The following is a 57,671-nucleotide window of genomic DNA, read 5'->3' as shown; positions in this document are numbered from 1 at the left end:
GAATGAAAATCCCCAATCGCAGATTTTTTTAATAATTCAGGTGGAAGTACAGATTGGTGGGTTCCGGGTGTCATAGCCGAACCTTTGCCCCTATTTAAGTTTTCCATCAAACTGCTACGTAATTCACGATAGGGAAACAAAAACGATTCTTTGTTTCTGGCCCTTGTAATGATGACTTCTAACTTAGGACGGTATTGATAGGCACGAAACATCCGTTTTGCGATCAGTGTTGAGATATCATCCGTTGAAAACAGCGAAAAATGTTTTAATACAAAAGATACATTGAGTCCGTTTGTCAAAGTTTCATCTACTTTTAAAGTAGCTGTCGAATTGTACATTTCCACTGAGTGATCAAACAAAAAGAAATCAGGTTTTACATTGTCTTTATGGAATTGTTCCATCCATTGTAATACATAATCCGGTTTTCCTCCCGGTACGGAGAAATTAAACATAACCCAACCAGGATATTTTTTATGAATGTATTCATTGTCGAACAAAAGAGCACGAGAGTTGCCAAAGTAAACCAATACTTTGTCTCGGTCTTTGTTTGATAGGTAAACCTTCAAATCTTCATATAACTGTTGTTTTTGGATGTAGTTAATGTCAGAAAGAGACTTTGAAAAATAAGTATGAACATTTTCGAGAAGTAATAGTTTGTCTAAACAAAACGTAAGGAAGACAACCAAGAACGGGACTAATAAAAATCGATTACGAATTAAATCCACAATATCTCCTAAAACTTATAGTAAATAAATTCTCCGCCATCTTGGGAAAGAGTAGCGAGAAGAAATACAGTGATAATTCCAAGCACAGGAACCAACCACAAATCATGTTTTCGAATTCGATCCCAAAACTCAGGAACATACTGGATGTGATGGAAAAATAGTAAGGCAATAGACGTATAAAAAATTCGTTCTAAGTTTTCAATGTGTTGGAATCGAAAAGAAGACCCGGTTCCAAATAATGATGTGGCAGAAAGTAACCACTCGTTCGAATCGCCGACAAACATGGCTTCCAAACTTTGTGAAAAGTGAGTAAAGATACCATGGAAATGGTCCACCATATTTGATGCATTGTTCGAACGAAACATTAAACCGGAAATAGAAAACAAAACAAAAACAATGAGGGCTTTTACAACAATTAAGAATTTGTTTTTTTGTGGTGTTAACTTCCAACCAAGATTGTCTTCAAAATATCTTTCACCCGCCAAAATCACTCCCCAATAAAATCCCCAACAGATAAAAGTATAATCAGCTCCGTGCCAAAATCCCCCGAGTGTCATAATGACAATTAGATTTAAGTAGGTACGAAGTTCCCCTTTACGCGAACCACCGAGTGGAAAATAAATATAATCTCTAAGCCAAAAAGAAAGTGTGATATGCCAACGTTTCCAAAGCTCTCGTCCAGATGTTGAGAAAAAGGGAGCTTTGAAGTTTTCAGGTGTTTCAAATCCTAAATACAAAGCAATGGACCTTGCCATGTCAGTGAGTCCAGAAAAGTCACTGTAAACTTGGATCGAATAACAAACTCCTGCGATGAATAACGAAAAAGAATCATATTCGGCAGGAGAACCAAACACAGGTGAGATGGTAAGAGACATGGGATCTGCAACGAGTACTTTTTTCACAAGCCCAGACATAAGTAAATACGATGCTCGATACATCTTTTCTTTGTTTGGAGTGAGTTTGTCTAAGTTCGGAAAAAAATCAGACATCCTCATGATGGGTCCGGCAATCAAAACAGGGAAAAAAGCCACAAACAAAAAGTAATCTTCTACTTTAACAATAGGTTTTGTTGAATCACGATAAGTATCAACAGCTGCGGCAATCACTTGGAAGGTATAAAAACTAATCGCAAGTGGTAAGGCAATGTGAATGAGATCAGGAACTTGTTTAAAGAACGGATAGTTTGTTAGATCAGCAAGAACCTTACTGAAAAAATAAATATATTTAAAAAATCCTAAATTGATTAGGTTGAGTGCAACTGTAAATCCAACCCAAAACTTTGTAGGACTGAATTTGATTTTGCGATACAAAAGGTAATTGATACTGATAACTACAAAAAAGTGGAAAGTCAGTGCCAAAGAAAAGTAGGCATAAAAACCAATCCCCGAAAGGAGCAGGAAATATTTTCGGATCTCTTTGGGGATGGCCCAATAGAGCAAATAAACAATGGAAAAGAAGATTAAAAATGGGATTGAGTTGAACAACATATCAAGGAAGGAATTGTCTCTCCCAGTAATCGGTTTCTGAACTTGGTGTCAATCCTTCTTTCAGGTGATTAAATTCCGTTTCGTCCTCTTCGGTCTCCCTTTTGACCCATTCTGCGTAAAATTCTTCTGAGGTCATTCGTTTGGCCCGAAGCCTACGAGCAAAACTAACTATCTCTTTATCGGAGGTAATCACCAAACACTGTGAAGGTACTGGATATAAATTGAGGTATCCAATGATGAGTTCATCGGCTTTTTTCTCATGGCTGTAATGGATAGAGAATTCACCCCAATCTTCTGAATAACAATCAGAGGTAAGATCCTTTTTTCCGTCGAAAAATACTAAAATTTTAGAATGTTTCTTCTTAGCATAAAATCGTTTGAGGTGGAGAAGTAACCCATCCCTGGCATCTTGTAATCGGTATTCCCCCAAACAAAAAGCCAAATCGGGATATTTATACATCAGATTCATCCCGTCGATCAGGATTCTCTCAATTACGGGCACAACTCTATTGAAACCACTTGCCAGATTCGATTAAACCAAAAAAACGTAAACATGGGGAAAAAAATAATCATCGTCGGTGCCTCGAGTGGGATCGGAAAAGCCATAGCAGAAGCTGAATTGAACGCGGGGAATTCCGTGGTTCTTTTGGCCAGAAGGGAAAAGTCCCTAGAATCCATTGCCAAAAAAGCCAACCAAGGAAAAGAGAAAAGAGCCTTCCCTTTGGTCTTTGACGTGACAAAGTTTTCCACAGCTGAAAAAACCTTCGGGAAAGCAGTCAGTTTACTCGGCAATGTGGACGAAGTGTATTTTGCATCAGGTGTGATGCCTGAAATCTCTCCTAACGAATACAATACGACCAAAGACTTAGAAATGTTAAATGTTAACCTTTTAGGTGCCGTTGCTTTCCTAAATCCCGTGGCTACTTATTTTACAAAACAAAAATCTGGTAAAATTATAGGAATCTCTTCGATTGCGGGAGAACGAGGCCGCAAAGGAAATCCAGTTTACAATACTTCCAAAGCTGCACTCAACACATACCTTGAAGCACTTCGCAACCGATTGTCAGAATCCAATGTCCAAGTAACAACCATTAAACCTGGATTTGTGATTACGGAAATGACTAAGGGTTTGAAACTTCCGGAAAAAGGATTACTGAAAGCAATCACAGCCGAAGAAGCTGCCGAAAAAATTCGTACGATTGTAGCGAATGGAAAAGACGAAGCGTTTGTTCCTGGGATTTGGGCTTTGGTTGGTCTTATCATCCGTAACATTCCCAATTTCATTTTTAAAAAACTGAGTATATAACATGGTCGCAAAAAAAACAAAATCCATTCCTGACGTGAAAGTTCCCAAAAAGGAAAAAGTCGAAGCATGGGGGATGAGTTCCTTTTCTCTTTCCTCTGTATTTCATCCAGAAACAGAAGAAGAAATCAAAGAACTTTTTGTATGGGCAAACCAAACTGGCACCAAAATTGCGTTACGTGGTGGTGGTTGTAGTTACGGAGATGCTTCCACCAATACAGATGGAATTGTTTTGGATCTAACTCGCTTCAATAAAGTTTTAGATTTTAACTTAAAAACCGGTGTGATGACAGTCCAGTCTGGAGCCCGAATCAAAGACCTTTGGGAAACAGGAATTGAAAATGGATATTGGCCTCCAGTAGTCTCTGGAACCATGATGCCTACCCTTGGTGGCGCCCTTTCTATGAACATTCATGGAAAAAACAACTTCAAGGTTGGAACCATCGGTGAACATATCAAAGAATTTACTTTCCTTACTGCCAAAGGGGATATCTTAGTTTGTTCTCCTAAAAAAAATACTGACCTCTTTTATTCTGCCATTTCCGGTTTTGGTATGTTAGGTTGTTTTTTAACAGTACAAATAAAAATGAAACCGATTTACGCAGGTAAGATGAAAATTGATCCGGTGTATGTTAGAAACTTTGATGAACTGTTTACTTATTTTGAAGAACATTATAAATCTTCCGATTATTTAGTAGGTTGGATTGATGCCTTTGCTTCGGGCAAAGCCATGGGAAGAGGCCAAATCCACAAGGCCACCAACTTAAAAGAAGGAGAAGATCCTGATTTTCCTGGGAACTGTTTATTAGAAAGACAACACCTTCCTTCTCGCCTATTTTATGTGATTCCTAAAAAATGGATGTGGATTCTTATGCGTCCCTTTAGTTTTAATTTGGGAATGCGCCTTATCAATTTGGCGAAGTGCATTGCGAGTATTCTTGTAAATCATAAGGCTTATTACCAAGGTCATGCGGAGTATGCTTTTCTTTTGGACTATGTTCCCAATTGGAAGTTTGTTTACAAACCTGGCGGAATGATCCAATACCAAGTTTTTATCCCCAAAGAGAACGCCAAACAAGCATTCCGTGAGATCTTCACCATTTGCCAAGAACGAGGAATCGTAAACTATCTATCTGTTTTCAAAAAACACAAACCAGATCCTTTTCTATTAACACATGCAGTGGATGGATTTTCTATGGCAATGGACTTTCCTGTTACTAAAGGAAACAGAGAAAAACTTTGGTCTTTATGCCATGAAATGGATGAAATTGTTTTGAAATACAAAGGTAGATTTTACTTTGCGAAGGACTCAACACTACGCAAACGTGTGATGGAATCTTACTTTCCAAAAGAAAATCTCAAAAGATTTTATTCTTTGAAGAAAAAGTATGATCCAAAAGGGATTTTACAAACTGATCTTTACAAACGAGTGTTTTTAACTTAACCGCTAGAATTCTCGCGTAGCCTTAGAGGCACGCGGGAAACACTTTCCAAAATTTTAATAGTTTCAAATGAAAAATGAAATACAAACGAAAGGATTTAAATATTCATTCGTCTGTACAAATAGTACGCCGCTGAGGTAAAGATGACTGGTGTCATCCACATACCGATCCAAATCGGTAAAGCCCCATTTTCAGCCAACGTTTTAGCAGTCGAATTCAAAATATAATACAATAATACAACAGCAATAGTAAGACCTAGGCTTGCTACACCTGCAGAACGTTTGGTGATGGCACCAGCAAGGGCTCCGAGTGCCACAACAACAAAAGACATGAGTGGCATAGCAAATGCCATATGTTGTTGGATGATTACGTTACGAAAGGGAATTCCTTTGGTGATCCTGGACTCGATTTCATCTGCTAATTCAAAAAAATTCATTTCCTCTGGATTGCGAATGGGTTTGGAAAAATAAGCTAAGTCTTCTGGGAAGTCATAGGTTTTTTCGGGATACTTGATCCGAGACACAAGCTCTAGATTCTCATTGAACCTGACTTCTTCGGCATCATACAAAACCCAACTGTGTGGTGAGGGAATGAATTTTGCTTTTTGTGAAGATACAGTGTAGGTTGGATGACCATCGGGAGTGATTTCAATATAATTGAATCCACCTTTTACAGTTTTTTCTTTTTCATCGATCCAATAAACGTAATAGAATCCTTTTTTTCCTTTGATATGCAATTGGTATACAAAATCGATCAGACGGTTGGAACCCTTAGCCATAATACTATATTCAATCTGTGCTTGTTTGTTGGCCGGAATCACAACCGTTTGGCCAAAGAGAGTCATAATCAGCCACATGGAGATTCCAAAAAATAAAATTGGAGTAATAATTCGAATAAAGGAAACTCCTGCAACCATCATCGCCACAAGTTCTTTGTTTACACTGAATTGACCGATGACAAAACAAACGGAAAACATAAGAGCCGGCGCCACCACCTGATCCACCATAGATGGTAACGAATACAAAACATGCAAATAAACATGTGCTTGGTTTACTTTCGAAGAAACTAAATACTTCATTACATCTGTGAATTTATAAATCACAATCATGGAAGTAAGCATGATGAGAGTTCCGATAAAGGTTTTAAAAAAATCTAAAAATAAATAACGATCTAAAGTGCGAAAAGGAATGAACTCTTTTTTGAACCAAAGAAAGGGTGTTAACAACAAATTCATAAAAATTCCAATAATAACATACTCATATCGTCGGAAATTCGTTTTGCCGAAAATGACATTGAGTCCTCATATAGAGCATTCAAAAATTCTTCACCTTTTTTGTCAGAATGATTTTTTACCGAAGAAAGTAAATGTTCGTCTCCATAAATCTCACCGGCGTCATCAAAAACTTCCAAAATTCCATCGGAATAGAGCAAAATACGATCCCCTGGGTTGGGTGTGAGAGAAAAATCTTTTAGATTGGGTTTTAAAAAAGATACAATAAGAGTCCCGATCCCTTCCATAAACTTCGGATCCAAGTCTTTTTCCATTCGAATGAGAGGTGGGTGACCCGCTATGGAATACTGGATTTCTCTTGTGATTGTATCTACAAACAATACACAAGCACTGATGTGATTATTTGGAACTAACGATTGCAAGTCGGAATGAATGGATTTTAGACAAGCAGAGGGTTCTGTTTGGTTTCCATGAATTTTAAAAGCAAGGACTGCCATAGCAGAAACCATAGCGGAGGCAATTCCGTGACCAGAAACATCGGCAAAAAAAAGTGCTAACTTTCCATCTTCTCGTTCCAGAAAACTTATGGCGTCTCCGCCCACTTGATCAAAGGATCGAAAAAAGGAATGAAGTCTCACACCTTTTGTTTTAGGCCACTGGGTAGTTACCAAATTGGATTGGGTTTCATTTGCCAAATCCAATTCGTTTAACATACGATCTTGAAATCCTTTGAGTTGGGATTCTGAAATTCGAAGTTTTTCAACAGAACTTAGTCGAATGTTGAGTGTTAAATAGGAAACAAGGGCTGGTGTGCTGATGGCCGAAAGATACAACGGCAAATCCACTTGCGGTTCTTTTGTATAAAGGCCAATGATAATTCCAGCAGAAGATACAGTTCCCAAATAAGAAACAAGAGACCTTCTATCCACAAAACTAACACCGATACAAGAGAGCACTAAAATCATTCCTACCAGATAACCAATGTACAGTGAGTTCCAATACAAAAGGATGAGAGAATGGGCACTCATGGTATAAAAGAAAAACAACATAATGGATTGGATTTGTTTACGAACCCAGTCAGATACATAAGTGGCAAAGAAAAAACATAAGGTTACAGTGGCATGTAAGATACGAATCCACTTGGGATCATACAATCCCAACTCATCTGTAGGTGCAAAAACTCCAAAACCGATAAAACTAAAAAATACAACAAGGCAGATTCTTGAAATCTTCATTACCTCATCATCAAGTTTAAATCGTTCTTGGATGGATTGTTTTATCATACCAAATGATTAGATCCAAATTTTGTTTTAAAATGGTTAGGAAGAGCCGATGGTTTTTGTAATTCAAAATCAAACCAAACGAAAGCAGCATTCCCGGTCAGAACACATTCCTCGTTTTCATTCCACATAGAACAAATCACAGTAAAGGCCCTAGAGGAAATAGAATCCACTTCTAAAGTAATTTCTAAAGTGGCAGGAAACACAACTTGTTTGCGATAATCCATATCCAAATGAGTGAGGACCGGCCCTGCTTTAACAGGCTTTAGTGGGGAATCCCATAAACTTTCCTTTGTAAAATAATCGGCCCTGGCAGATTCAAAATATCTGACGTAAGTAACATTGTTTACATGCCCGAAGGCATCCATCTCACCCCAAACAACTTGTTGGGTAAATTTATGTTTGTACTTGATTGGTTTTGACATTTTATGTTACCGAACTTCAAATAAAGAAAGAGACAAAACATTGCCATCTTTATCTTTTACTTGCAAACGATATTCTCCCTTCTTTGGTTCCCAGAGGTAGGGCCCTCCTGCGGAACCAATCTTTTCATCGTTTAAATAATAAGAATACGAAACCTCGTAGGAACTGAAAGTAAAGAGGATTTTTTGATGGCCCAAAGGAATATCTGGATCCAATGCAAAAATACTTCCGTTCACGGGAGTAAGGATTTTTGTCGACTTTGTCTTTTCTATCGTTCCGTCCTTAGACAGACTAAAATCTTTCTCTGTTGGATTTTCAAACGCAGGTGGATTTAATTTTGAATCTAGAGTCTCGTGTAGAATGTCCATTGTCTCTCGCCAAACAGGAGCAGCACCTGTAATTCCTGAAACATCCAACATCGGAGCACCTGTAGGATTTCCGACCCAAACACCTACTGTATAAAATTCCGAATAACCAATACACCAATTATCTCTCATATCTTGGCTTGTGCCTGTTTTGACTGATGTATAATAAGATGTTGATAAATAATTATCCCATCCAAACCCAAGAGACCGAGCCTCGCGGTCAGAAAGGATTTCTGAGACCATGTAACTTACTGTAGGCGAAAAGACTCTTCGAGAAGAAGGACTTTTTTTGGTAGGTTGGAAAGTAAATTCAGAATAAACTCCCGCATTGGCGAGAGTGCGATAGGCATTTGTGAGTTCGAGTAGAGTCATATCTGCCGTTCCCAGTGCCAAAGAAGGTCCATAAAACTCTGGATACCGAAGGCCCGTGATCCCTAACCTCTCTAACACAGAAACAAATTCATTGATGTCTAAAAAAGACAAAGCCCGGATAGCGGGAATGTTGAGTGAAGAAGCTAAACTTTGCCTTACCGTTACATTTCCCTTATAAGATTTATCATAGTTTAACGGCCGATAGATTCCTTGGTAAACAGGAATTCCCACAGGGGAGTCGGACAGAATCGAATCGGAGTTTAGTTTATTTTCTTGGAAGTTCTGTGCATAGACAAATGGTTTTAGAGTAGAACCCACTTGTCTTTTGCTTCGAATGAGGTCTAGTTTTGCAACAGAACTTTCTTCTCCGATATTGGGAACATAAACAAGAATCTGCCCTGTTCGATTATCGATTACGATGACGGCCCCATCCTTAACATTTTTATCGGCAAGGGTCTTTACATTTCGTTTCAAGATCTCTTCTACTTTTCTTTGGAAGTTTAAAGATAAGGAAGATGATACTTGCGAATTCAAATATCCACCTGCTTTGGAAAAATCTAATAAAGCTTTTGTGAATAAAGGAACAAAGGAAGGATACTGGGGATAGTCCAAATTACGAAATAAGGATTCTCTCACTAAATGAGAAATAGCGACACAATCATCTACCCCATCTCTTTCCATTTTTAGTAAACAAACCCGTTTCACAACTTTTTCAATGGGACTTTGGGGAGAACGAATGAGGGCAGACAACACATAAGTTTCGTTAGGTGTCAGTGCGTTTGGAGATTTTCGAAATAGTCCCTTACTTGCAGAAGTGATTCCTTTCAATTCACCTCGAAAGTAAATCAAATTGATATAGGCAGTAAAAATTTCTTCCTTAGTCCAAGTTTCTTCCAATTCTACTGCCCGTTGGATTTGTTTTAGTTTTTGAAAGATTGACCTACGTTTGAATTCCTTAGGTTGTAATTCCGGATCCAAGAGAGAAACGAGTTGCATGGTAATTGTAGATCCACCACGAAGCGAGGATCCGGTGAAATTTCCAAATAAGGAGGAAACCAAAGCATTCGAATCCACTCCCCCATGGACAAAGAATCGTTTGTCTTCTGCATAAACAACTGACTCAACTAAAAACTTAGGGAGTTTAGAATAATCTGTCCATTCTTCGGATCGGTATACATTTTGGATTCGATACCTTTGGACAAGTTCACCACTGCGATCAAACACCTGTATGTCAGAAGGTTTATAGTTAGATTTTACTTCTTCATACGTGGGTAAAGACCAAAGAGGTGACCCGATGAATAGGAATGCAAATCCAACAATAGAAATTAAACTTCGAATGGATCCAAAATCGAAGCGATTTATTTTACCGAGAGGTGATCTCGGCATTTTCATAACCTGTTTCGATGATCGAGTGGCTTCCATACTCCCTCACCTTATGAGGAACCGAAGCCCAAATTTTATCAATGGCTTGCCGTTCCGGAATTTGGCATAAAATCAAAAAAGGTTTTTTTGTAGATATACAAAAGTTATATAATTGTTCCAACATCTCTTTCATGCGGACGGGGGTTTCCGACCAATATGTGTATGGTGGATCTAAATAAAAAATATATACCTCTTCCTCACCCAATTCCCACTTTAACGTATGTTTGGTTGCATCTTTTCGAAACAACTGAACGTTCGTGAGACCACGAAAAAGGGAATGGAGTTGTCTAAACCTAGTTTGGTCTAACTCATAAGTCAAAAGTCGTTTGACAGATAGACTATAAGCTTCGGCAGAAATTTGTCCACTTCCAGAAAAGTAATCACAAAACAAAACTGATTCAAAACTAAGACCCCAAGAAAGGAGACGAGAGTCCATAAGAGAGAAGATGGCTTTTTTCATAAGACTATTGGTAAAATTTAAATGTCCCGATACATCTGGTGGGGATGGAATTTCTTTCCCTTTCCACTTACCTTGTGATACACGTAGTCCTTTCATTTATTTACCTGAAGACTTAATTTCTTCTAATTGAGATAACACCTGTTTGGAGGGAGCGTTGGATTCAATTTCTAAAAAGACCTTCCTTGCCTCTGACTCGTTTTTTAAATCCATCAGTCCAAGGCCATACAAGAGTAATGCATCGTTGTATTTTGGACTCTGTTTTCCAGACTTTTGAAATTCTTTACCCCATTCAATAAGTAAATCCGATTCGCCAAACACTAAAGCTCGTTCCATAAATAGGTAAATGGCATTCCAATAGTGGACCGATGACCTAAAGTTAGGTGGTATTTCACGGACCACCTTAGTTTTCAGTTGGGACCAATTTTCCTCAGTCGAAACATAGAGAAAAAAAATACGGGGATCTTTCTCTCCATCGGGTGCGTTCAAATATTGGAGGGACCCTTTGGAAACAGTTGCATAATTTCCTTTTTTGAATTCTGTATAGAGGGTCGAAAAACCGGAGGCCTCGCCCCAAAGGAGCGAAGGTAGAATCAAAAAACCAAAAATATACTGAAAATAAGTCAAATTACAGTTCGGTGATATTCGCAGATCCGCACATAGGGCAGATCAGTTCCCAAGAATCGAGGTATTCGTCCTCTCCTTCGGCTTCCCAACGGTGGTCACAATCCTCGCAAGCATACGTTACGACGTCTTCGTTAAGGCTATCAGCTTCGAATTCGTCATCTTCTAAAATGTCATCTTCCATACCCTTCTCACTAAATCACAAAGAAAAAGCCGTGTCAAGTGGGGAGGGCAAAAAAAAATGGGAACCAACGATGGCGATTTACTCCCGGTACGAACCGCACAGAAAGAAGAAATCAAAGACACCGCTATTTCTATTGGTTTTAGCGCTTGGTCTGTCCGTGTTAGGGTTTACCTATAGAAAAGAAATTTATTTTCTTTTTGCAAAAGACCAAAGTGTCAGGGCAGAAAAAACCAAAGAAAAAACAATTGAACTCTGGAAATCAGGAAATCTGAAAGAAAAAGATATAGAAGACTTCCAATCGATAACCACCACCTATTCCGAAAAAGATCCAACAGATCCTGTTGCCTTTCATTTGATTGCGCGCAGTTTATTTTGGAATTTATATAGAATTGGAATTTATTTTGACCATGACAGTTTGATTTTGCATTTAGGATCCGAATTCCAAGATTTTATTGGATCCTCCGTCCTTGCAGATTCTACTTTGGACTCCGTATTTTGGAATGCAAGGACTGCCGAATCTTTTTCCTCTTCTCCCTTTTCTGATTGGGAAAACAATAAAGTTTTGTTGTTCCTTGGGGAAACACATCGCCATGTCAAAAGACCCCAAACACTCATCACCGAATATGGAAATTTGGATCGTTCTAAACTTTCGCCTGAGTTCCAAACAGTTTATATTTGGTTACTTACCTTCAACACAATGTTAGCTGGGGATGCAACTGGGCTCGACAAACTGATCACAATCACAAAAGATCCAAGTTATAAAGCAGGAATTCAATTCACACCAAGAGAAGAGAATTTTTTACGCGGTCTTGGAAAGTATTATAAAAAAGATTATGTAGGGGCTTTGTCACTACTGAGGCAAACTAAGTCAAACAATCCCGATCGGATTACAGAGACTTCTATCATAACAGAAGCCACAATCTTTCACTTACAAAATCTTTCCCAAAAAGGAATTGATCTATTGGAGGACTTTTACCTTTCTTCTGGTAAAAAGAATGCGGAGATCCCCCTCCTCATAACCAAGATGATTGCGGAAAAACCAGGAGCCAAAACCAAACTAGATCTAACACCGGAAAAAAAAGAATGATTGGTTTGGTATCAGCACTAGTTCGTTTCGTTCCCCAACATTTGAGGATAAGTTTTACTACTATGAAAAAGTTTATCCTTTGTTTTATATTTATATCCGTTTCTTTTTCCCGCTGTGGTTTGTTTTATAAGGGGGTTCCGAAGGCCGGTGAGTTTTGTTATGTTCTCACCAAACCTCCTGAATGTTTGTACGTAGATTTTGAATCCAAAAAATTGATTTGGAATGATGTAGAATACATTCTAGAAGAAAAACTTCGGATGGATTATTTTTTTAAATCTAACGATGAGTTGTATGAGCTCACTGTTTCCACAGTGAATCGTGTGGAGCTAAAAAATCTTACTACGGCTAACTTTAACAAGTTTTATATGAGAAAAAAAGATAAGTTTGCCCAGATTCCAACTCCGGATGCCAAACATGAATAAGTCCATTGAGGAAATCCAAAAAGAAATCATAGCGGAATTCTCAGATCTTACCGATTGGGAAGAGAAGTTTCAATATTTAATTGAGTTAGGTGAAGAACTCCCCCCCTATCCAGATGAAAAACGAACGGAAGAATATATTGTCCCTGGTTGCCAATCACGAGTTTGGGTCGCACCAAAACTAGAAGCGGGAAGATTAGAGTTTGATGCGGATAGTGACACGGCTCTTACAAAAGGACTAATCGCCATTCTTATACGGGTATTTTCAGGACAATCTCCGAAAGATATAGCGGATGCCTCACTAGGTTTCATAGAAGAAGTTGGCCTTGCAAAATTTCTTTCGATCTCAAGAAGAAACGGACTTTTCTCCATGGTACAAAAACTAAAAGGTTACGCAGAAAAAGCGTAATCCTTTTCTTTTTTCCTTTGCAAACGATTAAGACTCGCATAGAATTCTGAAACGAATCTGAATCAGGAATTCTATGAAACAAAGTTTTATCTGTATCCTTCTTTTACTCGCTTTTGTCCATTGTGGCAAAGACCTTTCTCCCTTCGGTGGTGAACCAGAAGTTATCACACTGAAAACTCGCTTAAAACCAGAATGGCCAAGTCCCAATTGGAAAGTAGTATCTCCTGAATCTGTTGGTGTATCTTCTAGCAAACTTAAGTTAGTAGAGGAATATGCCTTCACGCGAACGGGAGATGAAACAGATAGAAAAGGGAGAAGGACCGATGCGCTTGTCATCTTAAGGAATGGAAAACTCATTTATGAAAAGTATGCGAGAAACTTTTCGGAAGACAAAGTCCATTTAACCTGGTCGGTATCCAAAAGTATTTTGCAAACCATGTATGGAATCGCAGTCAAACAAGGGTTAGTTAAATTGGACGATCCTGGTTATTATCATTATGAACCATTAAGCCATGATGAAGCCCACAAAAAAATTACGATTAGACACCTTCTCAATATGTCCTCAGGACTTGCGGGAGAAGAAGGATATGAAAGTGGTCCACTCAAATCATCGGTCATTGCCATGTTGTATACAAGAGGTCGTAAAGATATGGGGGCCTTTTGTGCAGACCTTCCCCTTCGTGCAGAACCAGGAACACAGGTGTATTATTCTAGTTGTGATACCAATATTCTTTCTGCCATTTTGAAAAAAGTATATGGTGCAGAAGAATATGACAAACTCCCCTTCGAAAAGATATTCAAACCTCTAGGAATCACCAATGTTACTTTTGAAAGAGATGGTTCTGGCACTTATGTGGGATCTTCTTATTTGTATATGACTGCCAAAGATTTGGCGAAAATTGGTTATCTGTATTTAAATGATGGAGTTTGGAACGGAGAACGTCTGTTACCCGAAGGTTGGGTGCAGTTCACAAGAACACCTGCCCCCGGATACAAATCCACACCTTACTCCGAAGATTTATCACAAGACAATTATACCGCCCACTGGTATGCCAACACAGGAGTTCCCGAAAGAGGAATCCACGAACCATGGCCCGATGCACCAAAGGATACTTTTGCTGGTCTTGGGCACTGGGGACAAATGTTGTATGTGATTCCAAGCCTTGATTTAATCATTGTTCGGTTTGGAGATGATCGCGAAAAGGCATTCATCAAAAATGATTTTTTAAAATTAGTGAAAGAGTCTGTAATTCGGTAACCTTATGAAAAGAAAAATATCTGTGATCCTTTCTTTGTTGTTTTTATTTATTTTGTTTTGGGCACAATGGAACTGGAAACATCTCTCCAGTTTTCCTTCCATTATCTCTAGTTTTTATTCCAAAGAGTATTGTAGTTGTTACTTTGTGATGGAACTTTCAGAAGACCAGTGCCATGACTTTGCTCGCCAATGGGTTCCTATTAGTGAATTCAAACTCGACAAAGAAAATAGATCGGTAACGGTAAAAGGACTCGGGCGGTCCAATACGGCAAAGTATCTTTCTAAAGAGTATGGCTGTAGTTTAGTTACCGATTAACAACTAACGGTAATAACGGATACCGGGAAAGATGAAGTTGATCCCAAAGATAAGACCTTTGGATTTCACTTCTTCTGGTACCGGGCCAAAGTTTTGTCCCCGAATGGAATCCATACAAGCTTGGTCCACTACCACCTGGCCTTGCGAAGTCACAAGTCGTACGTCCAAAACTTGTCCTTGTTCACTTAACATAAATAAAACTTTAGTTTCACCTTCTTTAATTCCTTCTCTTGCCACAACACCTGCCATATCACGATAAGCATAGTTTCCACCACCAGGGGGAGCAAAAGATTCCTCAATTCGTTTTAACATATTTTTAAAATAGTAATAACCTGCGAGTTGTTTGGTGGGAATGGTGAGCGCCTTAGCTCCGTCCCATCGAAACAAAAAATCCTGTTGGAATCTATAGTTAAAAGGAATTTTTGTCATATGCCCAGAACTTGCAGATTGGTTTGGGCTTTCTTCTGAATTAGAATTACTTTTAGGATCTGCTTTAAAAATTCCTACTTCAAAGATTTCTTCTTCTTTGGATTGTTCCGATTTGGGTTGGGCTTTACTCGGAGTGGAGGCAGAACTTCCCATGATAAATTCACGGAACTGGGTGAGAGTATGAAACCCTTGTTTTTCTGTAAGCCCACCGCCACCCGACGAATCCTTGTTAGAGAGTGCTTTGTATTCGTCTTTTTTGTCTGGATTGATGAACTGTTGTTCTACGAGAACTTCGTAAATTTTTTCTTGTTCTTTTGGTCCTAACATTTCGGAAGCTTGTTCATCAGCCAACATCTTCCAAAGCATATTTCTAGTGATGAGATGAGCGAGAACAAATGAGGCTATGAGGATGACAAAGGTGAAGGCGAAGAAAAGTCTACGTTCCCCTTCTTCCTTTTCAGGCAATCGGAAATCAAAAGAGAGTTGGGCCATTTTCGCGATTTTCCCCGGTATTTCCAGTATACACAAGTCCCAAATGTTCGTAAGCCTTTTTCGTTGCCACCCTGCCTTGCGGTGTGCGGTCGATAAGGCCCACTCGGACAAGAAAGGGCTCATACGTGTCCTCAATGGTGCGTTCCTCTTCCCCTAGGACGACAGCAATGGGTTTGATTCCCACAGGCCCGCCGCCATAACGATGGATGAGAATGTCCAAAATTTGACGATCCACAGCATCGAGGCCCAGATGGTCCACACCCATTCGGTCAAAGGCAAACCGACAAGTATCTAAACTAACAGAGGTTTCATTTTTAACTTCGGCAAAGTCACGAACCCGTTTTAAAAGATGGTTGGCAATCCTTGGAGTTTTGCGACTCCGTTTTCCAATCTCAAAAGCAACACCATCACCAAGACTTACTCCCAGAAGTTTAGCCGAACGATCCACGATGATTTGCATTTCCCCATCCGTATAAAAATCAAGTTTCAGATGGATTCCAAATCGTGACTTTAAGGGATCACTGACAAGTCCCGAGCGTGTGGTCGCACCCACAAGAGTAAAGGGCTGGAGTTGGATCTGGAGGGCGTTGGCCGTGACTCCTTCGCCAACCACAAGGTCCACAAAGAAGTTCTCCATTGCGGGATACAAGAGTTCTTCCTGTTTTTTGATAAAGCCGTGGATCTCATCAATAAAAAGGACTTCATTGGTTTTGAGCAGGGTAAGGAATCGAACTAAATCTGCACCTTTGGAGATGGCAGGGGCGGAAGTGGGAGTGAAGGCCACCGCCAATTCGTTGGCGATGATATTGGCGAGTGTGGTTTTTCCAAGGCCCGGTGGACCTGAAATTAAAACATGGTCGAGGGGGCTCTTACGTTTGCGAGCCGCCTCCACGTATACCGAGAGATTGGCCAAAACCTCTTTTTGCCCGATAAATTCGGATAATTTTGTAGGCCGAAGGTTTGGTTCATCTTCGGCCGGTTGGATCCAATCTTCTCTTAAACTCACCTCAATTGGGTTTCTGCTCTGGAGTGATGGAAGTCAAGATTTCATTTTTATTTCGAATGATTTTTATCTCGATTCGTTTTCCAATTTTTGCAGACCGAACAAAACCAATGAGTTCTTCCGGTGTTTGGATTTCTTTTCCACCCATCTCCACAATCACATCAAAGAGTTTTAAACCAGCTTTATCAGCAGGAGACCCTTTCATGATTTGGCGGACAATGGCACCTTTGTTGTCTTTCAGTTTGAGTTGTTCGATGTCTTCTTCATTGATCGCATCAAGACCTACACCAATCCAAGGTCGAGTTACCTTCCCATTTGTTTTGATCTCTTCTGCAACCCGACGAGCTTCGTTAATCGGAATGGTAAATCCAATCCCCACAGAACCACCAGACTGAGAGGCAATCATACGGTTGATCCCAATCACCTCTCCGCGAATATTGAGAAGTGGGCCTCCACTATTTCCTTGGTTGATGGCAGCGTCAGTTTGGATGTAAGAAAGTCCTGAAGAATCAATCCCACCACGCTGAACGGCAGAAACAACACCCACTGTAAATGAGTGTTCAAATCCAAGAGGAGCACCTATGGCAATGGCCCAGTTCCCCACTTTCACTTTATTGGAATCGGCAAGAACAATCGGACGAAGTGTTCCCTTGGGGGCATCTATCTTAAGTAAGGCGATGTCCATGGTTTCATCCGAACCAATCACTTTGGCTTCAAAGGTTTTTTGGTTTTTAAACTTCACTGTGAGTTTGTCCATGTCTTTGATCACATGGTGGTTTGTCATAATATAACCATCATCATTCAAAACAATTCCAGAACCAAGTCCTGTTTGTTTTTGTTTCATCACTCGACCCGATCCACCACCGGGGCGTCCAAAAAAATGATCAAAATAGGGATCTCCAGAAAATGGATGTTGTTGGACGTTTACCGTCCGTTCCGTGGCAATCGAAACCACACTTGGGGACACTTTATCAAATACTTCTTGGAAGGCATCTTCCAGTGCCACAGCTTGTGTTTGTGCTGGGGACAATTTATCACTTCCATCTGCTTTCAGTTGCAGAGGATTTTCGGAAGAATTTCCACAAGTAAGAATGGGTGACAAAAATGTTCCCAAAAGTAAAAAACTAAAAGCAATCGCTAAGTAACGTAAAGGATTCGTTTTTTTATCAATCATAGACAATTAACTATCTCTCCTACTATATGAGACCCCAGAAGTTCCAGGAAAGTTCTCATTTCTTGGAATCGTTTTTTTACAAAAAAACTTGAACATTTTGTACAAAGTTAAACTAGTCTTTCTATGGCAAAACGAGTTTTTATCCCACTTTGCACCGGCTTTGAAGAAATGGAAGCCATCATTTTAATCGATGTTTTGAGAAGAGGAAATGTTGAAGTGGTATCCGGTGGAAAAACAAAAGATCCCATCCTTGCCTCGCGGAAAACTCTGCACTTAGCTGACAAAGTTTTTTCGGAAATCGAACCAGACCAGTTTGATGCCATCCTACTTCCTGGTGGCCTGGAAGGGACCAAACAACTGATGGCCGATCTGGAAATTAGTAAAATTCTAAAATCTTTTCATTCAGAGGAAAAACTCATCGGTGCCATTTGTGCGGCTCCAAGCGCCTTACGTAATTTAGACATCATTTCAGGGGATGATCCTTATACCGCTTTTCCTTCTTCCGAAGATTTGGCAAAAGGAAAGGGAGGAAAGTATACTGGCCAAAGAATAGAATCACATAACCATGTCCATACGAGCGTGGGCCCAGGTTCTGCTTTTGAATTTGCTTTGTATATCTTAGAAATATTGGAAGGAAAGGATGTGATGGAAAAAGTAAAGGTCGGTTTACAACTGCCTTAATCGTAAGCGTTTGTTACTCGATTGATTCTCTTTCCTTTACCAAAGAAAGGACGGCATTTTCTTCTGAATCAAAAACTTCCAGGTGACTTTCCATTCCTGTAAGTTTGAACACCTTGGCAACAGATCCATGAACACTACATATCTTTAGATTACCGTGATATTTTTTGAGTTTGTACATGGCTGTCACCAAAGTCCCAATTCCAGAACTATCCATAAAGGGAACTTTTTCGAGATTCACAACAATCTCATATATGTGTTTGCGCATTTTGTCATCCAGAATGTCTTTCAATTCTTTTGCATTGTACAAATCAACCTCGCCTTCTATTGCGATGATGGCAACTTGATTGGATGACTTCTCGTGAATGATCATTTGTAGTTAGTTTGCATCCTAAAAGGAAATGAAAAGACAAAAATTACATTCGAAAGACACCAAATGGTTTTCTTTCTTCTTTCCTTCTGCTAAGGATAGACAAAGCTCTTCCTAAAACTTTCCTTGTATCGGCAGGGTCAATGATCCCGTCATCCCAAAGCCGAGCCGAACTATACACGGCTGAAGATTTTTTTTCATAATCTTCTAAAATTGGTTTTTTAAAAATGGCTTCTTCCTCTGGTGAAACTGCTTCTCCCGCTGCTTCCTTTTGGTCTTTTTTGACTGTCCAAAGAACATTGGCTGCTTGTTCTCCGCCCATCACAGAGATCCGAGCATTGGGCCACATCCATAAAAATTCTGGACCAAAGGCACGACCACACATCCCATAATTTCCCGCACCATAAGAACCACCAGTAACAATTGTTAGTTTTGGAACGGTGGTTGTGGAAACTGCGTTTACCATTTTTGCCCCATCACGAGCAATCCCATTGTTTTCATATTTTTTCCCCACCATAAACCCTGTGATGTTTTGGAGAAATAAAAGTGGAATTCTTCTTTGATCACAAAGTTCGATAAAATGGGAAACTTTGAGCGCAGACTCGGAAAACAAAACTCCATGGTTGGCAATGATTCCTACCGGATACCCGTACACTTCAGCAAATCCAGTCACAATGGTTGTGGCATATAACCTTTTAAATTCATGAAATTTTGAACCATCCACAATCCGTGCAATGATCTCTCTGGGATCATAAGATTTTTTGGAATCCCTTTCAATGATTCCATAAATTTCTTCAGCGGGATACAAAGGTTCTTCTGTTTCTTTGGGGATAGATTCGTTTTTGGAATTTATGTTTTTAATGATAGAACGAGTGATAGCAAGAGCATGAAAATCATCTTCTGCAAAGTGGTCAGTCACCCCAGAAACACGACAGTGGACATCGGCACCACCTAACTCTTCGCCAGTGACAATTTCCCCCGTTGCCGCTTTTACAAGTGGTGGCCCACCAAGAAAGATAGTTCCATTTCCTTTGACAATCACAGATTCATCAGACATAGCAGGAATATAAGCACCACCCGCAGTGCATGACCCCATAACGACCGCTATTTGAGAAATTCCTTTAGCACTCATTCTTGCTTGGTTGAAAAAAATCCGACCGAAGTGATCTTTGTCAGGAAACACTTCATCTTGCATGGGTAAAAAAGCCCCGCCGGAATCCACCAAATAGATACAAGGAAGGGAGTTGTTTTCTGCAATTTCCTGGGCACGGACATGTTTTTTAACCGTGAGTGGATAGTAGGTTCCGCCTTTGACTGTAGCGTCATTGGCAACAATCATACAATCCACACCTTCTACCTTTCCAATTCCTGTGATGATCCCAGCAGAGGGAACCGGATCAGGATAAACTCCCTCTCCCGCAAGACCACAAATCTCCATAAATTCGGTTCCAACATCGATGAGTTCGGCGATACGTTCTCTTGCCGTAAGTTTTCCTCGAGATTTATGTTTTTCGAGAGCTTTTTTGCCACCACCTAACTTCACTTGATCGATGGTTTTACGAATGGGAACTATGGTTTCTAAATATGACGTACGATTGGCAACAAATTCGGATGCCTGTGGGTTTATCTTCGAGATGATTCGTTCCATATCATTCCTTATTTTGTTTATTAAAGTGAAAGGTTTTTGTTTTTTTATGTGAGAAAGAATCTACAAAGTAGTGGAGTTTTTCATAAACAACTTCTGGACATTCTTCCATCGGAAGGTGTTTGGAAGGAAGGATCACAAGACTACTGGTTCTAAGTGTTTCCTTCATGTATTCGGTTTGGTTTGGCGAAATACGAAAGTCTTCGTCACCTAGATAAATTTGACGAAGGCCTACAAAGTTTTTTGCTCCTTCTTCGATTTCACGTAAGGCATGTGTGGACCTGTCCACATTGCGAACAAACTCCAATGTATTTTTACGAGCCTTCCCTCCGAATAACAAATAATACATGGTCTTTTCCCATTCATAAGTTAAGTGATGCGTTTTTTTGACTAAAAACAATTTATAAAACAAACGAAGGAGTGGTGGACGAAACAAAAAAGAAAACACTTCCCCGATGATTGGCAAACGTAAAAAATGTAAGGGGAAATAAAAATGAAACTTTGGCAAATTCATAAATCCACCCAAAATAGATAAGGATTTATATTGTGTGGCATGTTCTTTAAAAGTAAAACAAAGGATAGGAAGTGCATAATCAAAAGCCACAACATGGACTTTTTTATCTCCCACCACCTTCTCTAAAAAGGGAGCCAGGTAATGAGCCTGGAGCCTGTGTGAAAGTGGGCCATCGGGTCTTGTACTAAATCCAGTCCCTAAAAAATCAAGGGCAATTACTCTGTAGTGAGTGGATAACAAATTTACCAATTTACGGTAGTTATACGATGTAGTCAAAAATCCGGGAAGGAGAAGAATGATCTCTTCCCCTTTTCCTTCATCCAGATAGAAAAAGCTCAAACCCTCAATTTCTACTGTTTTACCAGAATTGATATGTTCTAACAAACTGGGTGTCATGTTTACTCCGCAAAACTTCCGTATAATTTTCTTAAATACTCTTCTTCAAATTCAAAAAGATTCATCCCTCTGCGGGCCATGATTTTTTTTGTATCAAAGAGAAACTCTTCTAACCGATAACGCCCATCCGGTTTAATCCAAGTGAACGCAGGTACATATCCTTGAATTCTAGATTCAACAATGTTACTCGCAATGTCAAAAACTGTTCCCGTATTGGACATCACACCAATCGCAAGTTTTGTAAAGGGACCGATCAACGATCCAAATTTAATGGTTCCTGTATTAACTATGGAATCACCTATCTTTAGTTTTACGATTCCATAATTATTCTTTAAATCACTAGTAGTGGAGAGAGCACCTAAATTCACCCAAGTGGATACAAAACTATGCCCAAGAAAACCTTCATGGTGTTTGTTGGTAAAATCTAAAAGAATTGAATTTTCAACTTCACCGCCAATCCGGCATTGGTTACCGATAAGGCATCCACCTGTGATCCGAGCATTGTCGATTTGCGTATTTTTTCCGACAAAGAGTGGCCCTTCCAAAAAACTAAAGGAAGAAATTTTGGCTCCCTCTTCGATAAGAATAGGACCATCTGTTGTATCAAAAACAACACCTGGATACACAGTGGCCTGTGGATGGATATAAAGGTGTTTTTCCTTTCCTATGATATGAAATCCCGATTGTTTAGCTTTATATTTTTGGCGAAACCGTTTCCAATCTTTTTCCAAAGTGAGAGTGTCTTCAATGATAGAAGTGACAGTTCCTAAAAGTTCCCAAGGCAAATACGAATCGGAACTATAAATGGAATCATAAGTTTCCAGGTTCGCCGGTAATATATGTGGGTATCTGTGAAAAATTAATTTTTCAAAATCGGGATTTGGGCCTTTGAAAAATATTTTTGCCCCTGGGTATTTTCGTTCTAGTTTTTCGAGTAAGGTGATACCACCCAAATTCCATTCAAAAAAAGAATGGAATCTTGATAAAGGCTCAAGAGAAGGATTTCTACTAGAATCGTCAAGTAAGAGATTCACTGTTTACTCCACGGTTACAGATTTCGCTAAATTCCTAGGTTGGTCCACATTACATCCCCTAAGGATTGCTATGTGGTAGGACAAAAGTTGCAAAGGAATCACTGCTAGTAGTGGAACAAGTGCATCTGCCGTTTTTGGAATTTCAAATGTAAAATCAGCCATTGACTTTATATCTGTATCGCCTTCTGTTACGATTGCAATCACCTTTCCCTTCCTAGCTTTCACCTCTTGGATATTGGAAATGACTTTTTCATAAGAACCATCTTTTGTTGCGATAAACACGACAGGCATATCTTCATCGATAAGAGCAATCGGTCCATGTTTCATTTCTGCTGCCGGATATCCTTCCGCGTGGATATAAGAAATTTCTTTTAACTTCAAAGCTCCTTCCAAGGCCACAGGAAAATTGAATCCACGTCCCAAATAAAGGAAGTTAGATGCCCGATAAAAATTTTCTGCAATGTTACGGATATCATCATCTTTCGTTAAAATTTTTGCTACTTTATCGGGAATGGAATCCAATTCCAAAAGAAGTGTTTGGTAATCTGATAAAGATATAGAACCTTTTTTGAGTCCCAAATACAGAGCCATCATAGTAAGGATACTGACTTGTGAAGTAAAAGCTTTTGTTGATGCCACACCAATCTCAGGACCCGCATGCAAGTAAGCACCAGCGTGGGAAGCACGTGCGATAGACGAACCTACAACATTACAAACACCAAAAATCAGAGCACCTTTGGACTTTGCAAGTTCAATGGCAGCAAGTGTGTCGGCAGTTTCTCCTGATTGAGATACAGCAATGATCACATCTCTTTCAGTCACAATCGGATTGCGATAACGAAACTCGGAGGCATACTCAACTTCCGTAGGAATCCTTGCAAGGTCTTCAAATAAGTATTCACCTATAAGGCCTGCATGCCAAGAAGTCCCACAACCCACAAGGATCAAACGATCCGCATTTAAAAAACGATTTAGATATTGGTCAATCCCACTTAAAAATAAATGGTGTTCCCTGGAAACCAAACGACCGCGCATCGCATCCCGAACAGACTTTGGTTGTTCAAAGATTTCTTTTAACATAAAGTGTGGATACCCACCCTTTTCGATGTCTTCTAAATCCAATTCTAGTTTCTGAATGAATGGAGTTTTAGTAACATTTTGCAAGTTTTTCACGACAAGACTTCCGTCTTTGATGATAGCCATCTCTTGGTCATTGAGGTAAGTTACATTGTTCGTATACTCAATGATAGGTGTTGCGTCAGATGCCACAAAGTATTCATCTTCACCAATCCCGATCACAAGGGGAGATCCCTTTCTTGCAGCGATCATCATCCTTTCATTATCTTTCGATAGGATCACAACCGCATAAGCACCCACAACTTCATTTAATGCGAGACGAACTGCTTCTTCAATAGAACAATTGTTTTGTTTTTTAATCTCTTCAATAAGATGGATGAGAACTTCAGAATCGGTATCCGATTTGAATTTATGACCACTCGCTTCTAATTCTTTTTTGATGGTACCGTAGTTTTCAATGATTCCATTATGAATGATTGCGAGTTTTCCATCTGAACTTGTATGTGGGTGGGCATTGCGGTCATTGGGTTCTCCATGAGTGGCCCAACGTGTGTGACCAATTCCAAGTGTAGCTAACAATTTACGATCACCGATTTCATTTTCTAAATCGACAACCTTACCCTTCTTTTTGACAATCTCCAATCCACCGTTTAACAAGGCTACACCGGCACTATCATATCCACGATACTCAAGACGTTTCAGTCCTTTGATGATGAGAGGCAGTGCCTCTCTTTTTCCTAAATAACCTACGATTCCACACATAAATTTACCCTCTTTAAGGTAGTTTCCAAATCGGATTTGGATTTTGTTTCAGTAATGACACGAAAGATTGGTTCTGTATTTGAAGGGCGTATATGGATCCAAGAATCCGACACATACATCCAAAGTCCGTCTTTCTCTGAAATGACTTTCGGAGAAAATTCTGACTTAAATTTTTCATAAAGACTTTCTAAAGACATTCCCTTTGCCAAAGGAAAGGACTGTTTGTCCATATAAAGTGAAGGGAGTTCATCCAATAGGGTATCAATTGATTTTCCCGTTTCTGCCATCAAATTTAGAATATGAGCGATACCGGACAAAGTGTCCCGACCATATGACGGAATGTTTGGATCAATCACACCACCATTCCCTTCTCCACCAAACACCGCTTTGGTTTTCAACATCTCTTCTACCACATTGGCTTCACCCACTTTGCTACGAATGACTTCGGCACCAAACCTTGAACCTACCTCTTCGTTTAAAAACGATGTAGAAAGGTTTACAACTACCTTTGCTTTTTTCTTTGCAGAGGACAAAACGTTCGTGAGAGCTAAAGGTAATGTATACTCTTCAGAAACAGCACCTCGTTTGGGTGAAAAAAGAACGAGTCTATCCGCATCGGGATCCAAAGCAAAACCAATGTCTGCTTTGGATTTTTTAAAATAAGGTTCCACTGATTTTAAAGCAGCGGCAGTTGGTTCGGGAGGTCTTGGAAAAGTTCCATTTGGATTGCAGTTATGTGCCACTACCGTGCAACCTAACATTTGTAAAAACCTAGGAACCACATAAGAACCGGCGCCACCAACGGCATCCACAAACACTCTGAATTTTTTCTTTTTGATTTTGGCGACATTCACACGTTTCAAAACAGAGGATAAATGGAGATCAATATAATCTTCACCAGAATCAATATACCCTTTGGGAGAAATTTGTTCTTTAGGATAAGATCCGTTTTGAATGATAGAAAGAAGTTTCCTGTTTTCTTCGGCAGAGAAAAAAAATCCTTTTTTAGAAATGAATTTAAATGCGTTCCAATCCATAGGATTGTGAGAGGCGGAGATCATAATTCCACCATTGGCTTTGGAAAGATTCACAACCGCTTTAGTGGTTGGCGTAGGAACAAGGCCGAGTGTTAAAACAGAATTTCCAGAAGCTAACAATGCGGAGGTGAGAAGTGATTCTAAATACGGGCCACTTGGTCTTGAGTCTCGACCAATTACGGCCGTTCCTCCATTCATCATAGAAGCAAATGATTTTGAGAATGCCAATGCTTCGTCTAAACCAAACCCTTGTCCAATTTTACCCCGAACACCGGAAATCGAAATCATCAAGGAGGACAGATCATACTCTTTCGTAAATCGCATACAATACTGTCAAGGCTCGCGGATTCCCACTGCAAGTCTATCTTTTTGCTTTTTGGAATGTGTCAACGAAGTGGAATAAAAGTGAAGATAAAAGAAAAACGGTTTGGGCGATGACAGGATTGAACTGCCGACCCGCTGCTTGTAAGGCAGCTGCTCTCCCAGCTGAGCTAATCGCCCGTTGTAATGACCAGTGAACCGGAGTTGAGATTTTTGTAAATAAGATTTAGAAATAAAAAAGGCCACCGATGGTGGCCTCATTCCTTCTAGCTAAAAGCAAATGTTAGGCGGCTTTTGTCTCGATGGAGTTAATACGAAGTGCCATACGTGATTTTTTACGATCCGCATTTTTCTTATGAATCAGTTTTGTTTTTGCAGCTCTGTCCAACTTGGAAGCAAGTTTTGAGAATACAGTGAGTGCTTCTGGTTTGTCTCCAGCTTTAATTGCTTTGATGAGAAGGCGAGCATAAGTACGCAATTCAGTGCGATCCTCACCATTTCGTGCTTTTCTACGAGCAGTTCTACGAATGTCTTTTTTAGATGATTTTAAATTAGCCAAGGAATGTCCCCTACGAGGAATTTTTACTTATCTTTTGAGTACCACTCTGCCGGTCAAGGCGAAAGAGAAAAAAATGGGAACCAAATCCCTGGATCCAAGACCCAACTTCTTAGGAGAAACCCATGTTCCCCATTCTCATTTGGATCGATTCCGAACTCTATGAAATCCTAAAACAACGACATTTGGATCTTGGACTTGTCACAAAAATGGCTATATTATCCCTAAAAGTAGAAGGAATGGAACCTGGGACCTTTGAGAAACGCGAATCTGGCCATTACGAACGTATGGAACTCAGCAGATATGATTTTTTTACCTTAACCTTAATTTCTCGGGAGAAGGAAGTTGACCCGAACGTATTACTCTCATATGCTTTCACAGAAGCTTTGTTGGAAATTTTAAGACTGTGACTCCCGAAAAATCAAAATACCATTATATAAAAATTGAGTCTATTTCAGAAATTGATCCCATTAAATTATCAATTTCCCAAATCCAACAGAGATATATCGACAAGGATAATAACCGTTATGCGCTACGTTTTAACAAAGATACACGTAGAATTGAGATTTTAAAACTAGTCGGTAATCATTTTGAATTAGTTCCGCATTCTCAGACACATACAGTTGGGGAAGATTCAAAATCTTCACCGATTCAAACTTCACAAACTACTCCTCTCATTACACCTATCTCAGAAGACCTAAAATCCAATCCCATTTTAGGAAAGTTAGTTGGTGCCCTTGGAGCCAAACCCAATCCAACAGAAAAACCTTTGGAAATTCAAAATGAAAAATTGGGGCCAGCTCCAGAAGAAAATCTTATGCGAGAAGATGTAGATTTGAATATTTTTGAGGGAGAAGAACCTCCACCGGTTCAAGAAACACTCTCTCATGCAGGCCTACTGAACACTCCGGAATTACCTAGGCCCACAGAGACCGAAGAAAAAACAAATGCTGAACCTAACTTACAAGTGGGGGAAGAATCGAATGAAAAAACAGCCTTCCAACAGATAGAAGAATTTATCAAATTATTGACTACCTATAGGGAACGGGTCACTGCCATCATCCGCAATTTACAATCCTCAAGAATCTTCGAACTCACTGGTGATCCGTCGGAAAATAAAAATATTGTAGGGAATTTTGCTCGGGAAATGGATGCGCAAGTGTTTGAAGCCATCGACAAAATGGTAGACCTTCACAAAGAAATGACATCCTATCCTCGTCCTATTACGTATTATATTTCAAAAGCACCCGCAGAAAAAAGGGAAGAAATGAAATTGATTGAATCGGATAAGGAAAAATTAAACAGACTCCATCTGTTTGAAATGCAAAGACTTTCCGATATAATTGTTAAGGACTTCAAAAAACTGAGTTTGCAATTGTTGAATATTTTAAATCTGAAGAGTGACATTCAGGTAAAACAATTACAGTATGCAAACCAATTGATGTACGTAGACGCAAAAAACGCATCCCTTTATTTTGCGCAAGATTTGGATAAAACCATACTTGATATAGAACACTGGAAACTATCGAAATGAAAGAACTGTCGGAAGCAGAAACAAAAGCAATATTAGAAAAAATCAGAGCAGAATACCAAGAACACGGAAAGCTGAATCCCAAGGCCTTTGACCAAACAGGATTCGAACAAAGATATTTGCAAATACTCAAACTCCGTGGAAATATCACAAAATTTCTAACGGAAGAAGTAACATTCCTCGAACAATTAAAATCCAAATTCCAAGAACTTACTGCGAAAAAAGAAGCAGCCAAAGCACAAACTTTAAATCGCATTATGGATGAGTCCATTGAAAAGTTAGCCAATTATAAAAAGGTGGATTTCCATCCATTGGCAAAAGTAGAAACAAGATATTTTTATGGTGCTATGTTGGATTTTACAGAAACAGAACTTCCGGTTCTTATTTATATCTTCAAAGGAACACCAGAGTATTCTTTTTTACAAGATGCTGTTTTACAAGTAGAACGAATTGGAATGACAAGACGTGGCATTCCTTCTATGAAGATGCAAGAGTTTATCAAAACATTACTCGATGCCAATGGAAACAATATTGTGATCGAAAAAGCCTCTCAAAATCTTTTGAAAGATGGTTGTATTGCTCTAAGGAATATTACAGTGGCTGTCCAAGATTTGGTCAGTAAAAACAGGATCAATCCTGATTTGATTGTCCAAGTCAATGAAAAGGAATATCCGAACGCATTTACTTCCTTTGGCGGGAAAAAATTTGGAGAAAGCCTGACTCGAATCACTGAACGCTGCAAACAAATCATACAAGATTTTCGAATGAATGCGTTGATGAATATGGAAGGTTGATTCTAATTTGGCGGTATGGACCCAATTTTACTCGGTGTCAGCGACACCATTGAATCAGAATTTGATTCGGAAATTTATAAAAACCTTTCTCCTATAGAAAAATACCATTCTCTCCTTTTCCGTTCCGTAGATAAACTTTTTGGTTTTTTGGGAACGGACCGTTCTTTGATTGCACCCTACCTTACCGATTTTGTTTCTATCGAAGCCCAGTCTCTTGGTCGAGAAGGGTATGGATTCACTGTCAAAGATGCAAATGATATGGGTTTTGGTGGCCTTGCTTGTCACACTGTTGATTTAGGGGGAGCCAGTGTCGGTGGTGCGATTGGACAAGCCCATACGATTGTGAAAGCCAATCCTTATGCAGTGGTTCTTGTGGCCGCTGCCGATGTCCCGAAATCAGTATTCAAACAAATATCAGATTTAAAAAGACTTACTGCGACTGTTTGTCATAAAGATTGGGAAATGCCTTATGGGGCCACACTCATTGGTCTTTATTCTTTGTTATGTGAACGAATGATGTTTGATACTGGTGTTACCAGCGAAGATTTAGAAGAAATCACAAAACACTTTCGAAGTTTGGCAGAAAACAATCCCCGTGCCTTTCAATACCAAAAACCACTCACGGAAAAACAGTTAAAAAAACCTCTTTCTGGTGTTTATAGCACACCCATGATTGCGATTGTGACTGATCACGGATTTGCGACTCTCGTGACTTCTGAATTCATGAAACAGAAGTTAATCGATAACAAGATCATCAAAAAAGATTCCTCTCACATTTATCTAGTGGGTTCCGGCCAAAGTGCACATGCCGAATACTTTATCCAAAAAAAAGACTTAAAAAGCCCTGCTGCCCTTGCCTGTGAAAGAGCAGTTGCCTCCTCTGGTCTCAAACGATCGGACATTGAATACGCATGGATTTATGATTGTTTTACAGGAATGATCATCCATGAAGCGGGACTTTATTTTGGAGTATCGCCAAAAGATACAGCCACATCGCTACGCAAAGGCAAAATCTCCAATGGAGTTAGAGAGATTCCTATCAACTTGGGTGGGGGGATTTTGAACTACCAAGCAGCCATGGCTCTTTCTGGTGCCACCGGACTTGTGGACATAGCAAGCCAATATGGTTTGGCCGTAGATCCCATTCCAGAAAAAGTTCCCACTCCACCTAAGGTGAGTTTACTGGGAGGAAACGGTGGGATTGATAGCATCAACTCCGTGATTTTATTTGCGAAAGACAAACCCGAATCTGTGATCAGAGAACCTATGGGTTTACAACCATTGGAAGTGAATGTTCCAAGTCCCAAACCGGGAGAAAAGGCAACGATCCTTACTGCCAGTACCATCTATTTCAATCCTGGTGGAGAAAAAAAACCACCTTACCTAATTGTTTGTTCTAAAAAAGAAAATGGAGAGATGGTTCTCACCAATCTATTTGCTAAAGACAGAACTGAGATTGTATCCAAAGAGGGATTAGAACTTGGAAAATCAAAACTAGAGTTCCAAGAGAAGGATGGGAAGATACAAGGATTTTTACTGAGTTAAAACTGTTTTAAAAATCGTAAATTCCCTGATTGGAAATACCGAATGTCATGGATCCCGTAACGCATCATGACAAGCCGGTCCAGTCCAAGACCAAAAGCAAAACCCGTCCATTTTTTTGAATCAAGTCCAGCCGATTCTAATACGTTTGGATGTACGAGACCACAAGGTAATAATTCCAACCAACCTGAATGTTTGCAGACACTGCAACCATCCCCATTACAAACTAGACAGTTGATATCGAGTTCAAATCCAGGCTCTACAAAAGGAAAGTAACCGGGCCGTAGTCTTGTTTTGATTTCTTTACGAAACACACGAGAAAGTAGTGTCTCCATAGTATAAATCAAATGGGCCACAGAAATATTTTCTCCTACGACCATCCCTTCTACTTGGTAGAAAGTATTTTCATGAGAGGCGTCCACTTCTTCATAACGAAATACTCGACCTGGTGCAATGATACGAAACGGAGGTTTTAATTTGCGAAGAGCACGAACCTGAATGGCGGAAGTATGAGTTCGGAGTAAGTTTCCATCTTCAGTGTAAAAAGTATCTTGCATGTCACGTGCTGGATGGTCTTCGGTAAAATTTAGGGCACCGAAATTATTTTCATCGGTTTCGACTTCTGGACCATCCATTACAGAAAAACCCATGGAAGTAAAGATATCTTCAATTTCGTATTGGATTTGAGAAATGGGATGAAGGCTCCCTCTTTCTTTAGCCGCAAGTGGGCGCAAACTATCAAAAAATTCTTGGCCAAGTTCGTTTTCATAAAAACTTTCCTTGAGTGAAGAACGTTTGGTTTCTACAAAACTTTCCAACTTAGTCTGTGCTTCGTTTGCTTGTTTTCCGACTGTTTTTTTCTCTTCTACAGAAAGGGAAGCAAGACCTTTGAGTACTGAAGTGAGTTTTCCTTTTTTACCTAGAAACTGGTTTTTAAAAGAATCCAATTCTTGTTCAGAGGTCGCAGATGATAAAACAGACTCAGCCTCTTTGACTAATGATTCGATTTCTTGGGATAGGCTCATACAGTTTCTCGCAATTCGATTAAGGATTTTAATTCAGGATAAATTCCACCAAAGGCACCATTCGACATCGCAAGGAGGATGACTTTTTCTTTTTGGAATTTTGGTAGAATCTTTTTTAAGAGAGTAGGAATTTCTTTTGGATCTTTTGCATACAGAGCATCTTTCTTTGTATTTTTTGAAATATCCTTCACCAACTTTTTTACGTTCAGGCGTAGGGATTTGTTTACCTTGTCCACTTGATACACTTCGGTAACAATACTTACATCACTCCCTTTAAAACATTTAGCGAAATCTTCTTGGAATACATTTCTGTGCGAAGTGGCACTTCTTGGTTCAAAGAGAGAAATGATTTTATAACCAGGATAGGCTTCCTTATGGGCTTTGATGGTCTCTTGGATGGCAACAGGATGGTGGGCAAAGTCTTCGACAAGTAAACTATTCTCTGAGACAAAAAGATTTTCTTGTCTACGTTTGACGCCAGGAAAAGTAACAACGGCTTCTAAAATTTCTTTTCTTTTTTGAGGAGCAATTTCCAAACAAATTCGGACTGCCACTTCCACATTGCGATAGTTATGTGAACCAATGAGAGATGGTTTTAATTTTGCCTTAGTTCTAATTTCAGACAAAACACCTTTTTCGTATTTAAAAATGGAATTTTTATCCCCTAAATCAAAGGATTCTACAGGTGCGTGTTTGTAGTCTTTCGTAATCTCCACGAGATTTTTGGAACCCTTCCAGTAAAAAATTTTACCGCGTCCAGGAACCAAATTTAACAGGCGTTTGAACATGGTTTTGATCGCATTTAAATCGGCAAAAATATCAGCATGATCAAAGTCGAGAGCATTCATCGCCAAGTAGTATGGTCTGTAGTGCAAAAACTTGGAACTTTTATCAAAAAAAGCAGAATCGTATTCATCCCCTTCGATGACAAAATAATCCCCTTCGCCCAGTGCAAATCCAGGATATCCATCTTTTCGAATCCCACCCACAAAGAGGCCGGGTTTTAATCCAATGAATTCTAAAATCCAATGAGTTAAAAAAGTGGTAGTGGTTTTGCCGTGGGTTCCTGAAATCACGATTGGTTTTTTCCCTTTTAGAAAAAAAGTTCCAATCGCTTGTGCCATACTCATGTATTCCATTCCGGTATTCAGAACTTCTTCTACTTCAGGATTTCCGCGCGAGATCGCATTTCCAATGATGACTAAATCAGAACCTTTTACATTTTCCTTACGATAACCAGATTTAGGTGACAGGCCCCACTCCACCAATTTATCGGACATGGGTGGATACAGATTTTGATCCGATCCAGATACATCGTGGCCTAAAGTTTTCAACATATAAGCCAAATTGCCCATAGCAATCCCACCAATACCGACCATAAAGATTTTCAAAAGAGTACCGTCCTAACCAGGTTGTATACAAATAGAGGGACAGAAGTGAGAACTAAAAAAAACAAAACTACTTTCATAAGGAAAAACAAAAAATCAAACGAAGTCCATTCTCTTCTGTGAGATAAATAATAATATGCCAAATGTAATGAATAGAGAAACCCAACACCTAACATTGCCAAGGGGATAGGAGCCGGAAAAATCCAAAAGATTGACGTCGCTGTAAACGGCAGAAAGGAGATCATAAAGACATGCGGCTCAGGGCCTTCCCAATCTTTTGTTCGGTCACGCATTTGGTGGTACATCCGAAAACTATCAACAAGCCGGATGACAATATAAAACCCTAAGTAAAAAAAGAATAAAGTCCCCATCCCTTGGGTGTAGGTAAGCCTTGTTTCTTCATCTACGGTGGAAACTTTGAATAACAGGATTTGGATCAGGTTCCCAATAAATTTGGCAACGGGGGCAAGTAGGATGAGTTGGAGATGGGCCAACCATAAATCACGACCGCCCAAGTCCGTTTTATGAAAGTAGGATTCGAAGGCGGACATGGGGGAATAGAATAAATCTCGGATCATTTCCATCCGAGATGCGACTGTAGAAACTTTTTGCACCTTATTGGATTTTCTGGTTGGGACGCTCGTAACGGGAAGCATTTTTCACTTTCATGACCGCATTCACCAAATTTTGGAAGGTTTCTTCTTTGATCCAAGTGACAGTCTCGGAAAAATAAGGAACAAGTTCCCGACGAACCGGTCGCCATTTTCCCGAATCGGATTCCCACAATGGATAAAAAGAGAGGCGGTATTTGATTCCTCCCGATTGGAACACATCCAAAACAGCTTCTGGGTTTTGTGTGAGAGAAACTTCAGGAAACTGTGGCGCACCCACTTCATCTGAATAAAATTCTACTTTTAAACCTTTGACAACCGACTCCCATTGGTTTCCCACATCCGGAGGCAACACAATCCGTTCGCCTGTCGTGCGGCTCCAATCATTCACATAAACATTGTATTGGTTCTTTTTGGCACGGTTTTCTGCCTTTACTGTGACAATTTGGCCTGCAAAAGAAAGTTCTATTAAGTAACCATCGTTAAATGTTACATACATTTTTTCGCGGAAATTGGTAGAGGGTGTACGAAACTTTTCGATCAAATAGTTATAAGGAGCAATGATTTCCTCATGAACCAAAACGGACACACGGCCTTCATCAGATCCGATTTTTTTACCAAAAAACAATTGTTTGTCTTTAGAAAATTCAATCGTAGGTCCATTCTCTTCTGATAGAGATAAAGAGGGAGAATTCTCTCCTAAACAGTAGGACTTTTGAATGTTTTCTGTTGATCTTTCAATCAGTTTTGTTTTGAGAACACTCAGTTCCGAAAAACTATTTTTTACATTGTAATTGGCTTCATAAGAAACGGCCTTTCCATCTTTTGTAGAAGTCACCGTATACAATGGAGTTTGGTTCCAACCACGAGGAATCTTACGAAAAACCATAACCTCTTCTGCAAACTTTGGCTCCATTGTCCCACACCAATCGGCCTTAGGTGGAATGTACTGAATGGATTTCCAATCTTCTTTCCAATAATTCGTTTCTGAAATATTTTCAGGATGGTCTTCCATCCAATAAAAAAGTAAAAACAATCCAACAAAAGCAATAACAACTAAACTAATTTTCTGTTTCATACTTCAATCATGGAACTCTTTCTTCTGGAATAGACAAAGTAAGATCCCACTGCCAAAATGAATCCTGGAAATAAAAACACCCCAATCACCCATGCCATTAACTTTTGGTTGTCGGAAAGGGAGATGGTATCGAGTTCCTCTTTTTTCAAAGGAATTTCGGCAACAGCTACGTCTTGGAACAAACCAGTGATGGACACTGTCGAGAATTGTGAATTCATAGCGTACGGAATGAACTGATCTGTCACCCAAGAAGTTCCTGTGTGTAAAATGATTTTTCCTGCTTTGTCACTGGCGAGAGAGTTAGGTGTAAGCACAATAGAGAGAATTTTACTTTCTCTTTTTTCATTTGGATCCAATTTCCCATTTTTGTTCTCATCGGCATACGCTTCAAACCCAGACTCAAGTAGAGTTTCCGACTTAAAAGCATAAGGGGAAGGAATGGTGGTATCTGTTTCCAAATAACCGCTGTAAGGAAACAAAACCCCCATATCTTTTTTTTGAAGTAAGTCGGTGAGTCTGTGGTCTGGAAAACGTTTTGCAACAACAAATCCTGGTTTTTCTTCTCTTTCAATTAACTGCGAGGTTTTAAATTTAAGTCCTGCAGACGCAAGTAACCAAGCAAAATCTTCATTCCCTTTGGGTTCCATAGTGATGAGAAGTTTTCCATTTTTCTCCAAAACAAATTTTGTGAGTTCGTCTTTTGCTTCTTTAGAAAAGGGAACTGTTGGCCCAAGCACCACAAGCATTTCAGCATCTTCCGGTAATTTGGATGGCCAACCTTGTGCATATCCTAACTCAGCTACTTTAAAATTCAAAAACTGCAAAGAAGAAACAAATCGGTTTACTTGTTCATTCGGAAGAGCCTTAAAGGACATTCCATATCTTTCGCCATTGGAGACTGTAAAATAAACTTTTTTTTGTTCTGTGGTAACATTGAGAAGTGCACCCACTAACTTACGTTCCAGATCTTCCAAATCTTTAGGTTCTTTTGCAATGACTCTTTCTTCTGCGAAAGGAGTTCCAGAGGAAAGTAAGGATTGTTTCTTTGAACGAACAAAAATAGTTCCGTTCGAAACCTGTCCAAACTCTTTTAGCAAATCAACCTCCACATCCGCATTAATAAACTGGACGGTAATGTGTGAATTTTCTGCTTTGATTTGATCCAAAAGGATTTCAATATCGGGACGTACGCGTGTGAGTGCAAACGCTGCCAGTTTATCACCGTTCGCTGGCCCATCGGCTTCCAGAGGACGCGGATAAAACGCAGTGATAGTAACATCTTTTGTGATTGGTTTGATTAGGTTTCTAGAAATTTGGGAAAGGGAAAATTTACCCTGGCTACTCAAATCAAAGTTATAATTTCGTTTGATCGCAAAATAATTAACTGCTACCAAAATCGGCAAAACAAACAAAAACCCCAAAACAGCATTTTGTAAAAGAGAACTTTTGGATTTTGCTAAATTACTCTGCGCTTCCAAAGAAGATTTTCCAATCTCTAGTAAAATGATTTGGAGTAAAAAGACGATGGATAAGAGAACCACACAAAGTAGTAGAAACTCTCGCACTTTGGGGATCGCACTGACTTCTTCGTTGATTCCTGCTACCGGTTTCAAATCCAGAAAATCACGTAAAACTGATAATAAAAAAGCACCAATCCCAAAAGCGGCAGCAACATAGCGGTTTTGGTCTTCTTTTCTTAATCCTTTGGAAAAGGCACGAACAATGGTATCTGATGCTAAAAATAAAAAGACCACACCAAAAAAGAGAATTCTTTTTTTAGGATCTACGACCATCCCATCAAACAAGAAATAGGCGAAAAGTGAAAGTAAACTAATAAATGGTAAAACTCTATCTGCGGTTAAAAACATGGTCTATCCCCTCCATCTCCTGGATTCCAAGACCTTTACGGTAAGATATAAGAACAAAAATGTTCCGCTAAGGAAAAATACAATTCCAGTCAATGGAACCACACCCTTTGCAAAAGCAGCAAAGTGAGAAAATATATGTAAGTGAAAGAGAACCTTTCTTGTGGTTGCTTGGAATAGATGCGAAAAATATCCAACTACCCAAAGTGTCAAAATGATAAGGACTGATATCAAAAGAGATATCATCTGATTTTTTCCAAGACTGGATCCAAACATGCCAATCGTAAAGGTAAACACACCTAACAAAAACACTCCCACACTTCCTGAAGCTACCATATAAAACGGAGCCTTCCAAAAAGAATAAAGAAGTAAAGGAAACAATCCATTGATAAAGATGGTGATAATCCCGCAAACGGTGACACCAAATAGAAATTTACCAAATACAATTTCCAAATCGGTAATGGGAGATGTAAAAAGTAATTCCAAGGTTCCTTTGTTTCTTTCTTCCACAATCGATCCCATAGAAATGATGACCATTGCAATGAGAATAGTTGTCATAAAAGAAATGAAGGTGATGTAGGTTGCAATTTCATAATTGGCAGTACCATTAAAATTCAGAATCATCACGAAAAGTGCATTTAAAAATGCAGTTCCGCCGAGAACCAAAGGCCCCATATAAGTTCCAAAAAATAATCGTAATTCTTTTTTATAGATCCAAACAGCCGATTGCCAGTTCATATTTTCTCCATAAAAATCTGTTCTAAAGACACTTCTTGTTTTTTTAAAGATTCAATTTGGATTCCAAGAGCCAATGCTTTCGAAAACAAAGATTCTTTGAATTGTTTTTGATTTGTGGTTCGCACCAAAAATTGAATTTCTTCTTTATTGGTTCCGAGTTCCGTCACAGTATCACCATCACCTATCACTGATTTCACGAAGATGTGGAGATCATCTGCATTTTTCCCAGAAAGACCAACTTCCCATCCGGCAAGTCGATTCATTTCTTCCTCTAAACGAGACAAAGAAAATTCTTGTTTGAGGCTTCCCTTATGTAAAAATAAAAACTTATCACAAGTTTTATAAATCTCAGTTAGGATATGACTGGAAATAAGAACAGTATGATCTCCCGCCAAACTTCGAATTAAATTTCGTATTTCGACAATTTGTTTGGGGTCAAGTCCAGAAATCGGTTCGTCCATAATGACAATTTCTGGATCACCAAGGATTGCTTGTGCAATTCCCACACGTTTGCGAAAACCAAGAGATAAAGTTCCGATCAACTTATCTTTAACATTTGTAATGTTAGTTTTGGTTAAAACCTTTTCAATTTCGGAACCAAGTTTGGTATCCTCAATTTTTTTGATCCGACCCACAAAAGTAAGATACTCTGTGATTGTCATGTCTTCGTAGAGAGGTGGTGTCTCTGGTAGGTAACCTATTTTCTGTTTGGCTTCCATTGGAAAGTCAAAGATGGACTTTCCATCAATGGATGCATCACCCGCACTAGGAATCAAATACCCGGTAAGGATTCGAATGGTAGTGGTTTTCCCGGCGCCGTTAAGGCCCAAGAGACCGACGATTTCGCCCTTTTCTAATTTGAAATTAAGCCCTGAGATGGCTCGTTTTTCGCCGTAAAATTTTGATAAATTGCTGACTTGAATCATAACTCTGGTTTAGTTTTCGTATACCTGCACCTATGAATGAATTTCTGGAAAAAATCAAAAGCTTTTTCAAGGATGAAGACAGCTTTTTTGATGCAAAGCAACTTCTGCAACAGAATTGGCACAAATTTGTCCCCCAATACCTCGACAAAATCCTGGAATCTCGCTCCAATGCCGTCTTTGTCTTAGATAAGGATGGAAATTACACTTACGTAAATTCTTCCGCTGAAGCGATGGTGGAAAAGTCGGCAAAAGAGATGCTCGGGCAAAGCATTTGGAATTTGTTCCCGAACATTGATGCCACCGAATTTGGTAAAAAATTGGCCCATGCCATTAAAAATCAGGAAACATTCCGGTATGGAGAATTCTTTTTGGAATCCAAAGGATGGTTTGATACACAGGTTTTCCCTCAGGAAAACTTTACCATCATCATTGCGACAGAAGTCACCTCTGAAAAAAATGCCAAAGACAATTATAGCCAAGTTCTTATAAAAAACAAAGCTATATTAAATTCCCTTCCGGACAAATTGTACGGAATTCACAAAGATGGATCCGTTATTGATCATAAAGAATTTCCAGATTTTAAAGGTTGGGATTCTCACAATGAAGGAGATATCCGATTCACAAGAATTGAAAATCTATTTCCGACTAGAAAATTATCAGAAATTGAATCCATATTAGAACAAGTTTTAGAAATTGGGGATACAAAAACTTACGAGTATTCCATTGAAGATTATGATGGCGAAAAATACTTTGAAGCCCGGTTCACAAAAACTGGAGAGGAAGATGTTCTTGCCATTGTTCGAAATATCACTGAACGAAAAAAAGCCGAAGCCCTAAAAAACGAATTTATCAGTTTGGTAAGCCATGAATTGCGAACACCTCTGACTTCCATCAAAGGCTCTATTGATTTGTTACTCGCTGGAGTTGCAGGAGAACTTTCAAACCAAACCAAATCTTTACTTAACATTTGCCGTAAAAACACACAAAGACTCGTTCGTTTTGTCACAGACCTACTCGATATCGAAGCGTTGGATTCTGGAAATATCAATTTCAAATTTCGTACCTACCGGTTAGAAGAAATTTTGCAAGTTTCAGTAGATGGAATGAGAACCTTTGCCGAACAATACCATGTTCTATTGAACTATGATCATAACTTTCCTTCGACATCTGTTTATGTAGATGAGGACAGGTTGAATCATTGTATCACCAATCTTATCTCCAATGCAGTGAAATACACGCCTAAGTTTTCAGAAGTATACATCACTGTAGTTCCCAAGGACACTCACGCACATATATTGATTAAAGACAATGGTCCAGGAATTGATCCTAATTTTGCCCCTAGATTATTTCACCGGTTTGCCCAAGGAGCACCACCTAAGGATAAATTGGTGGGAGGTTCTGGACTGGGGTTATCCATCACAAAAGGTTTTGTCGAAGCAATGAAAGGAAAAATATTTTTTACTTCTGATGACAAGGGAACTGTTTTTACTATTGAATTTCCAATTGTAAAACCTGGATTTATTCCTTCTGGATCCAACCAATGACAGAACGTACATTAGAACATGTGTTAATCGTTGAAGACGAAGAAGATATTGTGGAAATACTTCGAATTGCCTTAGATTTCAACTCACCCTATCAGGTAAGTTTTGCAAAAACAGGCCCGGAAGGATTACAAAAAGCAATCATCTTACAACCCGACTTAATCTTGTTAGATGTATTGATGCCTGGAATGAATGGAATGGAGCTGATTGAGGAGTTAAAAATATTTCCAGAAACCAAAGAGATCCCTGTTGCCTTTATGACTTCTCGTGTTTTAAAAAATGAAATTTTGGAATACCAGAAAAGAGGAGGCATCGGTGTGATTGAAAAACCCTTTGCCCCCCCTGGAGATTGCTGAAAAAATCCAAACCCTTTGGGAAGATTCGAAAAAAAATCATTAATTTTATTTGTCTTTGAACCCGTCCAAAATTTCGTTTTGTCTTCCCATTAGGCGAACAGACAAACGAGGTCCCACTTCACAAACAATGCGAGAAGCCACATAGTTACCCCAACGAGCAGATTTTTGTGACGAATACCCTTGGGTCAGTCCATACAAAACTCCTGCGGCAAAGGCATCCCCGGCTCCTGTTGTATCAATTGGTTTTACAGGAAAACCTGGAACAAGAGTTATGTTTCCATTTTCAGCAACGTAAGCGCCTTCTTTTCCCGCTGTCATAAATACTAGAGGACAAAGTTTGGAGATAAACTGGACAGCTTCTTCAGCAGTTTTTGCACCGCTTAGTGCTAAACCTTCTTCTGTGTTACAAAAAACAACATCTACGTATTCTTTTGTTAGGTGAATGAATTCATCTCGTGTGCGATTTACACAAAAAGGATCACTATAGGTAAAAGATACCTTTACATTGTTTTCCTTTGCCACTTTCATAGTCAGTTCACTTGCTTTTTTTGTAGAATCACCATCCCACAAATAACCTTCCACATAAACAAACTTACTTTTTTTTAAGTTTTCTACATCGATATCATTGGGACCAAGCGATGTTGATATGGCAAGATTGGTAAGCATGGTTCTTTCGGCATCGGGTGTAGTCAATACAACACAAGTTCCCGTATGACCATTAACATCAGGAGTGGTTTCAAATAAAACACCTGCGTCTTCCATATCTTTTTTATAAAATTCACCATACGTATCATGAGTGACTTTTCCCGTATAACAACAAGTTCCACCAGAATTTGCTATGGCAATCATTGTGTTTGCGGCACTTCCACCCGAACGAAGTTCTTTCTTTTCATCGTGAAGGTCGGCAAGAATTTGACCTTGCCTGGATTCATCCACAAGAGTCATCACACCCTTGGTGATATTTTGTTTTTGTAAAAAATTGGGATTTATAAAGGCAATGATATCTACCAAGGCGTTCCCTACACCGAATACGTCGTAATGCTTCATGGGGACAATGCTTTTTTCCTTTAGGGAATTGACACTCAATTTTCATGCTCCAGTTTGGCAGGTACCGAGAAAATAAGGCTCCATGGTTTCTAATTTTAAATTATATTTTCTCCTTTGTCTCAGTTTCGGACCCTTCACTCTCTTCGCACAAAACAAAGACCCGAAAGAGGTGGAGATTAGAGCCAATATCGATAACCAGTCAAAAAATTCTAATTTTGCAAAAAACCCAACTGGATTTCAAAAGGAAATTGATTTATCACAAACAAACACGCGCTATATGAACTTACCCGACGTATTGAACCGAGAAGCGGGTGTTCGAGTCAGGCAATACGGTGGACTTGGTTCCTATTCCACGTTGTCATTAAGAGGAACCAACCCTAACCAAACAAAAATCTATTGGAATGGGGTTCCTATAAACAACTCTATGGGTGGCGAAATCAATTTAGCAGACCTACCCTTTGATAATTTAGAAAAAATTGAGATTTATAAGTCAGGAACACCGGCTGGATTTTCTGGATCTTCCATTGGAGGTTCCATCAATTTAGTTTCTAAATCTAAAATTGATAAACCAATCACTCGAATCAATTTGATGGGTGGAAGTTTTAAAACTGCCAAAGCGACGGTCACCCACATGGACCAATTTATTGGTGGTTCGTATTTTGTGCAGGCACTCCAGGAAACTTCGGATCAAAACTTCAGTTATCTCAATAACAAAGGGACTGTTTTATTTAATACTTACGATGATTCCATTGACACTCGTAGGAATGCACAATTTAGAAAGACAGGTTTTACTGGAAATATCTCGTTTGAATTTGGTAAAACCAAAATCAATTTACTAAACGATTACATCCACAGAAAACAGGGGTTACCCGGACCAGGGAACAGGCAAACTGCTTCAGTAGAACGTGTATTCAGCAAACTCTCTTCTGCCATCACAACAGAAACCAATGAATTTCTATTGCAGAATCTAACTCTCGAAACCAAAACTTACGGTAACTTTTCCAAAGATGATTTTTTTGATCCTAAATCGGAATTTAGTTACGGGACTCCGAATGCATTTACAAAAACCAACCAATACGGATTCCAACTAACACCTACTCTATACTTATTAGAATACAATCAAATAATTCGAACTTCCTTTCAAACAGAACAAGAGTTTTTTACAAGATATGAAAAACGTTACAACCATGAAACAGAAAGGAAAGAACCAAAAAAACGTCGCGATACTTTGAGTGTTACCTTTCAAGATGAAATTAGACTATTTTCCAACCGACTTTTTTTAGTCCCCCAAATTCGCTGGGAACGATACGCGGATCGGTTTGGAAAGGATGAAACCGGTGTTCGAAACCAACTACTCGATCCACTAAGTGATGTCTTTTATGTAAAACAAGCATTTACCAATCCAAGTTTTGGGATTAAAATCATTTGGATCAAAAAAGAGAATATGGAATTGGGAACACTAGCAAATATTAGTAAAGACTTTCGGATTCCCACCTTTCTAGAGTTATTTGGGGAACGAGGAAGTATCGTAGGAAATTCCCAATTACGGCCAGAACAAAGTAGAAATGGCGATTTTGGTTTTTATCTCAATACAAAACCTTATACCAATTGGAAAATACAATCGGATGTTTCCATTTTTCAAAAAAGAATTTATGATATGATTTTGTTTTTGCCAAACTCACAATTTACACTAAGGCCGGAAAACGTGGACCAGGCGCTCATTCGCGGATTAGAAACAAGCCACAATGTAATTTGGAACAAAGGAATAAAATTTAATTTTAACTATACCTACCAAGATGCAAAAAATTATTCCGAATCACCGGCGTTAAATGGAAAATACCTTCCCCTTCGTTCTAAAAGCCAGGGAAGTGCCCTACTCTCTTTTTTCAAGGACTTTGGAGAAATTGGATTAGAATACCAATACATTGGTGCAAACTTCAGAGACCGAACCAATGAATACTTAGGTTATTTGCCTGCGAGACAGTTTTGGAACCTCTATATCCAGTACATACCTTATAAAAATTTAGAAACAGGAAACGAATTGATTTTAGGGTTTGAAGTTCGTAACCTATCGGATAAACGAGTTGAAGATTTGGTGGGATATCCTCTGCCCGGCCGCAGTTACTATTTTACAGGGAGTTACAGGTTCTAATGAATCTAAGATCTAAGCTTTCATGGTATTGTCGGTTTTTAAACGCAATGCGGTTATTCGCAGTAAGATATTCGAGTTACCTATATAAAACCATGCGGGAAATATACGCAATACAGTTATTTGCTGTAAGATACTCGAGTTACCTATATAAAACCATGCGGGAAATATACGCAATACAGTTATTTGCTGTAAGATATTCGAGTTACCTATATAAAACCATGCGGGAAATATACGCAATACAGTTATTTGCTGTAAGATATTCGAGTTACCTATATAAAACCATACGGGAAATATACGCAATGCGGTTATTACCTACCAGGTATTGGATCCAAATTTCGCGCAAATCTTACTCACGGTTAAACGAACAACGCATAAATCCCGAACTTGGCTTTCGATTCACTCTACTCTGTGCATTTTTTCTCGTGCAATGCACTCAATTGGAAATTGAGAAACCTAACCTATTTCAATTTTTATTTTTGTCGGCAGCTCCCAGTTCCGTAGGTGTTGTCACTTCTGATTTTGCTAGCGGTGGAAGGTTTAAAACTTTTGAACCAAACTCATTTACGACCTTCCCTACTTCCATTCCCATCCATTCCGATGCAGTCGGAAGATACACAAATGACAGAGTATTTATTGTCAATCGTTTGAATCGTGACAGCATTCAGGTATTAAATCCTCAACTCGGGTTTACAACAGAACAAGAGTTTGGTGTTGGTCAAGGAAAAAATCCGCAAGACATTTCTGTTTGGAACGATAAGTATTTTGTTAGTCTTTATAATTCAGATGAATTAGCAATTTATTCTAGAACCAATGGTACTAAAATTGGCGCGGTTTCTTTTACTTCTCTTCGAGAAACTTTTTCTACCTCTGGAATTCCCGATAGTTCCGTTGAGTCTTCTTATATGGTCCAGGAAGGTTCCAGTTTATTCATCTTGTTACAACGATTAGACAGAAATGATGTATCGGGATATTTACCACCTAACTCTGACTCATATCTTGTGGAAATCGATATGGACTTAAATCAAATCAGGGCGGTTTATACTCTTCCGTATAGAAATCCAAGTTCCAAAATTCAAAAAATAAATTTGTTTGGGGAACCTCATTTAGTTTTTTCTTGTGTGGGACGAGTTGGTTTTATTTCGCAAATCGATGCGGGGATCATTGCTTTTCGTTTGAGCAATCGACAATTCCATCCCAATCGTCTCTTTGCTGAAGAAACAGCCGGGGGAGATATCCTCGCTTTCCAAATCAAAAATGAAGAATTGGGATTTGCGGCCGTCCTTGATTCAGGATTTACAAAAACAATACAAGCATTTCGTCCGAGAACCGGTGAACGCATTGGAACGTTATTGGAAATCCCCGGGAATATTGGCATCAGTCTCTCGGGATTATTGCTTACAAAGGAAGGCAAATTGTTGGTTGGATCTACGGATTTCACAAGGCCAGGAATTTATGTTTACGATTCCAATCTTGGGAATGTACTTCTCAATCCAATACCAAGTTCAGTCGAACTAACACCTTTCGATATCTTCCAGTTGCAAAATCTTCAATAAATCTCAAAGTGGAAAAAGACAGGGGAATCTAATTTATGTTAACTCTTAAAAAAAAGCCTAACGGTTCACTCACCAAACAAGTTTTACTCATCGTCTTAGATGGAGTTGGGTTTACAGAAAAAGGATATGAAAACGGAAACGCCGTTGCCAAGGCCCAAATGCCTGTCTTAAAAGGTCTTTGGAAAACGCACCCCACCGTTTTATTAAAAGCACATGGAACCGCAGTGGGAATGCCTAGTGATGATGATATGGGTAATTCGGAAGTTGGTCATAATGTTTTAGGTTCAGGTAGGATTTTTGATCAAGGAGCCAAATTAGTATCTCAATCAATAGAAAATGGAAATTTGTTTGTAGGCCCCATCTGGAAAAAAATCATTTCCAATTGTAAATCCAACCAATCCACATTTCATTTTCTAGGATTGTTCTCAGATGGAAATGTACATAGCCATATCGACCATCTAAAAGCTATGATAGACAAAGCCATCAAAGAAGATATTAAAAAGATACGACTTCATATTCTTTTAGATGGAAGGGATGTTCCCGAAAAATCAGCGTTAGACTATCTAAACCCTTTTGAGGAATATTTGGATTCCTATAGGAAAAAGGGGATCGACATTTTAATTGCATCCGGTGGTGGACGAATGGAACTTACCATGGATCGTTACGATGCCGACTGGTCTATGGTGGAAAGAGGTTGGAACCATCATGTTGAAGGAGAGGGTCGTAATTTCAATTCTGCAAAAGAAGCAATCGAAACCTTCCGAAAAGAAAATCCATCGGTCATCGATCAGTATCTCCCCGGATTTGTGATCACCGATACAAACGGTAAACCAGTTGGTAAAGTAGAAGATAATGATTCTGTAGTATTTTTTAACTTTCGTGGTGACCGTGCTATCGAAATCTCAAGAGCCTTTACAGAAGAAACATTAACCAACTTCAACCGAAAACGATTCCCAAAAATTGAATTTGCAGGGATGATGCAATACGACGGAGATCTATTTATCCCCAAACAATACTTAGTTGCTCCTCCAACGATTGATCGCACGATGGGTGAATACTTTGCCAATGAAGGCATTGCGCAATATGCACTTTCGGAAACTCAAAAATACGGACACGTAACCTTCTTTTGGAATGGGAACAGGTCTGGATATTTCAATCAATCTTTGGAAACCTACGAAGAAGTAAAATCAGACATCATTCCCTTTGACCAAAAACCTGAAATGAAAGCAAAGGAAATCACTGATAATTTGGTGCTCGCATTAACATCTCATAAATTCCCATTTTTAAGAGTCAATTATGCTAACGGAGATATGGTGGGCCATACGGGAAATATGGATGCCACGGTTCGCGGTTTGGAGTACCTGGATGTATGTTTAGAGAGAGTCAAAAAAATCTGCGATGAAACTGGAACTGTACTATGTATCACGGCTGACCACGGAAATGCGGACGAAATGTACCAACTCACCAAAAAAGGAACGGCCGAAACATCTAAAGACGGAAAACCTGTTCCGAAAACAAGCCATACATTAAACCCAGTACAATTTGTTCTTTATGATCCCGAGGGAAAAATTAAGCTCAATCAGGACTTAAATGAAAAAGGGTTAGCCAATGTTGCGGCCACTATGATGGATCTTTTAGGATTTGATGCACCGGAAGGATACCACCCAAGTCTAATTAAAAGAGACTAAGCCTTTAAAAAATAGTTATGTATTTCCGAATTATCATTGGGCTTCTTTTCAGTTTATTCATCACTAACTGCACGGAGTCCGGAATCGGTTCTTTTTCTGAGGAAACAAAGGAAAAAATCAGAAAAAAAATCAAACAAGAAGGATTCCAAGGTGTTGTCCTTATCTCTCAAGATGATAACATCCTCTTTCGAGAATCCATTTACGCTGGTAAAAAGAGAAAAAGATACCAACTTTATAAGAAACATAATTTCCCGTTAGGTGAATCAACAAAAATTTTTACTTCCTTTGCAATTCACATATTAGAAGAAGAAAAAAAAATCTCCTTAACTGATCCAGTCTCAAAACATTTAAAATGGTTTCCTTATCCAAAGATTACAATTGGTCACTTGTTACGCCATACATCGGGATTACCAAAAATCATCGAGTTTCTCCCAAATTTTGATACTGAAAAAAATCATTTAAAACGTGAGGATATCAAACGATTTTTTTTGGAGTCAAAACTAAAACCCACCTTTCCTCCAGGAGAGTATTGGAAGTATAGTCGGATCGACTATCTTTTGTTATCCTATATCATAGAAAAAGTTTCAGGAACTTCATATTCTCATTATCTAAAAGAAAAAATTTTTATTCCTCTTGGCTTTCGAAACACAAACGTAGATTCAAATGAAGTTTTAATTGGTAATAGTGGAATTCAATCTACACCAGAAGACCTTTCTATTTTCAGTTTAGAACTTAAAAAACCAAAACTAATCTCCAAACTATCTAGAGATACAATCATCACAAAAACGATATTGTCTGATCCTATATCCGAAGATCCGATTGCCTTTGGCGAAGGAGTGTTTGTTGGGGATTATTTTTATTGGACTTACGGCAAAGAAAAGGGAATTTCTAATTTTATTTATCATGACTTAAAAAGTAGAATCTTCATCACAATCATCAGCCCCTATGGAAGTAGTAAAGGAGACTTGTCTTCTGTCAAATCGGCCCTCACAGAAATTATTTTTGAAGCTAAAAAATTAAACCTTAAGAAGAAATCTAATCTTCCAAATGAAGTATACATTGAAGATTTAATGAACGAAGAAAAAGTCCCTTCCCTTGGCATTGCTGTTTTCAGAAATTATGGATTAAGTTGGAAAAAAATGTATGGAACAAAATTCCAACATACACTTTTTCGTGCCGGGTCTCTTTCCAAAACAATGACAGCAACCGCAACACTACGATTAGTTGAATCAGGCCAAATAGATTTATATTCGAATTGGATCGGAAAACTAAAACAATACAAAGTGTCCGTCCCCAAAGGGAAAAGAAGATCCGTTGTTAATCTTGACTTAATCCTATCGCATACAAGTGGACTTACCGAAAAAGGAAATTGGGACGATCCCATCAACTCTGGAAAAAAACACCTGCGTGAGTTAAAGGATACAAACACAACCAAAGGGAACGGTTTAAAACTATATTACAAACCAGGAACCAAGTCTAGGTATTCCGGTGGTGGGTACAGCATCGTTCAAGAAATCCTAACCGAACGAACGGGAAAATCATTTCATAATCTTATGTCTGAAGTTCTTTTCCAACCCTTACACATGACAAGAAGCACATTTCGCCAAAATCTTTCTATCAATGAGGATCGTTGTGATGGATATGATGAACTAGGAAACATACTTCCGCAAAAAGCATTTGTCACACCGGAACTTTCCTCTGGAGGACTTTGGACAACACCAGAAGAAGTAGGTCTTTTATTTTCGGAAGTGGCAAAAGCAAAACAAGGGAAATCAAACTTTCTTTCCAAAGAATCTGCAGAGTATTTACTTTCACCCAAAATGAGTGCAGCAAACCTTACCGTTCATGCACTGGTAGCTCATGGATTCTTCCTAAACCGCACTGGTAAAACGGAATATTTTTTCCATGGGGGTCACACAAAGGGACATAAGTCGCTTGCCCTTTTCAATACAGAAAAAGGGTATGGAGTGGTCATTATGACCAATTCGGAAAATGGTTCCAAGCTGATTTGGCGAATTCTAAGATCCATTTCAGTCGACGAAAAATGGGATAAGTTCGTCAATTAATCTATTGACCGATTCCCCAAATTGGCTATTCTCAAACCGGTTCAATGGAATATACAGAATCTAAATTCAGCGGCATTGTTGTTCTGAAATTGTTCGGCAACTTAGATATGTTAAATGCCGGCATTCTTAAAGAACGTATCAAAGAATCTGCGTCCCAAGAAGAACATCGGTTTATCTTTGATTTGGAAGGGGTTAGTTTTATCGATTCTTCTGGATTTGGACTCATCATGTCCCTAAATGATAAATTATCAGAGTTAGGTGGAGGTTTACGAATTGTAAACGTATCCAAAACCATCAGGCAAATTTTTCGTATTTCAAAAATCTCTTCCGTCATTCAAATTTTTGAAAGTACGGAAGAAGCAGTCAATTCCTTCAAATAACTTAACTGACTGAAGTAGTCACCATTTTCTTCCAAAAGTTTTTTAACTTCTGAACCTTTGGGTTCTCGGGTGCCATTTCTTGCAAAGCAAGGAGCACTTCTTTCGAACGTTCAATGTCCCTTCTGTGCATTAAAATCTCTGCAAGTAACAATAGGTTATTGAAATTTTTAGGATCTCTAAATCGAAGTCTTTCTGCAAAATCTGTTGCTAAAACAAAATCTCTTCTTTGTTTGTGGGCATAGGCAATATAAAATAAAAAGTCAGTATCTCCCGGATTCAATTGTAAGTAACGATTGGCAAGTTCAATTGCCTTTTCATAATCTTTTGATTTCATATACAATTTAGATAATTCTCTTAAACAATAGAGATCATCTGGTTCGGAATCTAATGCTAGTTCTAAGGCAAAGATGGCATTGTTCCATTCTCCATGACGATAAGATTGAATCCCTTCTCCCAACATCTGATAGTAAACATTTGGTTTTGTTGATTCCTTGGCAGCATAAGCAACTTCTTCTAAAAATGCAATCCGCATCAAACTCAAATCATCTGTTAAATCCCCAAATTGTAACATGACTTTACAGATTTGATTTAAGTCGCCACCACCTTCAGAGACATGTCTAAGAAAAATAGTTTCGTCGTCATTGATCACTCGGTTTCCACCAGATTGGCCTACAAATAAATCATCACGCCCATCCGACCCCAAAATCAAAACATCGCCAGGACGCAAAGGGTAAATTTGAATCACCACTTCGTCCCCACTCATCTCGGTAAAACCAATCTTTCTTAAAGAATGTTCATTCTCAAGAAAACTTGCATTCCCATCTCGATACAAAACAATCCAAGGATGTTCTGCATTAATATAATATAAAGTTCCTGTTTCCTCATCAACTAATCCTAGTATGGCGGAAAGTAACATGTGACCGTCGAAACTAATGAAAACGTTATGAACTTCCTGAAAACATTCTTTCAGCCATCGTTCAGGATGCCTATCTTGCATATAACGTAGTTTTTGTGTTCTTGTAATAATGGATTTTAATACTGTTCCCATAACAAGGGCACCACCCGCCCCTTGGATGGATTTACCCATGGCATCGGCATTTAAGAAGACGGTATATTTTTTACCCATCAAATAAATCGAATCAGAAACGGAAAGATCTCCTCCGATTTCCGATTGTTTATTTCTAAATTTGAATTGTTTCATCTGACGTTCAAAAATTTTAACAGACACTGTTTCTGATTTTGAAAAAGAACCACTTAAAGGTTTAATAAGAAGTGAAGTTAAAAAATAATCTCCATCTTGTTTGTCTTGAAGTTTTTGCATCTCAGATAGAGTTTCATTTAGTTCTCTGGTTCTTAAGTTTACCATTTCTTCTAAATGATTTTGGTGTTCTGCTAACTCTTCCTTCATTCCAACAAAAACTCTTCCCATCTGACCAATTTCATCACTTCTATGTGTTGGCAAAGTTTCTGGTTTCCACTGGTCCAAGTCCACCATCGCTGTTGTGAGAAGTTTGATTGCTTCCACCATATCCCTTGAAAACAAAAAGGATATAAGGAAAATGACACCACATAATACGAGCGATGCGACAACAAAAAAGGACCAAATTCTCCATGTTTTGGATTCCACTTCATTTTCATCAATCATCACATGGAATACTAATTGTTTTACCGATTGGGACTTACCGGCATAAGGAATTTTAACCATATAGTATGGTTTATCTTGAAAATGGAAGCGTTGTTCCTCCATTAACAAACTGGGATTTTCATTCATCACCAAACGGATCATATCCGAACCGATGGTTTTAACCTTACCTTCTTGAAAGATTGCTAAATGGATTCTGTTATCTTTGGAGATAGTCTTTGTAAAATTATCATCCACTACCTGACCTATAAGTAGGGTCCCTCTACCAAAAAGTGGTGCTGCCAATCGAAATCCAAGCCCACTATGTCCATCCTCCAAAGCCGCGGTTGCCTCTCCATTCAGTGCATTCCGAATGATAGGTTGGTTTTTTTTATCATCTCCAAAGTCTTTGGGACGATGTACACGAAACAATACCTTTCCTTGGTTGTCTCCAATTTCAAAAATAGAAAGGCCGTATCTTTTTAGAATTTGTTGTAAATAAGGGAGTTCTTTCGATAAAACGGATCGATCCGTAAGACCCCTTTGCAAAATTCCACGAGTTTGTGCGTTAAAAGTGATTTCTTCTAATAATAAACGGAGTTTTTCTTCCTTAAATTCCAGTTCTCTTTGAAAATTCCGGGAGAGATCTTCTGCTCGCTGAGTTTGTGGAATATTTTTGACCGATTGCAAAAGATAGGCGAAGCTAGTTGTGAGCGCAATTACAAGAAGAATTTGACTCACACTCAATATTAATAAGAATTTGTAACGTATGCTCATAGAAACCTACGTGAATCTTCTCAGTTTTGAGTTACAATCAAATGACATTCCCTTGAAGGAAATGTATCATCCCGAAAAATTCAGATGAAACCAAACGCTTTTCTCTTTTTCCTCATTATCCTTATTTTAATACTTTATTATATTTTTGAATATTTTCTACACAATCGTACCTTAAAAAAGTTCAAACACAGAATTCATGTAAATGGAACCAGAGGGAAGTCTAGCGTAACAAGACTTATACGAGCAGGACTTTCCGCTGCTGGAATATCGGTTTTTGCAAAAACAACGGGAAGTATGGCGAGAATGATTTTTCCCGACGGATCCGAAGAGTCTATATCTCGATTTGGAAAGCCATCTATTTTAGAACAAATTAAAATTCTAAAAAAGGCCGAACGGATGGGTGCAGAAATTGTCGTTTTAGAATGTATGGCCTTAGAACCCCGTTACCAATGGGCCAGTGAAGGACAAATTTTAAAATCAGACATTGGAGTGATTACAAACATTAGAGAAGATCACTTGGAGGTGATGGGGCCCGATTTAGTCGATGTCGCCAAATCATTATTATCTGCTTGTCCAGTGAAAGGAACACTAATCGCTGGGCCAACAATGTTTGAATCACTCATCCTCGAAGTTTGTAAGGATCGAAAATCGAAAGCAATTTTAATCCAAGAAGAATCAGTGCAAACCATCACCGATGAAGAGATGGCAAATTTTTCTTATTGGGAACACAAAGAGAATGTATATCTAGCTCTAAGGGTCTGCGAATTACTAGGAGTGGATCGAAAAAAAGCGCTGGAATCAATGTGGAAAGTAAATCCAGATCCAGGAGCACTCTCTGTTTCTCCTATTCATTTTTTTGGGAAGGAATTTATTTATGCCAATGCTATGGCAGCAAACGACCCCGATAGCACAAAACTGATTTGGTCATCCGTCATTGAAAGATACCCACAATACAACAAACGTTTCATCTTATTTCATACAAGAGATGATAGACCGGAACGAAGTCGCCAATTGGCCAAAGAGTTTGCTAATTGGGAAGGATACGAAGCAGTCATTTTGATTGGATCTTCCACTTCTCTTGCGTTTAAATATCTAAAGTCTTATTCCAAAAAAGACATACCTATCTTTGTATGGGAACATTTAAGTTTAGATGAAATTTTTGAATCTTTACTTTCTATTCTACCAAAACAATCTATGGTTTTTGGGATTGGAAATATAGTGGGACTCGGAATGGATTTATCTTTATATCTGAAAAACAGGTCGGAACAAACCAATGAATGAAATTCTTCCACTTTCTATCGGACTGAGTCTTGTTGTTAGTTTAGTATTTTCGGAATTGTTTGGTATTCTTGGAACTGGGCTCGTTGTGCCGGGATATTTAGCTCTATCGTTAAATAATCCCAAGAACATTGCTCTCACCTTTCTGATAGCATTACTTTCCTATATTTGTGTAGAACTATTATCTAATTTTTTACTTATTTTTGGAAAAAGAAAAATCGTCTTTATTTTGTTATTCGGTTATTTTTTCGGATACCTTCTCAATTACCAAATTCTTCCAGATATAGATATTTCTTATCTTTCAGAAGTAAGAGGAATAGGATTTATCATTCCAGGTCTGATCGCTGTTTGGTATGAAAGACAAGGTGTATTAGAAACAACATCTGTGCTTATCCTTGCCGCTATATTTGTAAAAATTCTTCTGATTTTCATCTTGGGTACAGAGTTAGAAACATTATGATGACTAAAATTTATTGGTCGCCGTGGAAACATTCTCGGATCGCACTTTTTCTATTAGCAATTTTAGGAATCTTAGGTCTTTTGTTAATCGAAACTTGTAAGGTAAAAAAGGAACAATCCTATTTCAAAAAAAAACTCCATGCCGCAAAACTTGCCGAACGTGGATTCCAAATTTTAAAACCCGAACTTCTAAAACATAAAAAACCAGATTATAAAGAATTAGATCCAACCAATTCTGGATTCATCGGAGAATTTCTAACACCCGTTACAAGCAATAGTGGTTCACTATCAGCGAAACAAACATCCATCAATCCAAACTTTGCAGCCGTTATGATCCAATTTCTAAAAAAAGCAAAATTGGAAGAAGGTGATACGGTGGCAGTGGCCGTATCAGGATCTTTTCCTGCTCTCAATATCTGTTTATTTGCAGCGTTAGATACCTTAAAACTCAAACCAATCATTATATCCAGTGCTTCCGCATCACAATTTGGTGCCAACCATCCACAAATGCTTTGGTTGGATATGGAAAGAGAACTTGTAGAATCAGGTATTTTTTCGTTTAAGTCTAGTTATGCGTCTCTTGGGGGAATTCAAGACAAAGCCATGGGAATCTCCAAGGAGGGTAAGGATCTTCTAGGTCGTGCTTTACAAAGAAATCATATAAAACTATTGGATCCCCTTCACTTTGATGACTCCATTGAAAAACGATTGAAATTGTATGATGAGTTATCCGGTGGAAAACCAATCAAACTATTTGTGAATGTAGGCGGCGGTACAACAATACTAGGAACTAACTTAGGAAAACAAGTTTTCAAAAATGGCCTTATCACCGACTTACCAGAAGAAGTTCATGTTCCCAATTCGGTAATCAAATCTTTCTTAGAACGTGAAGTTCCCGTCATCAACTTCATCCAAATTGAATCACTTGCCAGGAAATTTGGCCTACCCCAAACACCCAAAAAAGTTCCGAAACCAGGAGAAGGTCGGGTTTTTTATTCAGAAGAATACAGTCCCATACTCTATCTTTCCGTTTTCCTTTTTCTCCTCGTCGGATTGTATGGTGTTACGAGGCTCGGTTGGGGCGAAAACCAGGAAGACCGCCACCTTCCCAAATCCCTTCGGGCCAGGTGAGGTTTGTATGGCAAAAATCATAGTCCTTTCGATTCTTCTTTTTTTGATCTTGCGTTGGGTGAGCCGAATCTTGATTTTGCCGGCGAAAATTGCCGAAGAACTGGGAAACAGACAAAGGGAAGGACAACCAAAAAATCCAGAATGGACAAAATCCAAAGAGAAGGACATCTCTGACCGTGGAAAAATTATAGATTAAAGTTTCGATTTCCTACCAGGCGAATTCGAAATTCTGTCGAAAATCAAACTAAGATGAGACAGAATTCGATGGTTAGTCCCCTCATTCGGAATTTTTCCAAACATATTTTTCCATTCCTACCTATCCTTTTTACACTCACTCTCATCCAATGCGGAGTTCCCAAAGGTGAGTTTGGTTGGACCACTACAAAGATGGAAGAAATGGACATTTTAGAAAAACACATCCAAACCATCACAGACTATAAAATGATGCGGGATGATCTGATCTTTTCTCCCACTGATACCATTCACTATGTCTATCAGTTTTCCAGAAGTCCCGGTTTAGAAACCGACTTCTATATCTCTCTCAATCGTTATGAATTGGACTTCGTGGAAATTGATATCAAAAAGAAACGAGTGGAACCAGATTCGCTTGCGATCAGAGATGAATTTTCTCTATTACGAACTGGCGAGTATTTGATTAAAATTGTTCATGAAGGGGACACTGTGGATGAGGTGAAATTTCGTGTGTTGCCTGACGAGGGTTATACGCAAGAAAACTTAGAACAAGAGTTGGCTGGTGATCAGACCGATGAAATTATCAAATACTCTCGTTAATTGGCGGTTGGATATTTCCAGTTTCTAAAATTCTCCTAACTCGCTCTAATTCTTTCAGAGCCACTCGAATGTCGGTTTCTCCACCTTCTTTGATGATTAACTCATAAAACTCTTTTGCTTTCACAAAGTCTCTCGATTCTTCAGCCAATACACCCGATCGAAATAGAATCTTAATTAATGGAATTTTATTTCTTTTGGTTTCTAATACACGAATGACAGCTTCCTGGTCTTCAATTTTTAAATCAATCAATCGGTATTGCGAAAGAATTTCATCAAGGGTTGTCACCATAAGATCTTTTTTTAGATTCTGTTTTTTCTCGATCAAATCTTTCAGTTCTTTTTCAGCAAGGATCATTTTTTCATCTAACCTCTTCCACTGAGCAAAAGAGATATTAAGTTTATTACGTTCTAATTCATTTCGTTTGTGTTTTTTATCTTTTTTGCTCAGATAATAATAGGCTATGGATTCAAGTTCCGTTTGTCCAGTATCCGTATCTAAGGAAGGATTCCAGTCCTTACTATTTCTTTCTAACCAATACTCTAAAAAAGGAACCGCACGATCGGGATCCCCAATTTGTGAATTGAAAAAAACGCCAATTTCATAGGAAACTCTGGTTTTTTCAGCAGAATCAGGAGATAAGTTAAAATACTTTTCGTAGTATTGCCCTGCGAGGATATTACGTTTTAAGTCTGCATTAATGGTAGCCAAACGAAGATTGGATTTGATGATTCTTTCTTGTTCTTCTTGTGATGGGGTTTTTACTTTTAAAAGTTCACCTAATCCCTTTTCATAAAAGTCTGAGGCTCTCTCTTTTTTACCGTCTTGTCTGTATTGTTCCGCGATATCGGTAAGCACCAAAGGATTTTCATTCCACAACCGGTAAGCTCTTTCCAAAATGAGTTCGTAAGCGAAAAAATCCGTGTTCCTCTTGTAATCAAATAAAACATAAATTCCCTTTCCCGCAGTACCTAGTTTATTAACAATCTTTAGGCGTTCCTTGTTATCATCTTCTAATTTCCGAACTACATTGGCAAATGCATACAGATCTCTCGATTCCACTTGTTTTCGTTTGTTGAGATAGGCCAAATATCGCTGGTTCACAGATTCATCATACTTCTGTTTCGTTTGTTTTCTATTTTCTTCCGCAAGCCGAACTTCTTCTTTCCAAAGTTTCGATTGGGGAATTAAATCTGATAAACTTTTTCCTTCTCGAATCCAGTTACTTTCTTTGAGATGAATTTCATCTTTTGTTTTTTTTAGTTTTTGTTCAGACTGTTTCCATTCATCAAACAAACGATCATGTTCTTTTGCAGAAGCCGCATCATATCCCAATACATCTTCTTTTTGCCAATCTCCATTTCGAAATCCTTCTTCCGTCATTTCTAAAGGATGGTATCGAAACGCAGCGAGATAATGACGTAAGGCAGGTGCATACTTATCCGACTCAACATACAACCGAGCAAGCCTTATGTGTAATTGGTATAATAGTGGTGAATCTCGAACTATATAAGTTTCAGAATTCTTATGAGTACTTTGCCATAATAAAAGACGGATATCATTCATTTCCGTTCGAGAGTTATAAACATTTCCTTTCTCTCGATCTTCCCAAATTCGTTTTTCTTCAATGAACTGACTATAATATCGTTTGAGAAGGCCTTCCGCCTCACGGATCTTAGTTTCTAAACTTTTTGGCCCTGTATCTACGACAGAAGTCTCAGCAGGGGTATCGGCTCCTGGCGCTACGGGAACATCCTGAGCGTTCGGATCTACAGGTTTTGGCTCTTCGCGAAGGGCAATTCCCGAATCTTCATCGATCGGAATTCTTTTTTCTGAATCCAATGTTTGGATTTCTTCTGTGGATATTACCTGTAAAGGAGATAGATAAAGTCCGGACAACGAGTTTCGCCTGTCCTCTTCACCGGCCCAAATACCCCCGAAGCCGCTGAACAAAGAGAACAAAACAACCAGATTGCAGAACCCCTCCAGCTTCCATAGAAAGCCACTTTCCATCTTCTCTCTCTCGTCCATTCCCAAATTTTCCAGGGTCCTATCCTGCTTCATACGTTTGCCTAAGTTCCCTGATTTTAAGTATCGGCGAAAAATCAAAATCCAACAACCAAAAGGGGTTGTATAATTCGAATGACTGGCGTTCACTGTAAGGCAATCCATCAGTAGATCTGGATCTCCTATGTCAAAAAACATCGTCGAACGGTATCTTGTCCTAAAAAATAAATATCGAAATTATGATACCAAATATGCCCTAAAAAGGATGCAGGCGTTTCGACTCGCTACCCAGGAATTGTCACGCAAAGGATATGAAGTTGCTTTAGAACTTTTGGGATCCATCAACTTTGGGATTGTTGATCCAACTTCCGATGTTGATTGTATTTTGCTTTTGGAATGTGATTTACACAAAGACCAAAGTTGTTGCCCAGATCATTGTACAAATTTGTCTTTTGTAAAAGCGGAAATTTCTAAATTTGTTTCCAAACGATTGGCCCCAGAAACGTTTAACATCGATTATTTGGATACAATCAATTTGAAATATGTTGAAGAAAAAATCAGAACCGAATCCGTTCTTGGGGATGAGACATTATATTGTTTATTATTTTATAGAAATATCGGAAGGCCGGTCAATCGCCCACTGTTTATTCCCTTTTGTGATCAACTGGAAGAAAATCACGACTTCGTAAAAGAAATTATGTCTTGGGCCGCTGAAGCATTGGAAGGATATCTCAATACCAACCAACATAGAATGTCTTTCAACAAATACAACGAAAGAATCAGAGCAAGGGGTTTGAGTCTTCCGGAAGGATTACAACAGGAATTACAAGCCTACATGGAAGGGAAAAATTAAATAGAGAAAAGCTTATTTAAAACCACTCCATGCAGAGGAAGAAATCCACAATCGTTCCGATGGAAAAACATATTCGTTTCTTACTGTAAAAATCCCTTTGAGAAATCAAACAGGAGAGATTTATGCACTTTGTGGTATTTCCACAGATATTGGATTAACAAAAGAAATTCAAAAAGAACTCG

Annotated in this window: 55 protein-coding genes and 1 tRNA gene (1 of these 56 only partly in view); 25 read left to right on the top strand and 31 right to left on the bottom strand. The window is 38.8% G+C overall.

The genetic code is table 11. The features are described from left to right. The 3 genes in view from LEP1GSC199_RS19415 to LEP1GSC199_RS19405 are tightly spaced (at most 8 nt apart) and all read right to left on the bottom strand, a layout consistent with a single transcriptional unit that may run on beyond the window. Positions 1–725, bottom strand: the 5' portion of a protein-coding gene (locus LEP1GSC199_RS19415; protein ID WP_002991031.1) for a DUF1574 domain-containing protein. Its footprint begins 373 nt before the window's first position; 725 of the gene's 1,098 nt are visible here — the first part of the coding sequence; it begins with the start codon at positions 723–725; its stop codon lies off the left edge, out of view. An 8-nt stretch (positions 726–733) separates the two neighbouring features. Then, positions 734–2,212, bottom strand: coding sequence for an MBOAT family O-acyltransferase (locus LEP1GSC199_RS19410; protein WP_002990947.1), 1,479 nt, complete (start codon positions 2,210–2,212; stop codon positions 734–736). A 1-nt stretch (position 2,213) separates the two neighbouring features. Then, entirely contained in the window at positions 2,214–2,714 is a 501-nt protein-coding gene (locus LEP1GSC199_RS19405) for an NYN domain-containing protein (RefSeq protein WP_269746544.1), read from the bottom strand. A 51-nt stretch (positions 2,715–2,765) separates the two neighbouring features. Between LEP1GSC199_RS19405 and LEP1GSC199_RS19400 the strand changes: the two genes are divergently transcribed. Together LEP1GSC199_RS19400 and LEP1GSC199_RS19395 are read left to right on the top strand one after the other, a co-directional pair. Next, entirely contained in the window at positions 2,766–3,518 is a 753-nt protein-coding gene (locus LEP1GSC199_RS19400; protein WP_002990740.1) for an SDR family NAD(P)-dependent oxidoreductase, read from the top strand. A 1-nt stretch (position 3,519) separates the two neighbouring features. Continuing rightward, positions 3,520–4,959 carry an FAD-binding oxidoreductase gene (locus tag LEP1GSC199_RS19395; protein ID WP_002990975.1) on the top strand — a complete coding sequence of 480 codons (1,440 nt, stop codon included), beginning with the start codon at positions 3,520–3,522 and terminating at the stop codon, positions 4,957–4,959. Between the two features lie 95 nt (positions 4,960–5,054). Here LEP1GSC199_RS19395 and LEP1GSC199_RS19390 read toward each other — a convergent pair whose 3' ends face one another. From LEP1GSC199_RS19390 to LEP1GSC199_RS19360, 7 genes are read right to left on the bottom strand one after another with little or no spacing between them, the layout of a single operon-like run. Continuing rightward, a complete protein-coding gene (locus tag LEP1GSC199_RS19390; protein ID WP_002990743.1) occupies positions 5,055–6,191 on the bottom strand; it encodes an LptF/LptG family permease in 1,137 nt (378 codons plus the stop codon). Next, on the bottom strand, positions 6,188–7,471 hold the full coding sequence (locus LEP1GSC199_RS19385; protein WP_002990973.1) for a PP2C family protein-serine/threonine phosphatase: 1,284 nt from the start codon (positions 7,469–7,471) through the stop codon (positions 6,188–6,190). Before LEP1GSC199_RS19385 ends, LEP1GSC199_RS19390 begins: the two co-directional genes overlap by 4 nt. Beyond that, positions 7,468–7,893 carry an acyl-CoA thioesterase gene (locus tag LEP1GSC199_RS19380; protein WP_002990796.1) on the bottom strand — a complete coding sequence of 142 codons (426 nt, stop codon included), beginning with the start codon at positions 7,891–7,893 and terminating at the stop codon, positions 7,468–7,470. Before LEP1GSC199_RS19380 ends, LEP1GSC199_RS19385 begins: the two co-directional genes overlap by 4 nt. A 6-nt stretch (positions 7,894–7,899) precedes the next feature. After that, the gene (gene pbpC / locus LEP1GSC199_RS19375) at positions 7,900–10,014 is read right to left on the bottom strand and encodes a penicillin-binding protein 1C (protein ID WP_002991098.1); all 2,115 of its coding nucleotides are present in this window, start codon (positions 10,012–10,014) and stop codon (positions 7,900–7,902) included. After that, positions 9,992–10,606, bottom strand: a complete 615-nt coding sequence (locus LEP1GSC199_RS19370; protein ID WP_002991046.1) for an RsmD family RNA methyltransferase — start codon at positions 10,604–10,606, stop codon at positions 9,992–9,994. Before LEP1GSC199_RS19370 ends, pbpC begins: the two co-directional genes overlap by 23 nt. After that, positions 10,607–11,134 carry a hypothetical protein gene (locus LEP1GSC199_RS19365; RefSeq protein ID WP_002991081.1) on the bottom strand — a complete coding sequence of 176 codons (528 nt, stop codon included), beginning with the start codon at positions 11,132–11,134 and terminating at the stop codon, positions 10,607–10,609. It lies immediately after the preceding gene. Between the two features lies 1 nt (position 11,135). Next, positions 11,136–11,315 (bottom strand): hypothetical protein, encoded by a 180-nt coding sequence (locus tag LEP1GSC199_RS19360; RefSeq protein WP_002991115.1) that lies wholly within the window; start codon positions 11,313–11,315, stop codon positions 11,136–11,138. A gap of 157 nt (positions 11,316–11,472) precedes the next feature. On the opposite strand from LEP1GSC199_RS19360, the gene LEP1GSC199_RS19355 reads away from it, so the two are divergent. From LEP1GSC199_RS19355 to LEP1GSC199_RS19335, 5 genes are all read left to right on the top strand, one after another. After that, complete coding sequence (locus LEP1GSC199_RS19355; protein ID WP_002991089.1) at positions 11,473–12,402, top strand: hypothetical protein; 930 nt, start codon at positions 11,473–11,475, stop codon at positions 12,400–12,402. A 62-nt stretch (positions 12,403–12,464) separates the two neighbouring features. Continuing rightward, positions 12,465–12,824 carry a hypothetical protein gene (locus tag LEP1GSC199_RS19350; protein WP_002990635.1) on the top strand — a complete coding sequence of 120 codons (360 nt, stop codon included), beginning with the start codon at positions 12,465–12,467 and terminating at the stop codon, positions 12,822–12,824. Then, positions 12,817–13,230: a SufE family protein gene (locus LEP1GSC199_RS19345; protein ID WP_002990801.1), complete on the top strand. Its 414-nt coding sequence runs from the start codon at positions 12,817–12,819 to the stop codon at positions 13,228–13,230. The genes LEP1GSC199_RS19350 and LEP1GSC199_RS19345 overlap by 8 nt, the downstream gene beginning before the upstream one ends. 73 nt (positions 13,231–13,303) lie before the next feature. Next, positions 13,304–14,488, top strand: coding sequence for a serine hydrolase domain-containing protein (locus tag LEP1GSC199_RS19340; protein WP_002990579.1), 1,185 nt, complete (start codon positions 13,304–13,306; stop codon positions 14,486–14,488). 4 nt (positions 14,489–14,492) lie between these two features. Continuing rightward, positions 14,493–14,804, top strand: a complete 312-nt coding sequence (locus tag LEP1GSC199_RS19335; RefSeq protein ID WP_002990847.1) for a hypothetical protein — start codon at positions 14,493–14,495, stop codon at positions 14,802–14,804. Positions 14,805–14,807: 3 nt separating this feature from the next. Here the strand turns inward: LEP1GSC199_RS19335 and LEP1GSC199_RS19330 are convergent, their stop codons facing one another. Genes LEP1GSC199_RS19330 through LEP1GSC199_RS19320 form a run of 3 tightly spaced genes read right to left on the bottom strand, consistent with a single transcriptional unit; the run spans position 14,808 to position 17,902 of the window. Further along, positions 14,808–15,725, bottom strand: coding sequence for an energy transducer TonB (locus LEP1GSC199_RS19330; protein ID WP_002991079.1), 918 nt, complete (start codon positions 15,723–15,725; stop codon positions 14,808–14,810). Continuing rightward, entirely contained in the window at positions 15,706–16,731 is a 1,026-nt protein-coding gene (ruvB, locus tag LEP1GSC199_RS19325) for a Holliday junction branch migration DNA helicase RuvB (RefSeq protein ID WP_002990643.1), read from the bottom strand. The genes LEP1GSC199_RS19330 and ruvB overlap by 20 nt, the downstream gene beginning before the upstream one ends. 1 nt (position 16,732) lies before the next feature. Next, positions 16,733–17,902 carry a trypsin-like peptidase domain-containing protein gene (locus LEP1GSC199_RS19320; RefSeq protein WP_039927479.1) on the bottom strand — a complete coding sequence of 390 codons (1,170 nt, stop codon included), beginning with the start codon at positions 17,900–17,902 and terminating at the stop codon, positions 16,733–16,735. Between the two features lie 123 nt (positions 17,903–18,025). Between LEP1GSC199_RS19320 and LEP1GSC199_RS19315 the strand changes: the two genes are divergently transcribed. Beyond that, a complete protein-coding gene (locus tag LEP1GSC199_RS19315) occupies positions 18,026–18,583 on the top strand; it encodes a DJ-1 family glyoxalase III (protein ID WP_002990638.1) in 558 nt (185 codons plus the stop codon). Positions 18,584–18,596: 13 nt separating this feature from the next. Here LEP1GSC199_RS19315 and LEP1GSC199_RS19310 read toward each other — a convergent pair whose 3' ends face one another. The 8 genes from LEP1GSC199_RS19310 to rpsT all read right to left on the bottom strand — a co-directional run bounded on the left by LEP1GSC199_RS19310 (position 18,597) and on the right by rpsT (position 26,295). Then, entirely contained in the window at positions 18,597–18,953 is a 357-nt protein-coding gene (locus tag LEP1GSC199_RS19310; protein WP_002990850.1) for an STAS domain-containing protein, read from the bottom strand. Positions 18,954–18,996: 43 nt separating this feature from the next. After that, on the bottom strand, positions 18,997–20,598 hold the full coding sequence (locus LEP1GSC199_RS19305; protein WP_002990749.1) for a carboxyl transferase domain-containing protein: 1,602 nt from the start codon (positions 20,596–20,598) through the stop codon (positions 18,997–18,999). 1 nt (position 20,599) lies between these two features. After that, entirely contained in the window at positions 20,600–21,505 is a 906-nt protein-coding gene (locus LEP1GSC199_RS19300) for an alpha/beta fold hydrolase (RefSeq protein WP_002991113.1), read from the bottom strand. Positions 21,506–21,507: 2 nt separating this feature from the next. Continuing rightward, positions 21,508–22,539 carry a GlmU family protein gene (locus tag LEP1GSC199_RS19295; protein WP_002991044.1) on the bottom strand — a complete coding sequence of 344 codons (1,032 nt, stop codon included), beginning with the start codon at positions 22,537–22,539 and terminating at the stop codon, positions 21,508–21,510. Positions 22,540–22,542: 3 nt separating this feature from the next. Next, positions 22,543–24,378 carry a glutamine--fructose-6-phosphate transaminase (isomerizing) gene (gene glmS, locus LEP1GSC199_RS19290; RefSeq protein ID WP_002990719.1) on the bottom strand — a complete coding sequence of 612 codons (1,836 nt, stop codon included), beginning with the start codon at positions 24,376–24,378 and terminating at the stop codon, positions 22,543–22,545. Continuing rightward, complete coding sequence (gene glmM / locus LEP1GSC199_RS19285) at positions 24,363–25,739, bottom strand: phosphoglucosamine mutase (RefSeq protein WP_039927476.1); 1,377 nt, start codon at positions 25,737–25,739, stop codon at positions 24,363–24,365. The genes glmS and glmM overlap by 16 nt, the downstream gene beginning before the upstream one ends. Before the next feature lie 104 nt (positions 25,740–25,843). Beyond that, positions 25,844–25,916: transfer RNA gene (locus tag LEP1GSC199_RS19280), tRNA-Val, on the bottom strand. 103 nt (positions 25,917–26,019) lie between these two features. After that, the gene (gene rpsT, locus LEP1GSC199_RS19275; protein WP_039927474.1) at positions 26,020–26,295 is read right to left on the bottom strand and encodes a 30S ribosomal protein S20; all 276 of its coding nucleotides are present in this window, start codon (positions 26,293–26,295) and stop codon (positions 26,020–26,022) included. A 122-nt stretch (positions 26,296–26,417) separates the two neighbouring features. On the opposite strand from rpsT, the gene LEP1GSC199_RS19270 reads away from it, so the two are divergent. From LEP1GSC199_RS19270 to LEP1GSC199_RS19255, 4 genes are read left to right on the top strand one after another with little or no spacing between them, the layout of a single operon-like run. Then, positions 26,418–26,702 carry a hypothetical protein gene (locus LEP1GSC199_RS19270; protein ID WP_002990793.1) on the top strand — a complete coding sequence of 95 codons (285 nt, stop codon included), beginning with the start codon at positions 26,418–26,420 and terminating at the stop codon, positions 26,700–26,702. Next, the gene (locus tag LEP1GSC199_RS19265; protein WP_002990680.1) at positions 26,699–27,826 is read left to right on the top strand and encodes an LIC_10450 family protein; all 1,128 of its coding nucleotides are present in this window, start codon (positions 26,699–26,701) and stop codon (positions 27,824–27,826) included. The genes LEP1GSC199_RS19270 and LEP1GSC199_RS19265 overlap by 4 nt, the downstream gene beginning before the upstream one ends. Beyond that, a complete protein-coding gene (locus tag LEP1GSC199_RS19260) occupies positions 27,823–28,617 on the top strand; it encodes a hypothetical protein (protein ID WP_002990596.1) in 795 nt (264 codons plus the stop codon). Before LEP1GSC199_RS19265 ends, LEP1GSC199_RS19260 begins: the two co-directional genes overlap by 4 nt. Positions 28,618–28,632: 15 nt before the next feature. Then, on the top strand, positions 28,633–30,162 hold the full coding sequence (locus tag LEP1GSC199_RS19255) for a thiolase C-terminal domain-containing protein (RefSeq protein ID WP_002990610.1): 1,530 nt from the start codon (positions 28,633–28,635) through the stop codon (positions 30,160–30,162). Here LEP1GSC199_RS19255 and pheS read toward each other — a convergent pair. The 7 genes from pheS to LEP1GSC199_RS19220 are packed head-to-tail and all read right to left on the bottom strand — an operon-like array spanning position 30,159 to position 37,790. After that, positions 30,159–31,184, bottom strand: coding sequence for a phenylalanine--tRNA ligase subunit alpha (gene pheS, locus LEP1GSC199_RS19250; protein WP_002990785.1), 1,026 nt, complete (start codon positions 31,182–31,184; stop codon positions 30,159–30,161). The two genes, LEP1GSC199_RS19255 and pheS, sit on opposite strands and share 4 nt — an antisense overlap. After that, positions 31,181–32,575, bottom strand: coding sequence for a UDP-N-acetylmuramate--L-alanine ligase (locus tag LEP1GSC199_RS19245; protein ID WP_002990887.1), 1,395 nt, complete (start codon positions 32,573–32,575; stop codon positions 31,181–31,183). Before LEP1GSC199_RS19245 ends, pheS begins: the two co-directional genes overlap by 4 nt. Beyond that, on the bottom strand, positions 32,572–33,186 hold the full coding sequence (locus tag LEP1GSC199_RS19240) for a hypothetical protein (protein ID WP_002990828.1): 615 nt from the start codon (positions 33,184–33,186) through the stop codon (positions 32,572–32,574). Before LEP1GSC199_RS19240 ends, LEP1GSC199_RS19245 begins: the two co-directional genes overlap by 4 nt. 1 nt (position 33,187) lies before the next feature. After that, entirely contained in the window at positions 33,188–34,261 is a 1,074-nt protein-coding gene (locus LEP1GSC199_RS19235) for a hypothetical protein (RefSeq protein WP_002991008.1), read from the bottom strand. Further along, complete coding sequence (locus tag LEP1GSC199_RS19230) at positions 34,258–36,129, bottom strand: motility-associated ABC transporter substrate-binding family protein (RefSeq protein ID WP_002990788.1); 1,872 nt, start codon at positions 36,127–36,129, stop codon at positions 34,258–34,260. The genes LEP1GSC199_RS19235 and LEP1GSC199_RS19230 overlap by 4 nt, the downstream gene beginning before the upstream one ends. A gap of 3 nt (positions 36,130–36,132) precedes the next feature. Further along, positions 36,133–36,864: an ABC transporter permease gene (locus LEP1GSC199_RS19225; protein WP_002971699.1), complete on the bottom strand. Its 732-nt coding sequence runs from the start codon at positions 36,862–36,864 to the stop codon at positions 36,133–36,135. Then, a complete protein-coding gene (locus LEP1GSC199_RS19220; RefSeq protein WP_002990650.1) occupies positions 36,861–37,790 on the bottom strand; it encodes an ABC transporter ATP-binding protein in 930 nt (309 codons plus the stop codon). Before LEP1GSC199_RS19220 ends, LEP1GSC199_RS19225 begins: the two co-directional genes overlap by 4 nt. Positions 37,791–37,822: 32 nt before the next feature. On the opposite strand from LEP1GSC199_RS19220, the gene LEP1GSC199_RS19215 reads away from it, so the two are divergent. After that, a complete protein-coding gene (locus LEP1GSC199_RS19215) occupies positions 37,823–39,334 on the top strand; it encodes a PAS domain-containing sensor histidine kinase (RefSeq protein ID WP_002990845.1) in 1,512 nt (503 codons plus the stop codon). Then, entirely contained in the window at positions 39,331–39,687 is a 357-nt protein-coding gene (locus LEP1GSC199_RS19210) for a response regulator (protein ID WP_002990662.1), read from the top strand. The genes LEP1GSC199_RS19215 and LEP1GSC199_RS19210 overlap by 4 nt, the downstream gene beginning before the upstream one ends. A gap of 45 nt (positions 39,688–39,732) precedes the next feature. On the opposite strand, the gene LEP1GSC199_RS19205 is transcribed toward LEP1GSC199_RS19210, so the two are convergent. Further along, a complete protein-coding gene (locus LEP1GSC199_RS19205) occupies positions 39,733–40,734 on the bottom strand; it encodes an adenosine kinase (protein WP_039927470.1) in 1,002 nt (333 codons plus the stop codon). A gap of 82 nt (positions 40,735–40,816) precedes the next feature. Between LEP1GSC199_RS19205 and LEP1GSC199_RS19200 the strand changes: the two genes are divergently transcribed. The 5 genes from LEP1GSC199_RS19200 (at position 40,817) to LEP1GSC199_RS19180 (ending at position 48,573) form a co-directional block, all read left to right on the top strand. Then, on the top strand, positions 40,817–42,886 hold the full coding sequence (locus tag LEP1GSC199_RS19200) for a TonB-dependent receptor plug domain-containing protein (RefSeq protein WP_002990856.1): 2,070 nt from the start codon (positions 40,817–40,819) through the stop codon (positions 42,884–42,886). Positions 42,887–43,185: 299 nt separating this feature from the next. Beyond that, entirely contained in the window at positions 43,186–44,439 is a 1,254-nt protein-coding gene (locus tag LEP1GSC199_RS19195) for a hypothetical protein (RefSeq protein ID WP_002990605.1), read from the top strand. A gap of 35 nt (positions 44,440–44,474) precedes the next feature. Continuing rightward, positions 44,475–46,127 (top strand): 2,3-bisphosphoglycerate-independent phosphoglycerate mutase, encoded by a 1,653-nt coding sequence (gene gpmI / locus LEP1GSC199_RS19190; RefSeq protein WP_002991095.1) that lies wholly within the window; start codon positions 44,475–44,477, stop codon positions 46,125–46,127. Between the two features lie 17 nt (positions 46,128–46,144). Further along, a complete protein-coding gene (locus LEP1GSC199_RS19185; protein ID WP_002990818.1) occupies positions 46,145–48,193 on the top strand; it encodes a serine hydrolase domain-containing protein in 2,049 nt (682 codons plus the stop codon). Between the two features lie 44 nt (positions 48,194–48,237). After that, a complete protein-coding gene (locus tag LEP1GSC199_RS19180) occupies positions 48,238–48,573 on the top strand; it encodes an STAS domain-containing protein (RefSeq protein WP_083901979.1) in 336 nt (111 codons plus the stop codon). Between the two features lies 1 nt (position 48,574). Here the strand turns inward: LEP1GSC199_RS19180 and LEP1GSC199_RS19175 are convergent, their stop codons facing one another. Further along, a complete protein-coding gene (locus LEP1GSC199_RS19175) occupies positions 48,575–50,971 on the bottom strand; it encodes a SpoIIE family protein phosphatase (protein ID WP_039927468.1) in 2,397 nt (798 codons plus the stop codon). A gap of 84 nt (positions 50,972–51,055) precedes the next feature. On the opposite strand from LEP1GSC199_RS19175, the gene pgsB reads away from it, so the two are divergent. The 5 genes from pgsB to LEP1GSC199_RS19150 are packed head-to-tail and all read left to right on the top strand — an operon-like array spanning position 51,056 to position 54,631. Beyond that, positions 51,056–52,252, top strand: a complete 1,197-nt coding sequence (pgsB, locus tag LEP1GSC199_RS19170) for a poly-gamma-glutamate synthase PgsB (RefSeq protein WP_002991018.1) — start codon at positions 51,056–51,058, stop codon at positions 52,250–52,252. Then, entirely contained in the window at positions 52,245–52,709 is a 465-nt protein-coding gene (gene pgsC, locus LEP1GSC199_RS19165; RefSeq protein ID WP_002990825.1) for a poly-gamma-glutamate biosynthesis protein PgsC, read from the top strand. Before pgsB ends, pgsC begins: the two co-directional genes overlap by 8 nt. Next, positions 52,709–53,839: a poly-gamma-glutamate system protein gene (pgsW, locus tag LEP1GSC199_RS19160; RefSeq protein WP_002990641.1), complete on the top strand. Its 1,131-nt coding sequence runs from the start codon at positions 52,709–52,711 to the stop codon at positions 53,837–53,839. Before pgsC ends, pgsW begins: the two co-directional genes overlap by 1 nt. Before the next feature lie 7 nt (positions 53,840–53,846). Further along, entirely contained in the window at positions 53,847–54,035 is a 189-nt protein-coding gene (locus tag LEP1GSC199_RS19155) for a hypothetical protein (RefSeq protein WP_002990891.1), read from the top strand. A gap of 53 nt (positions 54,036–54,088) precedes the next feature. Next, positions 54,089–54,631 carry an LIC_12238 family plasminogen-binding lipoprotein gene (locus LEP1GSC199_RS19150; protein ID WP_039927467.1) on the top strand — a complete coding sequence of 181 codons (543 nt, stop codon included), beginning with the start codon at positions 54,089–54,091 and terminating at the stop codon, positions 54,629–54,631. Here the strand turns inward: LEP1GSC199_RS19150 and LEP1GSC199_RS19145 are convergent. Next, a complete protein-coding gene (locus LEP1GSC199_RS19145) occupies positions 54,615–56,660 on the bottom strand; it encodes a tetratricopeptide repeat protein (protein ID WP_415857912.1) in 2,046 nt (681 codons plus the stop codon). The two genes, LEP1GSC199_RS19150 and LEP1GSC199_RS19145, sit on opposite strands and share 17 nt — an antisense overlap. 160 nt (positions 56,661–56,820) lie before the next feature. On the opposite strand from LEP1GSC199_RS19145, the gene LEP1GSC199_RS19140 reads away from it, so the two are divergent. Beyond that, entirely contained in the window at positions 56,821–57,489 is a 669-nt protein-coding gene (locus LEP1GSC199_RS19140) for a hypothetical protein (RefSeq protein WP_002990791.1), read from the top strand. Positions 57,490–57,671: the final 182 nt, after the last annotated feature.

It is taken from the genome of Leptospira vanthielii serovar Holland str. Waz Holland = ATCC 700522 (assembly GCF_000332455.1).
Taxonomy (GTDB): Bacteria; Spirochaetota; Leptospiria; order Leptospirales; family Leptospiraceae; genus Leptospira_A; species Leptospira_A vanthielii.
Note: the sequence above shows the minus strand (reverse complement) of the source record. Positions and strands in the feature narration are given on the sequence as shown.

Excerpts from the sequence above, each read along its gene's own strand:
- LEP1GSC199_RS19410 (WP_002990947.1), bottom strand. The coding sequence starts at position 2,212 with ATGTTGTTCAACTCAATCCCATTTTTAATCTTCTTTTCCATTGTTTAT.
- LEP1GSC199_RS19400 (WP_002990740.1), top strand. The coding sequence starts at position 2,766 with ATGGGGAAAAAAATAATCATCGTCGGTGCCTCGAGTGGGATCGGAAAA.
- LEP1GSC199_RS19395 (WP_002990975.1), top strand. The coding sequence starts at position 3,520 with ATGGTCGCAAAAAAAACAAAATCCATTCCTGACGTGAAAGTTCCCAAA.
- LEP1GSC199_RS19390 (WP_002990743.1), bottom strand. The coding sequence starts at position 6,191 with ATGAATTTGTTGTTAACACCCTTTCTTTGGTTCAAAAAAGAGTTCATT.
- LEP1GSC199_RS19385 (WP_002990973.1), bottom strand. The coding sequence starts at position 7,471 with ATGATAAAACAATCCATCCAAGAACGATTTAAACTTGATGATGAGGTA.
- LEP1GSC199_RS19380 (WP_002990796.1), bottom strand. The coding sequence starts at position 7,893 with ATGTCAAAACCAATCAAGTACAAACATAAATTTACCCAACAAGTTGTT.
- pbpC (WP_002991098.1), bottom strand. The coding sequence starts at position 10,014 with ATGCCGAGATCACCTCTCGGTAAAATAAATCGCTTCGATTTTGGATCC.
- LEP1GSC199_RS19370 (WP_002991046.1), bottom strand. The coding sequence starts at position 10,606 with ATGAAAGGACTACGTGTATCACAAGGTAAGTGGAAAGGGAAAGAAATT.
- LEP1GSC199_RS19360 (WP_002991115.1), bottom strand. The coding sequence starts at position 11,315 with ATGGAAGATGACATTTTAGAAGATGACGAATTCGAAGCTGATAGCCTT.
- LEP1GSC199_RS19350 (WP_002990635.1), top strand. The coding sequence starts at position 12,465 with ATGAAAAAGTTTATCCTTTGTTTTATATTTATATCCGTTTCTTTTTCC.
- LEP1GSC199_RS19345 (WP_002990801.1), top strand. The coding sequence starts at position 12,817 with ATGAATAAGTCCATTGAGGAAATCCAAAAAGAAATCATAGCGGAATTC.
- LEP1GSC199_RS19340 (WP_002990579.1), top strand. The coding sequence starts at position 13,304 with ATGAAACAAAGTTTTATCTGTATCCTTCTTTTACTCGCTTTTGTCCAT.
- LEP1GSC199_RS19335 (WP_002990847.1), top strand. The coding sequence starts at position 14,493 with ATGAAAAGAAAAATATCTGTGATCCTTTCTTTGTTGTTTTTATTTATT.
- LEP1GSC199_RS19330 (WP_002991079.1), bottom strand. The coding sequence starts at position 15,725 with ATGGCCCAACTCTCTTTTGATTTCCGATTGCCTGAAAAGGAAGAAGGG.
- LEP1GSC199_RS19320 (WP_039927479.1), bottom strand. The coding sequence starts at position 17,902 with ATGATTGATAAAAAAACGAATCCTTTACGTTACTTAGCGATTGCTTTT.
- LEP1GSC199_RS19315 (WP_002990638.1), top strand. The coding sequence starts at position 18,026 with ATGGCAAAACGAGTTTTTATCCCACTTTGCACCGGCTTTGAAGAAATG.
- LEP1GSC199_RS19310 (WP_002990850.1), bottom strand. The coding sequence starts at position 18,953 with ATGATCATTCACGAGAAGTCATCCAATCAAGTTGCCATCATCGCAATA.
- LEP1GSC199_RS19305 (WP_002990749.1), bottom strand. The coding sequence starts at position 20,598 with ATGGAACGAATCATCTCGAAGATAAACCCACAGGCATCCGAATTTGTT.
- LEP1GSC199_RS19300 (WP_002991113.1), bottom strand. The coding sequence starts at position 21,505 with ATGACACCCAGTTTGTTAGAACATATCAATTCTGGTAAAACAGTAGAA.
- glmS (WP_002990719.1), bottom strand. The coding sequence starts at position 24,378 with ATGTGTGGAATCGTAGGTTATTTAGGAAAAAGAGAGGCACTGCCTCTC.
- glmM (WP_039927476.1), bottom strand. The coding sequence starts at position 25,739 with ATGCGATTTACGAAAGAGTATGATCTGTCCTCCTTGATGATTTCGATT.
- LEP1GSC199_RS19270 (WP_002990793.1), top strand. The coding sequence starts at position 26,418 with ATGTTCCCCATTCTCATTTGGATCGATTCCGAACTCTATGAAATCCTA.
- LEP1GSC199_RS19260 (WP_002990596.1), top strand. The coding sequence starts at position 27,823 with ATGAAAGAACTGTCGGAAGCAGAAACAAAAGCAATATTAGAAAAAATC.
- LEP1GSC199_RS19255 (WP_002990610.1), top strand. The coding sequence starts at position 28,633 with ATGGACCCAATTTTACTCGGTGTCAGCGACACCATTGAATCAGAATTT.
- pheS (WP_002990785.1), bottom strand. The coding sequence starts at position 31,184 with ATGAGCCTATCCCAAGAAATCGAATCATTAGTCAAAGAGGCTGAGTCT.
- LEP1GSC199_RS19235 (WP_002991008.1), bottom strand. The coding sequence starts at position 34,261 with ATGAAACAGAAAATTAGTTTAGTTGTTATTGCTTTTGTTGGATTGTTT.
- LEP1GSC199_RS19230 (WP_002990788.1), bottom strand. The coding sequence starts at position 36,129 with ATGTTTTTAACCGCAGATAGAGTTTTACCATTTATTAGTTTACTTTCA.
- LEP1GSC199_RS19225 (WP_002971699.1), bottom strand. The coding sequence starts at position 36,864 with ATGAACTGGCAATCGGCTGTTTGGATCTATAAAAAAGAATTACGATTA.
- LEP1GSC199_RS19220 (WP_002990650.1), bottom strand. The coding sequence starts at position 37,790 with ATGATTCAAGTCAGCAATTTATCAAAATTTTACGGCGAAAAACGAGCC.
- LEP1GSC199_RS19215 (WP_002990845.1), top strand. The coding sequence starts at position 37,823 with ATGAATGAATTTCTGGAAAAAATCAAAAGCTTTTTCAAGGATGAAGAC.
- LEP1GSC199_RS19210 (WP_002990662.1), top strand. The coding sequence starts at position 39,331 with ATGACAGAACGTACATTAGAACATGTGTTAATCGTTGAAGACGAAGAA.
- LEP1GSC199_RS19205 (WP_039927470.1), bottom strand. The coding sequence starts at position 40,734 with ATGAAGCATTACGACGTATTCGGTGTAGGGAACGCCTTGGTAGATATC.
- LEP1GSC199_RS19200 (WP_002990856.1), top strand. The coding sequence starts at position 40,817 with ATGGTTTCTAATTTTAAATTATATTTTCTCCTTTGTCTCAGTTTCGGA.
- LEP1GSC199_RS19195 (WP_002990605.1), top strand. The coding sequence starts at position 43,186 with ATGCGGTTATTACCTACCAGGTATTGGATCCAAATTTCGCGCAAATCT.
- gpmI (WP_002991095.1), top strand. The coding sequence starts at position 44,475 with ATGTTAACTCTTAAAAAAAAGCCTAACGGTTCACTCACCAAACAAGTT.
- LEP1GSC199_RS19185 (WP_002990818.1), top strand. The coding sequence starts at position 46,145 with ATGTATTTCCGAATTATCATTGGGCTTCTTTTCAGTTTATTCATCACT.
- LEP1GSC199_RS19180 (WP_083901979.1), top strand. The coding sequence starts at position 48,238 with ATGGAATATACAGAATCTAAATTCAGCGGCATTGTTGTTCTGAAATTG.
- LEP1GSC199_RS19175 (WP_039927468.1), bottom strand. The coding sequence starts at position 50,971 with ATGAGCATACGTTACAAATTCTTATTAATATTGAGTGTGAGTCAAATT.
- pgsB (WP_002991018.1), top strand. The coding sequence starts at position 51,056 with ATGAAACCAAACGCTTTTCTCTTTTTCCTCATTATCCTTATTTTAATA.
- pgsC (WP_002990825.1), top strand. The coding sequence starts at position 52,245 with ATGAATGAAATTCTTCCACTTTCTATCGGACTGAGTCTTGTTGTTAGT.
- pgsW (WP_002990641.1), top strand. The coding sequence starts at position 52,709 with ATGACTAAAATTTATTGGTCGCCGTGGAAACATTCTCGGATCGCACTT.
- LEP1GSC199_RS19155 (WP_002990891.1), top strand. The coding sequence starts at position 53,847 with ATGGCAAAAATCATAGTCCTTTCGATTCTTCTTTTTTTGATCTTGCGT.
- LEP1GSC199_RS19150 (WP_039927467.1), top strand. The coding sequence starts at position 54,089 with ATGAGACAGAATTCGATGGTTAGTCCCCTCATTCGGAATTTTTCCAAA.
- LEP1GSC199_RS19145 (WP_415857912.1), bottom strand. The coding sequence starts at position 56,660 with ATGGACGAGAGAGAGAAGATGGAAAGTGGCTTTCTATGGAAGCTGGAG.
- LEP1GSC199_RS19140 (WP_002990791.1), top strand. The coding sequence starts at position 56,821 with ATGTCAAAAAACATCGTCGAACGGTATCTTGTCCTAAAAAATAAATAT.